At 62.8% G+C, this 57,671-nt stretch carries 48 protein-coding genes and 2 pseudogenes (1 of these 50 running past the window's edge); 28 read left to right on the forward strand and 22 right to left on the reverse strand.

Going from position 1 to position 57,671, the window contains the following annotated elements:
- The first annotated feature begins 681 nt into the window (after window positions 1–681).
- The 5 genes from BLT09_RS23930 to BLT09_RS23945 all read left to right on the forward strand — a co-directional run bounded on the left by BLT09_RS23930 (window position 682) and on the right by BLT09_RS23945 (window position 5,153).
- Window positions 682–1,641, forward strand: coding sequence for an MBL fold metallo-hydrolase (locus BLT09_RS23930; RefSeq protein ID WP_167366521.1), 960 nt, complete (start codon window positions 682–684; stop codon window positions 1,639–1,641).
- 52 nt (window positions 1,642–1,693) lie between these two features.
- Window positions 1,694–1,900 carry a (2Fe-2S)-binding protein gene (locus BLT09_RS23935; protein ID WP_091597546.1) on the forward strand — a complete coding sequence of 69 codons (207 nt, stop codon included), beginning with the start codon at window positions 1,694–1,696 and terminating at the stop codon, window positions 1,898–1,900.
- A gap of 149 nt (window positions 1,901–2,049) precedes the next feature.
- Complete coding sequence (locus BLT09_RS34420; RefSeq protein WP_167366522.1) at window positions 2,050–2,208, forward strand: hypothetical protein; 159 nt, start codon at window positions 2,050–2,052, stop codon at window positions 2,206–2,208.
- An 85-nt stretch (window positions 2,209–2,293) separates the two neighbouring features.
- Window positions 2,294–3,547: a cytochrome b gene (locus BLT09_RS23940; RefSeq protein ID WP_091597549.1), complete on the forward strand. Its 1,254-nt coding sequence runs from the start codon at window positions 2,294–2,296 to the stop codon at window positions 3,545–3,547.
- 100 nt (window positions 3,548–3,647) lie between these two features.
- A complete protein-coding gene (locus tag BLT09_RS23945) occupies window positions 3,648–5,153 on the forward strand; it encodes a mechanosensitive ion channel family protein (protein ID WP_236473689.1) in 1,506 nt (501 codons plus the stop codon).
- Window positions 5,154–5,285: 132 nt separating this feature from the next.
- Here BLT09_RS23945 and BLT09_RS23950 read toward each other — a convergent pair whose 3' ends face one another.
- Window positions 5,286–6,044: a sensor histidine kinase gene (locus BLT09_RS23950; RefSeq protein ID WP_091597555.1), complete on the reverse strand. Its 759-nt coding sequence runs from the start codon at window positions 6,042–6,044 to the stop codon at window positions 5,286–5,288.
- 356 nt (window positions 6,045–6,400) lie between these two features.
- Between BLT09_RS23950 and BLT09_RS23955 the strand changes: the two genes are divergently transcribed.
- The 9 genes and pseudogenes from BLT09_RS23955 (at window position 6,401) to BLT09_RS23990 (ending at window position 12,696) form a co-directional block, all read left to right on the forward strand.
- Complete coding sequence (locus BLT09_RS23955) at window positions 6,401–7,186, forward strand: alpha/beta fold hydrolase (protein ID WP_208602535.1); 786 nt, start codon at window positions 6,401–6,403, stop codon at window positions 7,184–7,186.
- Window positions 7,187–7,247: 61 nt separating this feature from the next.
- A pseudogene (locus BLT09_RS35075) lies at window positions 7,248–7,343 on the forward strand (NmrA family transcriptional regulator); the annotation flags it as partial.
- Between the two features lie 336 nt (window positions 7,344–7,679).
- Window positions 7,680–8,450 (forward strand): SDR family oxidoreductase, encoded by a 771-nt coding sequence (locus BLT09_RS23960; protein WP_091597558.1) that lies wholly within the window; start codon window positions 7,680–7,682, stop codon window positions 8,448–8,450.
- 199 nt (window positions 8,451–8,649) lie between these two features.
- Window positions 8,650–9,486, forward strand: coding sequence for an alpha/beta fold hydrolase (locus BLT09_RS23965; protein WP_091597561.1), 837 nt, complete (start codon window positions 8,650–8,652; stop codon window positions 9,484–9,486).
- Between the two features lie 97 nt (window positions 9,487–9,583).
- Window positions 9,584–10,006, forward strand: coding sequence for a cupin domain-containing protein (locus BLT09_RS23970; RefSeq protein WP_091597564.1), 423 nt, complete (start codon window positions 9,584–9,586; stop codon window positions 10,004–10,006).
- A gap of 95 nt (window positions 10,007–10,101) precedes the next feature.
- Window positions 10,102–10,539 (forward strand): CBS domain-containing protein, encoded by a 438-nt coding sequence (locus BLT09_RS23975; RefSeq protein ID WP_091597567.1) that lies wholly within the window; start codon window positions 10,102–10,104, stop codon window positions 10,537–10,539.
- A gap of 63 nt (window positions 10,540–10,602) precedes the next feature.
- Entirely contained in the window at window positions 10,603–11,262 is a 660-nt protein-coding gene (locus tag BLT09_RS23980; protein ID WP_091597800.1) for a glutathione binding-like protein, read from the forward strand.
- On the forward strand, window positions 11,249–11,998 hold the full coding sequence (locus BLT09_RS23985) for an SDR family NAD(P)-dependent oxidoreductase (RefSeq protein ID WP_236473690.1): 750 nt from the start codon (window positions 11,249–11,251) through the stop codon (window positions 11,996–11,998). The genes BLT09_RS23980 and BLT09_RS23985 overlap by 14 nt, the downstream gene beginning before the upstream one ends.
- Before the next feature lie 50 nt (window positions 11,999–12,048).
- Window positions 12,049–12,696: an HD domain-containing protein gene (locus tag BLT09_RS23990; RefSeq protein ID WP_091597806.1), complete on the forward strand. Its 648-nt coding sequence runs from the start codon at window positions 12,049–12,051 to the stop codon at window positions 12,694–12,696.
- A gap of 112 nt (window positions 12,697–12,808) precedes the next feature.
- On the opposite strand, the gene BLT09_RS23995 is transcribed toward BLT09_RS23990, so the two are convergent.
- From BLT09_RS23995 to BLT09_RS24020, 6 genes are all read right to left on the reverse strand, one after another.
- The gene (locus BLT09_RS23995; RefSeq protein ID WP_091597570.1) at window positions 12,809–13,516 is read right to left on the reverse strand and encodes a response regulator transcription factor; all 708 of its coding nucleotides are present in this window, start codon (window positions 13,514–13,516) and stop codon (window positions 12,809–12,811) included.
- The gene (locus tag BLT09_RS24000; protein ID WP_091597573.1) at window positions 13,506–13,895 is read right to left on the reverse strand and encodes a response regulator; all 390 of its coding nucleotides are present in this window, start codon (window positions 13,893–13,895) and stop codon (window positions 13,506–13,508) included. Before BLT09_RS24000 ends, BLT09_RS23995 begins: the two co-directional genes overlap by 11 nt.
- Complete coding sequence (locus tag BLT09_RS24005; RefSeq protein ID WP_091597576.1) at window positions 13,892–14,539, reverse strand: response regulator transcription factor; 648 nt, start codon at window positions 14,537–14,539, stop codon at window positions 13,892–13,894. The genes BLT09_RS24000 and BLT09_RS24005 overlap by 4 nt, the downstream gene beginning before the upstream one ends.
- Window positions 14,536–18,147, reverse strand: coding sequence for a PAS domain-containing protein (locus BLT09_RS24010; RefSeq protein ID WP_091597579.1), 3,612 nt, complete (start codon window positions 18,145–18,147; stop codon window positions 14,536–14,538). The genes BLT09_RS24005 and BLT09_RS24010 overlap by 4 nt, the downstream gene beginning before the upstream one ends.
- Window positions 18,148–18,503: 356 nt before the next feature.
- Window positions 18,504–20,231, reverse strand: coding sequence for a DHA2 family efflux MFS transporter permease subunit (locus BLT09_RS24015; RefSeq protein ID WP_091597582.1), 1,728 nt, complete (start codon window positions 20,229–20,231; stop codon window positions 18,504–18,506).
- Window positions 20,228–21,256: an HlyD family secretion protein gene (locus tag BLT09_RS24020; protein ID WP_091597585.1), complete on the reverse strand. Its 1,029-nt coding sequence runs from the start codon at window positions 21,254–21,256 to the stop codon at window positions 20,228–20,230. Before BLT09_RS24020 ends, BLT09_RS24015 begins: the two co-directional genes overlap by 4 nt.
- A gap of 81 nt (window positions 21,257–21,337) precedes the next feature.
- On the opposite strand from BLT09_RS24020, the gene BLT09_RS24025 reads away from it, so the two are divergent.
- Entirely contained in the window at window positions 21,338–21,961 is a 624-nt protein-coding gene (locus tag BLT09_RS24025) for a TetR/AcrR family transcriptional regulator (RefSeq protein WP_091597588.1), read from the forward strand.
- Between the two features lie 340 nt (window positions 21,962–22,301).
- Here the strand turns inward: BLT09_RS24025 and BLT09_RS24030 are convergent, their stop codons facing one another.
- The 3 genes and pseudogenes from BLT09_RS24030 to BLT09_RS34425 all read right to left on the reverse strand — a co-directional run bounded on the left by BLT09_RS24030 (window position 22,302) and on the right by BLT09_RS34425 (window position 24,392).
- Window positions 22,302–22,664: an SPW repeat protein gene (locus BLT09_RS24030; protein ID WP_091597809.1), complete on the reverse strand. Its 363-nt coding sequence runs from the start codon at window positions 22,662–22,664 to the stop codon at window positions 22,302–22,304.
- A 261-nt stretch (window positions 22,665–22,925) separates the two neighbouring features.
- Window positions 22,926–24,061, reverse strand: a pseudogene (locus BLT09_RS24035) (patatin-like phospholipase family protein).
- A 193-nt stretch (window positions 24,062–24,254) separates the two neighbouring features.
- Window positions 24,255–24,392 carry a hypothetical protein gene (locus BLT09_RS34425; protein ID WP_167366523.1) on the reverse strand — a complete coding sequence of 46 codons (138 nt, stop codon included), beginning with the start codon at window positions 24,390–24,392 and terminating at the stop codon, window positions 24,255–24,257.
- A gap of 536 nt (window positions 24,393–24,928) precedes the next feature.
- On the opposite strand from BLT09_RS34425, the gene BLT09_RS24040 reads away from it, so the two are divergent.
- Window positions 24,929–25,567, forward strand: coding sequence for a response regulator transcription factor (locus tag BLT09_RS24040; RefSeq protein ID WP_091597591.1), 639 nt, complete (start codon window positions 24,929–24,931; stop codon window positions 25,565–25,567).
- Between the two features lie 93 nt (window positions 25,568–25,660).
- The gene (locus BLT09_RS24045; RefSeq protein ID WP_091597594.1) at window positions 25,661–27,508 is read left to right on the forward strand and encodes a PAS domain-containing sensor histidine kinase; all 1,848 of its coding nucleotides are present in this window, start codon (window positions 25,661–25,663) and stop codon (window positions 27,506–27,508) included.
- A gap of 10 nt (window positions 27,509–27,518) precedes the next feature.
- Here the strand turns inward: BLT09_RS24045 and BLT09_RS24050 are convergent, their stop codons facing one another.
- From BLT09_RS24050 to BLT09_RS24065, 4 genes are read right to left on the reverse strand one after another with little or no spacing between them, the layout of a single operon-like run.
- The gene (locus BLT09_RS24050; RefSeq protein WP_091597597.1) at window positions 27,519–28,508 is read right to left on the reverse strand and encodes an ABC transporter permease; all 990 of its coding nucleotides are present in this window, start codon (window positions 28,506–28,508) and stop codon (window positions 27,519–27,521) included.
- Window positions 28,508–29,371 carry an ABC transporter permease gene (locus BLT09_RS24055; protein WP_091597600.1) on the reverse strand — a complete coding sequence of 288 codons (864 nt, stop codon included), beginning with the start codon at window positions 29,369–29,371 and terminating at the stop codon, window positions 28,508–28,510. Before BLT09_RS24055 ends, BLT09_RS24050 begins: the two co-directional genes overlap by 1 nt.
- On the reverse strand, window positions 29,368–31,170 hold the full coding sequence (locus BLT09_RS24060) for an oligopeptide/dipeptide ABC transporter ATP-binding protein (RefSeq protein ID WP_091597603.1): 1,803 nt from the start codon (window positions 31,168–31,170) through the stop codon (window positions 29,368–29,370). The genes BLT09_RS24055 and BLT09_RS24060 overlap by 4 nt, the downstream gene beginning before the upstream one ends.
- Window positions 31,171–31,199: 29 nt before the next feature.
- Window positions 31,200–32,756 (reverse strand): ABC transporter substrate-binding protein, encoded by a 1,557-nt coding sequence (locus BLT09_RS24065; protein ID WP_091597606.1) that lies wholly within the window; start codon window positions 32,754–32,756, stop codon window positions 31,200–31,202.
- 798 nt (window positions 32,757–33,554) lie between these two features.
- On the opposite strand from BLT09_RS24065, the gene BLT09_RS24070 reads away from it, so the two are divergent.
- From BLT09_RS24070 to BLT09_RS35080, 3 genes are read left to right on the forward strand one after another with little or no spacing between them, the layout of a single operon-like run.
- A complete protein-coding gene (locus BLT09_RS24070; protein WP_091597608.1) occupies window positions 33,555–34,769 on the forward strand; it encodes a macrolide family glycosyltransferase in 1,215 nt (404 codons plus the stop codon).
- Between the two features lie 3 nt (window positions 34,770–34,772).
- Window positions 34,773–35,285 (forward strand): hypothetical protein, encoded by a 513-nt coding sequence (locus tag BLT09_RS24075; protein ID WP_091597611.1) that lies wholly within the window; start codon window positions 34,773–34,775, stop codon window positions 35,283–35,285.
- On the forward strand, window positions 35,282–36,220 hold the full coding sequence (locus tag BLT09_RS35080; protein ID WP_091597614.1) for a hypothetical protein: 939 nt from the start codon (window positions 35,282–35,284) through the stop codon (window positions 36,218–36,220). The genes BLT09_RS24075 and BLT09_RS35080 overlap by 4 nt, the downstream gene beginning before the upstream one ends.
- A gap of 2 nt (window positions 36,221–36,222) precedes the next feature.
- Here BLT09_RS35080 and BLT09_RS24085 read toward each other — a convergent pair whose 3' ends face one another.
- On the reverse strand, window positions 36,223–36,426 hold the full coding sequence (locus tag BLT09_RS24085; protein WP_139172669.1) for a hypothetical protein: 204 nt from the start codon (window positions 36,424–36,426) through the stop codon (window positions 36,223–36,225).
- A gap of 169 nt (window positions 36,427–36,595) precedes the next feature.
- On the opposite strand from BLT09_RS24085, the gene BLT09_RS24090 reads away from it, so the two are divergent.
- The 3 genes from BLT09_RS24090 to BLT09_RS24100 are packed head-to-tail and all read left to right on the forward strand — an operon-like array spanning window position 36,596 to window position 40,675.
- Window positions 36,596–37,255, forward strand: a complete 660-nt coding sequence (locus tag BLT09_RS24090) for a (2Fe-2S)-binding protein (RefSeq protein ID WP_091597620.1) — start codon at window positions 36,596–36,598, stop codon at window positions 37,253–37,255.
- A complete protein-coding gene (locus BLT09_RS24095) occupies window positions 37,255–39,663 on the forward strand; it encodes a xanthine dehydrogenase family protein molybdopterin-binding subunit (RefSeq protein WP_208602536.1) in 2,409 nt (802 codons plus the stop codon). Before BLT09_RS24090 ends, BLT09_RS24095 begins: the two co-directional genes overlap by 1 nt.
- A gap of 22 nt (window positions 39,664–39,685) precedes the next feature.
- Window positions 39,686–40,675, forward strand: a complete 990-nt coding sequence (locus tag BLT09_RS24100; RefSeq protein WP_167366524.1) for an FAD binding domain-containing protein — start codon at window positions 39,686–39,688, stop codon at window positions 40,673–40,675.
- A gap of 454 nt (window positions 40,676–41,129) precedes the next feature.
- Here BLT09_RS24100 and BLT09_RS24105 read toward each other — a convergent pair whose 3' ends face one another.
- The gene (locus BLT09_RS24105; protein WP_091597627.1) at window positions 41,130–44,312 is read right to left on the reverse strand and encodes an efflux RND transporter permease subunit; all 3,183 of its coding nucleotides are present in this window, start codon (window positions 44,310–44,312) and stop codon (window positions 41,130–41,132) included.
- The gene (locus BLT09_RS24110) at window positions 44,309–45,520 is read right to left on the reverse strand and encodes an efflux RND transporter periplasmic adaptor subunit (protein ID WP_236473694.1); all 1,212 of its coding nucleotides are present in this window, start codon (window positions 45,518–45,520) and stop codon (window positions 44,309–44,311) included. Before BLT09_RS24110 ends, BLT09_RS24105 begins: the two co-directional genes overlap by 4 nt.
- A gap of 775 nt (window positions 45,521–46,295) precedes the next feature.
- On the opposite strand from BLT09_RS24110, the gene BLT09_RS24115 reads away from it, so the two are divergent.
- The 3 genes from BLT09_RS24115 (at window position 46,296) to BLT09_RS24125 (ending at window position 49,595) form a co-directional block, all read left to right on the forward strand.
- Window positions 46,296–48,557 carry a 2OG-Fe(II) oxygenase gene (locus tag BLT09_RS24115; RefSeq protein WP_167366525.1) on the forward strand — a complete coding sequence of 754 codons (2,262 nt, stop codon included), beginning with the start codon at window positions 46,296–46,298 and terminating at the stop codon, window positions 48,555–48,557.
- Between the two features lie 203 nt (window positions 48,558–48,760).
- Window positions 48,761–49,045, forward strand: a complete 285-nt coding sequence (locus tag BLT09_RS24120; RefSeq protein WP_091597632.1) for a hypothetical protein — start codon at window positions 48,761–48,763, stop codon at window positions 49,043–49,045.
- Entirely contained in the window at window positions 49,035–49,595 is a 561-nt protein-coding gene (locus tag BLT09_RS24125; protein WP_091597636.1) for a type II toxin-antitoxin system VapC family toxin, read from the forward strand. Before BLT09_RS24120 ends, BLT09_RS24125 begins: the two co-directional genes overlap by 11 nt.
- 290 nt (window positions 49,596–49,885) lie before the next feature.
- Here the strand turns inward: BLT09_RS24125 and BLT09_RS24130 are convergent, their stop codons facing one another.
- Together BLT09_RS24130 and BLT09_RS24135 are read right to left on the reverse strand one after the other, a co-directional pair.
- On the reverse strand, window positions 49,886–51,100 hold the full coding sequence (locus BLT09_RS24130) for an aldo/keto reductase (protein ID WP_236473695.1): 1,215 nt from the start codon (window positions 51,098–51,100) through the stop codon (window positions 49,886–49,888).
- Window positions 51,101–51,258: 158 nt separating this feature from the next.
- Complete coding sequence (locus tag BLT09_RS24135) at window positions 51,259–52,119, reverse strand: AraC family transcriptional regulator (RefSeq protein ID WP_091597639.1); 861 nt, start codon at window positions 52,117–52,119, stop codon at window positions 51,259–51,261.
- A 289-nt stretch (window positions 52,120–52,408) separates the two neighbouring features.
- Between BLT09_RS24135 and BLT09_RS24145 the strand changes: the two genes are divergently transcribed.
- Together BLT09_RS24145 and BLT09_RS24150 are read left to right on the forward strand one after the other, a co-directional pair.
- Complete coding sequence (locus BLT09_RS24145) at window positions 52,409–53,068, forward strand: hypothetical protein (protein ID WP_208602537.1); 660 nt, start codon at window positions 52,409–52,411, stop codon at window positions 53,066–53,068.
- Window positions 53,069–53,110: 42 nt separating this feature from the next.
- On the forward strand, window positions 53,111–53,332 hold the full coding sequence (locus BLT09_RS24150; protein WP_091597645.1) for a hypothetical protein: 222 nt from the start codon (window positions 53,111–53,113) through the stop codon (window positions 53,330–53,332).
- A 111-nt stretch (window positions 53,333–53,443) separates the two neighbouring features.
- Here BLT09_RS24150 and BLT09_RS24155 read toward each other — a convergent pair whose 3' ends face one another.
- The 3 genes in view from BLT09_RS24155 to BLT09_RS24165 are tightly spaced (at most 52 nt apart) and all read right to left on the reverse strand, a layout consistent with a single transcriptional unit that may run on beyond the window.
- The gene (locus BLT09_RS24155) at window positions 53,444–54,460 is read right to left on the reverse strand and encodes a formate dehydrogenase subunit gamma (RefSeq protein ID WP_091597647.1); all 1,017 of its coding nucleotides are present in this window, start codon (window positions 54,458–54,460) and stop codon (window positions 53,444–53,446) included.
- A gap of 52 nt (window positions 54,461–54,512) precedes the next feature.
- Window positions 54,513–55,109 (reverse strand): formate dehydrogenase FDH3 subunit beta, encoded by a 597-nt coding sequence (gene fdh3B / locus BLT09_RS24160; protein ID WP_027151217.1) that lies wholly within the window; start codon window positions 55,107–55,109, stop codon window positions 54,513–54,515.
- Between the two features lie 15 nt (window positions 55,110–55,124).
- Window positions 55,125–57,671, reverse strand: the 3' portion of a protein-coding gene (locus tag BLT09_RS24165) for a formate dehydrogenase subunit alpha (protein WP_091597650.1). It continues 366 nt past the right edge of the window; only the last 2,547 of its 2,913 coding nucleotides appear in the window; its start codon lies beyond the right edge, outside the window; its stop codon occupies window positions 55,125–55,127.

The raw sequence follows: 57,671 nt of genomic DNA on the forward strand, positions 1-57,671 counted from the left end.
AGGCGCGGAACCATACGGAGCGATACGGGAAGATTTCTGATTTTGGCCCACGAGAAAGCCAATGAAATCAACGGTCCCGGCACATCCTCCGGGCCCACCAAAATCTTTCGATACCAATCACTTATGGCCAACTTCGCTTAGAAGTGGGCCAATCTAGTTTCTATGCCCCAGGAGTCAGGTGCATCGACTCAAACCATGAGCGGGAAGGGCGAGTTATGCCTGCTCTTAAATTCTATTGTCGTCCTGTTCGTCAGTCAGGTTTGTGCAGCCATGTATAGTCCAGCTATTTCAAGGCTGGAAAGACCCTTGGACGACGCGTGCGGCAAAAGGCGGTAACGACGTGTGAATGGGATGGTTGGCTCGACCGATCGAGAATGCCGCGGCGGCAAGTAAGCTGGTGTCAACACAGCTGGGCGTACCGCCAACAGGCGAGAGGCACAGCCGTTGCTCACTGCTCAAAGCGGCGTCTTCCGACTTTCGCGGGATATCACCCATGCTCGCAACGGGTCTGCCATAGACTTTCGCATCGCCTGACCGGTGCTTCCGTCCGATGGTGGCGCAGGCCGAAGCCGTGCAACTTCCTCCTTAGACGCCAGGTGGCGGTCCATGGAGGCTCATGCCAAATCCACGGGCGCCAGCGGCGGAGGTGGCCGATACGGCCGTGGTCAGCAGGAGACAAACATGACCCTGGACAACATTTCACACCCCTCGATCCAGCATTGCGCCGATAGCCTGAACGCCAAGCACAGCAACGGTAGACCGGAGCCCGAATTGGTTCCGTCGCGCTACGCGCTGCGGGTCGGCGACATCGAAGTGCTGGTGATCAGCGATGGAGTGCTGCCGATACCAGCCCCGGTTATGGCATACAACGTCGACCCGGCCGTCCGGGCGGCCTGGCTGGACGACATGTTCCTGCCGCCGGACGTGCTCGAGTGGCCGCTGAACGTGGTCGTCGTACGCAGCGGCGGCCGGACCATACTCGTGGACGCCGGGCTGGGAATGGACCCGGACTTGCACTTGCCGAGGGCCGGGCGGTTGGTCTCGCGACTGGAGGCAGCCGGCATCGATCTCGCATCCGTCACCGACGTGGTGCTGACCCATATGCATATGGACCATATCGGCGGGCTGCTCATCGACGGGGTGAAGGACCAGTTGCGTCCGGATCTGCGGATTCACGTGGCGGCCGCCGAGCTCAAGTTCTGGGAGTCGCCCGATTTCTCCCGCGCCTCCATGCCAACGGGGTTCCCGGATGCGCTTCGGCGGGCGGCCAAGCGGTTCGTGAACGAGTACCGCAGCCAGTTGCGGCCGTTTGAGACGGAGCACGAGGTGGCGCCGGGGGTGGTTGTCACGCTCACCGGCGGCCACACCCCCGGGCACAGCGTGGTCCGCCTGGCGTCCGGCGGCGATAGGCTGACCTTCGCCGGCGACGCCGTGTTCCAGGTCGGGTTCGACCAACCCGACTGGCACAACGGCTTCGAACACGACCCTGAGGAGGCGGCCCGCGTCCGCATCAATCTTTTGCGGGAGCTGGCCGCGACCCGTGAGCCGCTGGTGGCCACTCACCTGCCATTCCCTTCCATCTGCCATGTGGCGGTGGACGGCGATGTCTTTCGTTGCGTACCGGCTGTCTGGGACTACTGACCCGCTTGTCGGGTCAGAGCCGCACCAGGTCGGCATCGAGACTTATCGCGCCATGATCGTGTGCTCGTGCAATGTGTTGAGCGATCAGGATGTCCGCTCCGCCGTCAAGGCGGAGCGGACGTGCTCGATCCGCCAGGTCTATGGCTGTCTCGGCTGCAGCGCCTCGTGCGGCCGTTGCGCGCGTACTATCCGCCGCATCATTGACGAGGCGCTCGCCAGCGCTCGTGCGGCATCCTGCAACGGCCGCACGCAGTCCTGACTCGGCCGCCTCGGCCGTCCGGCGCAGCCTTTCAGTCAGGAGCCCATAGACCAACGTATCGGATGCATGCGTCCTCGGCATGATAGTTCGAACACTGGAAAGACTGGCATGCTTGGGTCCTCCACAACCCCAACCAAGGAGCATCGGAAATGACGCTCGGATTCGTTCTTTCGAGGATCTTCCTGAGGGTCTGGGCCGTCGACACGACGGCGCAGCCGGTTAGGCGCGGCGGTAACGGGTTTGCGCGCGCGATGGTCCGGCCGATCTACTTACGCGTCCCGTCGAGGAAGGTTCGTGACCGCGAGTGAACCCGCTCATCCGTGTTAAAGGACGGCTGGCCAAGGAGCGCCGACCGATATCAATACCGGCAATTTCAAAACCAGAGGCACTCCGATGAGCGGTGGGCATTCCACCTATATTCCCAAGACCAGGATCGGACGCTGGTTCGACGCCCGCCTGCCGGTGCCGCGCCTGGTGCATGATCAGTTCATCGTCTACCCGGTTCCGCGCAACCTGAACTACGCCTATTCGTTCGGCGGCATCCTGTCGATGATGCTGGCCGCGCAGATCGTTACCGGCGTCGTGCTGGCCATGCACTACGCGGCCGACACGACACTGGCCTTCAATTCCGTAGACAAGATCATGCGCGACGTGAATTCCGGCTGGCTGTTGCGCTACCTGCACTCCAACGGCGCGTCGTTCTTCTTCATCGCGGTCTACGTCCATGTCTCCCGTGGCCTCTATTACGGCTCCTACAAGGCGCCGCGCGAACTGCTGTGGGTCCTCGGCTGCACCAACCTTCTGTTGATGATGGCTACGGCGTTCATGGGTTACGTGCTGCCCTGGGGACAAATGTCGTTCTGGGGCGCGACCGTCATCACCGGCTTCTTCAGCGCCATTCCGCTGGTCGGCGAATGGATCCAGCAGCTTTTGCTCGGCGGCTTTGCGGTGGACAATCCAACCCTAAACCGCTTCTTTGCGCTGCATTACCTGCTGCCGTTCATGCTGACGGGCGTCGTCATCCTGCACATTTGGGCGCTTCACGTCGCCGGCCAGACCAATCCGGCAGGCATCGACGTGAAGTCAAAAACCGACGTCGTGGACTTCACGCCCCATGCCACAATGAAAGATGTGCTCGGGGCCGTGGTGTTCCTGCTCGCCTTTGCGTACTTCGTGTTCTACGTGCCGAACTATCTCGGGCATCCAGACAACTACACCGCCGCCGACCCGTTGAAGACGCCGGCGCATATCGTGCCCGAGTGGTACTTCCTGCCCTTCTACGCGATCCTGCGCGCCGTCACCTTCAACATCGGGCCGGTCGACTCGAAGCTCGGCGGCGTGCTCGCCATGTTCGGCGCCATCGCCGTGTTGTTCTTCGTGCCCTGGCTCGACACGTCGAAAGTGCGCTCGGCCGTCTACCGGCCTTGGTACAGGCGGTTCTTCTGGCTGTTTGTCGCCAACGCCCTCTTCCTTGGCTGGCTGGGGTCCAAGCCGGCGGAAGGCTGGTATATCCCCGCCATGCAGGTGTCGACCCTCTACTACTTCGCGTTCTTTCTCGTCGTCATGCCGCTGCTGGGCGTGATCGAGACGCCGCGCCGGCTACAGAACTCGATAACCGAAGCGATTCTGGAGAAAGGCAAGGATTAACACCGAAGGATCGCTCGTCAGGCTCCGAGGCGAGGATTTGTGCGAGGATTTTATGGATTCTTATCCGGTCACGAGCTGGTGGAATGCTCCCCATCTCTACATGGTGCTGGTCGGTCTCGCCGGCATAGTCGTTTGGCACGTCATTCCGCGGCGGCTCTCCACCACCAGGCTGATTGTCCAGATCGCATTCTTCCTTACCATGTCGGTCCTGCTGCTTGACGGAGCCGTGCTCCCCTACGAACCGACACGGGGCACCGAGACAACCGCTAGCGCAATCCTCGTCGGTTCGGCCAAGTTGCTGTGGTGGGTTCACCTCGCCTGGGCGCTGATCGGGTTTGTCCGCATCTATCTCGTGTTCGAGCGAAAGCCGCGCGAGGCGCGCCTTCTGCAGGACCTCGTCGTCGGCGCCGTCTATGTTGGGATGCTGCTGTCGATCCTGGCTTTCGTCTTCGGTGCGCCGGTCGGAACGCTGATCGCCACCTCGGGCGTCTTTGCCATCGTACTCGGACTGGCGCTCCAGAATACGCTGAGCGACGTCTTTTCGGGCATCGCGCTCACCCTCGGCCGACCTTATGTGCTTGGGGACTGGATCGTTTTGAGCGACGGCACCGAAGGCCGCGTCGTGGAGACCAACTGGCGATCGACCCACCTGCTCACTTTGGCGCATAACGTGGTGGCGCTGCCGAACAGCTTCCTCGCGAAGCTAGGGCTGACCAATGTCAGCAGCCCTGAGGAGAGCCATGGGCTGTGCGTCACGATAAGATTGGCGCCGACCAAGATGCCGGCGATCGTCGCGGACGTCATGAACGCGGCCTTACAAAGCAGCAACACAATACTGAGGGAGCCGCCGCCAGTGGTCGCCATCAAAGCTCTGGATGCGACGGCGATCGAGGTCGATTTGTTTTTTCGGGTCGCAAATGTTGGCCAGCGTATTCCAGCGACGAACGAAATCTTCGATCTTGTCTACCGTCATTCCAAGTCCGCGGGTTTGCGGCTGGCAATGCCACCCTCCTCTTCGATTCTCATGAATGACTTGCCGAACGAAGAGACGGCAAATCTCCCAGAAGTCACGCCGATCAAGCTTATAAATGCCATACCAGTATTCTCGGCGTTGACGGACAACGAAAAAGAAGCCCTCGCGGCAACGGTTACGGTGCGCACCTATCGCAAGGGCGACATCATAGCACGACAGGGAGAGATGCTGCCCTCCCTCATGATTGTTCGGACGGGCATCATTGTCCGAGAGCGCGGCGAAGATGACGCCCATCCGCAGGAGATCGGCCACCTCGCTCCCGGCGACTTTTTCGGAGAGACCGGTCTGCTCGCGGGCATTGGCGAGACCTCGACCTTGCGCGCGATGAGCCACGTCGTGGTCTACGAGATTGACCAGCAAAGCTTCGCGCCCCTGCTGCTCGACCGGCCCGAAATGGCTGAAGATCTTGCGGCGGTCCTCTCAGCCAGAGTGTCCCTCGGCGGTAGCCGCACCGGACAAGAGCACACGGATTCGAAATTCGCGCTGCTCAAAGCCATGCAGACGATCTTTCACCCAGCACCGTTCCGGCGCGTTTCGAGCGCCGGCAGACCGGGCCTACAAGAAGGGAGGTAGCCATGAGCATCCGACAACCGGCGTCGCAGACATCGATTTGCCGGTGTCCAGTGAACCTGTGAGCGGTTTCAAGGTACGGCGCGTATTGCCCTCCAGGGGCGCGCTGTGAGCCGGCACCCTATTGGCTTGCAGTTAATCCTGCCGGGCCTCCATGGCGGGCAGGCGCAATATCACTGTCGTGCCCGAGCCGACGGCGCTTTCGATATCGACGCGCCCGCCGTGGCGCTCGGCAAAATGCTTCACCATCGGCAGGCCGACGCCGCCCAGGCCCGTGCCCTTGGTAGTGAAAAAGGGATCGAAGGCGCGGAGCACGGTCTCCCGCGTCATTCCGATTCCACTGTCTTCGATACGGAGCTCGACGACGGTGCCAGGATCCTGAACGACCACGGCGGCGTTTATCGAGATAAACCCGCCGTACGGCATCGCGTCGCGCGCGTTGAATACGAGATTCAAGACCGCGTTCTGCAAACCCAGCGGATCGCATTTTGCAGCGGGTAGATCGCGTCCAAGGCGAACTTCGAGACGAACGTTCGGCTCCCATGCGCTTCGGACAAGGTTTTCGACCTCGGCCAAGCAGGCGCCCACGCTTGCATGTTCCGGCGCTCGATGACTTGCCGCGGCCCGGCCGACCGTCTCCCTGACAAGCGCGGCGGCTTGCTGCAGGGCGGTCCTGGCGCTGGCGATTACGGGGTCGAGAGCTGGAGCCGTCGAGACGCTCGGGTCGCGGGCGACCTGATTCAGTGCAGATGAAGCGACCTGAATTAGATTGCCCAGATCATGAACAATGCCGGCCGTCGACTGCTCTGCCGGCGGGTCGGACAGGGGAACATCAGTAGTTCGGTTAAAGACATGATTGTCGGCCGTGCCTGATCTTGTTTCCGCGCCTGACATTTTAATGCCCTCGTTTGTTCGGTCGACCCTGGCAATCCGGTCGTGTGAGGACACTATATTGAGGAGCATTTCCGGGTCGATTGGATGGAGGACGAGGGCGAGCCATACGGCGGTATACGTCTCGCTGCAGTTTTCGCCGGATTGATCGTCATGGCGGCGCGGCCTTGCCCCGGCGATGCATTCGATCGATGCCGGGAACTCCCCGTGCGCCGACCACCGGCTACAGCTGCCACTCCCCCGGGTGCATCATCCTAGACTTTCGGATCGCCTGACCGAGCCGTCCGTCGAATATTTTCGCGCGCCAAGTGGGCGCATTCTTCTCGGTATCGGACGACCCGCCGCACAGGAGAAGACACGTGCACAAGATCATCAGAGCTCTGGCCCTTGTTTACGCATGTTGCGTGTCAGACAGCGCGACGACGCAGGCCGCGGACCATCAGGCAAAACCGACGATCGTGCTGGTGCACGGGGCCTTTGCTGAATCGTCGAGCTGGAACGGTGTCATCGCCGAGCTCAACCGGGAGGGTTTTCGGACCATCGCTGCGGCCAACCCACTTCGCGGCGTTGCAAGCGATGCGGCCGCCGTATCGGCCGTCATCGGATCCATCGGCGGACCGGTCGTCCTGGTCGGCCATTCTTACGGCGGGCCAGTCATCACCGAGGCAGCTAACGGGAAGAACAATGTGAAAGCGCTGGTCTATGTGGCCGGATTCGCCCCGGACAAAGGCGAGTCCAGTCTCACGCTTTCGGGGAAGTTCCCAGGCAGCACGCTTGGCGAGGCGCTCCTGCCGGTGGCGCGGCCGGATGGAGGACAGGACCTCTACATCCAGCCGGAAAAGTTTCACCTGCAGTTCGCGGCCGATGTGCCGGCAGCGCAGGCCAGCCTGATGGCGGCGACACAACGCCCGGTGGCTGACGCCGCCTTGGCAGAACCCTCCGGCGCGCCTTCTTGGAAGACAATTCCATCCTACGCGATCTACGGCTCGGCGGATCGGAATATCCCGCCGGCGGTCATGAAGTTCATGGCCGAGCGCGCGCATTCGGTGAAGACCATCGTCGTCGAGGGCGGGTCGCACGCGCTGATGGTCTCGCGTCCAGAAGCGATCGCCTTGCTCATAGAGGAAGCCGCATCGGCGCAGTGACGAAACCGGCCGCCTCGCGCCGGCTGCATTCAACAAGTGCAAGCCCCCAGGAGACATCGACATGAAAATCGTGGTCATTGGCGGCACTCGGTACATCCGGTTAGCGACCGTCGAAAGGTTGCGTCAACAGGGGCACGACGTCGTGGCGGCGTCGCCGCAACGTCGTGCCCTCACAACAGCGGCACCTCATGATCCCGGCCACGCTGGCAGACCTCTTCGGGAATTCCTCGAGAACACCGCCTCCGTCCTGCGCCACCTATGGCACGGCCGACAGCTTTGGCTTCGGCTACTACGGCAGCGCCTCGGAGGTCCTGGGTTGGGGCCAAGCGAGGGACGGCTGCGAAGACAATGTCGCTTGAGCCAAGCCCTTGCGCTGGCGGTCGAGCGAGTCGCGGACGCGCGTCGCTCTCATCGAGGAATTCAGGGCCGGCACGGTTAGAGCCGCCGGCGTTGTTCCAAGTAGATCTTTTCGAAGTCAGAACAGGAGAATGAAATGAAAATCGTAATCATCGGTGGCACCGGACTTATCGGCTCCAAGACCGTCGCAAGGCTGAGCGTGAAGGGCCACGACGTGTTGGCGGCGTCGCCAAGTGGCGGCGTCAACACCTTCACCGGTGAAGGATTGGATAAGGCTCTTGCCGGGGCGGATGTTGTCATCGACCTCGCCAATTCGCCGTCGTTCGAGGACAAGGCCGTTCTCGAGTTCTTCGAAACAGCCGGAAAGAACCTGCTGGCGGCGGAGAAGGCCGCCGGCGTGAAGCATCACATTGCGCTCTCGGTAGTCGGGGCGGAGCGCCTGCCCCGGAGCGGCTACCTGCGCGCCAAGATGGCTCAGGAGAAGCTGATCAGGGAGTCGGGAATTCCCTACACGATCGTTCACTCGACCCAGTTCTTCGAGTTCCTTGGCGGCATTGTGCAGTCGGCAACCGTCGGCGACACGGTCTCGGTATCGTCGGCCTACTTCCAACCCATCGCCGCCGACGATGTTGCAGAGGTGATGGCTGACGTGGCGCTCTCCCAGCCGATTAACGGCGTGATGGAGATCGGCGGCCCCGAGCCCTTCCGCATGAACGAACTGGTCGCGCGTTTTCTGCAGCTCGCCAACGATCCCAGGAAGGTGATCGGTGATCCTCATGCGCTCTATTTCGGGACCGAGCTAGACGACCGATCGCTTGTCCCGGGCGCGGGCGCCCGCATCGGTTCGACGCCGTTCGAAGACTGGTTCGACCACGCCCCGTCTCGGCGAAGCGGTGTTGCGGCGTAACGGCGGCATCTGAAGACAACCCGCTAGGGAAACGACGATGGACCACAAGCTGCCCATTGCGCCTCAGGCAAGTCGCCGAGCCCTCCTCCTCGGCGCAGCGGCCGCCGGCATTACAACCGGCCCGCCCAAATATGCGCTCGGGCAGGGGACAGCCGGCCAGGAATCGAACTCATCCATCTCTCAAGAAGGATCGAAAGATATGAGCACTATCACCACCAAGGATGGCACCGAGATCTACTACAAGGACTGGGGTCCGAAGGATGCTCAACCGATCGTCTTCCACCACGGCTGGCCGCTCAGCGCCGACGACTGGGACACGCAGATGCTTTTCTTCGTCGGGCATGGATATCGCGCCATAGCCCATGACCGGCGCGGGCACGGCCGTTCCGCGCAGGTGAGCGACGGCCACGACATGGATCACTATGCCGCCGACGCGGCGGCGGTGGTCGAGCATCTCGGCCTGAGGGACGCAATCCATATCGGTCACTCCACCGGTGGCGGCGAAGCGACTCACTACGTCGCGCGGCATGGTCAGCCTCAGGGCCGCGTAGCGAAGCTCGTGATCATTGGCGCCGTGCCGCCAATCATGGTGAAGACGCCAGCCAACCCGGGCGGCCTTCCGATCGAAGTGTTCGACGGGCTGCGCAAGTCGCTCGCCGACAACCGCGCGCAGTTCTACATCGATTTCCCATCGGGCCCCTTCTACAGCTTCAATCGGCCGGGCGCGAAAGCGATCCCGGGCATCATCCAGAACTGGTGGCGGCAGGGCATGATGGGGAGCGCCAAGGCGCACTACGACGGCATCAAGGCGTTTTCGGAAACCGATTTCACCGACGACCTCAAGATCATCGACGTGCCGACACTCGTCATGCACGGCACGGACGATCAGATCGTGCCCATTGCCGATTCCGCGCCGTTATCCGCAAAGCTTCTGAAGAACGGCACGCTCAAGATCTATGAGGGCTTTCCGCACGGGATGTGTACCACGCATGCCGATGTGGTGAACGCCGACTTGCTCACCTTCATCAGGTCCTAGGCTCGCGCCGTGTCCTGAGGCGAGAGCCCGATCGCCGGCCGTCCTCCCCTCCGGCCGGCGATCACCCCAATCTCAACCGCAAACTGGAGCCAGACAAATGATCCGGAGTATTCTCTACAGCACCGCCGCTCTCGCGGCGTTCATCGCCACCGCCGCGCTGGCCGACAATACGGCTGGCGCTTTCAAAAACGTGAAGCTCGTTTATGATCAGCCGCTTCCGAACGTGCCCGGCAAGAGCATGAGAGGTGTGCTTGTCGACTATGAGCCAGGCGGCAACTCGCCCGCGCATCTCCATCCCAAGTCTGCCTTCATCTACGCCACGGTTCTCGAAGGGGCGATCAAGAGTCAGGTCAATGATGGCCCGGTGGTCACCTATCGCGCCGGCGAGAGCTGGTCCGAATATCCCGGCGATCGTCACCGCGTCAGCCAGAATGCCAGCGCGACTGACCCCGCCCGGCTGCTGGCCGTCTTCATCGTCGACACCGGCGAGACCGAACTTGTGCTCCCCTACGAAGAATAAGGTCGGAATCTATCGCCCTGTTTGAACAGGAAAGCGCCGCGCCGCCGGAGCCTTTGAAGCGCTTGGCGGCACGGCACGCAACCAAGGACGGCACAATGCTCATCGGCAAACTGCATGCCTTCACGTCGTCGCGCTTGGCCGTGATCGACCTGGATGCAACGGTGCAAGCGGCGGCCCTTTCCCTGGCCAGGCCTGGCATCGGCCTCGTTGTGGTATGCAATGCAGGCGGAGGCGCGGAGGGTGTGCTCAGCAAATCCGATCTCGTGCGCCATCTCGCCGGCCCGGGGTCCAAGACACCGCCAGTGTCCGACCTGATGAACAGATCCATTGTCTCCTGCAGTCCGCAGGACGATGTCCACGACGTATGGCAGACCATGGCGGCGCGAAGCTTGCAGAACATTCCGGTCATCGACGTCGGCGCCAGGCCTCTCGGCATACTGGACATACGCGACGCGATGAAAGTGTTGTTTGAGCAGGAAGAAATTCAGGAGCGGATGCTCTTCAATTATGTCACCGGCGTCGGCTACCGCTAGCCGCTTTGCCTGCAGCGATACCGCTGCTCCTCCAGGAATATCCTCCCCAGAAGGACAATGAACATGAAACTATACTACAGCCCGCTTGCTTGCAGTCTTGCCGATCACATCGCCCTACTCGAGGCTGGCGTGCCATTCGAGCGGGAGAGCGTCAACCTGAAGACCAAGCGGACGGCATCGGGGGCCGATTTCAACGCTGTAACGCGAAAGGGCTACGTTCCGGCGCTGGTGCTGGACAGCGGAGAAATCCTCACAGAGAACATCGCCGTCCTCGATTGGCTCGCCACGGAGTATCCAAAGCTCGGTATTCCAGGAAACCTTGGCCGCACGCGCGTGCTAGAAGCGCTGGTTTTCATCTCGACCGAGGTGCACCGCAGCTTCAAGCCGATGTGGCAAGCAAGCAGCGAAACCCAAAAGGCACAGGCAAGAGCGACGATCTCCAAGCTGCTGGACATACTCTCGGAGAGTCTTGCGGGCAACTACCTGTTTGGCGCAACGCCCAGCGTGGCCGACTTTTACCTTTTCGTGATGCTGCTATGGGCCGAGCGCTTCGACGTCTCCGCTCCCGCGCAGTTGGTCGCTCTGCGTCAGCGCATGGCGAGCCGTCCGGCAGTGCAAGCCGCCATGCGGCAAGAGGGCCTGATCTCATTGATAGACAGTGAAGCGAAAGACAGTGAAGCGAATGCTCACACGCGTGAAGAGTGCGATCATGTCACTGGATAACAAGGTTGTCATCATCACCGGAGGAAGCTCCGGCATCGGCCGCGCCGCTGCCCTGAGTTTTGCCAGGCAAGGTGCAAAGGTCCTCATCACGGGACGCCGCCCAGCAATGGTGGAGGAAGCGGCCGCTGAGCACCCGAATATAACGAGCCTCGTCGCCGACGCTGCGAAGCCCGAGGATGCCCCTCGCACCATTGCGAAGGCAATCGACACATGGGGACGTCTGGACATCCTCGTAAACAATGCCGGCGCTGGGGCTCTCTTGCCTCTGGGCGATGCTGCCGCTGAGCGGATCACGGACATCTTCGCGGTGAACGTCGTTGGCCCAAGCCTGCTCGCGTCGGCAGCCCTTCCGCATCTGACGGCGGCGAAGGGAGCGATCATAAACATATCGAGCACGTTCGGTCACAAGCCCGCGGCGGGTCTGTCCCATTACGCCGCCAGCAAGGCAGCGCTCGAACACCTGACGCGCTGCTGGGCGCTCGAACTCGCGCCACAGGGAGTGCGGGTCAACGCCATCGCTGCCGGTCCAACCGAATCGGGAGCACTGACGGGTATGATGGGGCTTTCTCCGGAACATGCAGCGGTTATCGAGGAAGCGGAGCGAGAGCAGATACCGCTCAAACGACGTGGCAGTCCGGACGACGTAGCCAGGTGGATCGTGCATCTCACCGATTCGGCGTCCGAGTGGGTGACCGGGCAGGTAATCGCCGTGGATGGGGGCCTTGGCCTCACATGACGCACGTGCCGACGAACAGCCGGTCGAAAATCGCCGAGGAGACTATAGACATGAACCGAGTCAGCGGTCGAATCCTTGGAGGGGTTTTGGTTCCCGATACGCCGCTTGTGCAACGGGCTCTCGACTATGCTCGGCGCGAATGCGAATCCTATCTGTTCAATCATGTCATCCGTTCTTGGCTATTCGCGGCGCGGATTGGACAGCTTCGGAACATCGATCACGACGCGGAAGTCGTCGCCCTGGCGACGCTGCTGCATGACATCACGCTCAACGAGCGCTTTAACGGCCCGCGTCGCTTCGAAGTCGAAGGCGCCGATCTAGCCCGGATCTTCGCACAGCAAGGTGGTGTCGACGAGCGCCGAGCCCAGCTGATCTGGGACAGCGTCGCCCTAAACTCGACACCGTCGATAGGCCTCTACAAGGAGGCGGAGGTGGCGCTCTGTACTGCCGGCATCTGCCTGGATGTGATCGGCCTGCAATACGAGCTTGTCCCTGCAGCGGAGATCGCAAGGATCATCGAGGAATTCCCGCGGCTCAAGATGAAGCGTCGCATGACCCGGTGCTTCTGTCACATCGCCGAGGCCAGGCCGGAAACGACCTACGACAATTTCGTCCGGGATTTCGGTGAACGCTATGTATCTGGGTACCGAGCTCCTTCTTCCGTCGATCTCATGTCGAACGCGCCCTTTGAAGGTTGAATACGGCTGGAGTCGGATTGTCCGGATTCGTCGTACCCGGCGAATTCGGCTGTCTACCTTCGCCCATGGCCGGCGACTCGTGCCCTTCCGGTGAGCCGTTGCCGGAACTGTTTCATGCCGCAGTCCTGGTCCCGCCGACCTCGCGCATCGGCGCCGGCAGCGTCTCCCATGCCCGGATCAACTCACCGATGGAAGCGGCCTCCATCTTGCGCATGACGTTGCCGCGGTGCAGTTTTACCGTCACCTCGCTGATGCCAAGGTCGAAGGCGATCTGCTTGTTGAGGCGCCCGCGCGCCACCTGATGCAAAACCTCGCGCTCGCGTGGCGTCAGCGTCTCAAAGCGTTCGACATTGCGCTTGACGACCGCAGCTTCCGCCCGCCGCGCGGCATCCATCGCGATGCCCGCAATAACAGCGTCAAGCAGCGTTTGGTCCCGCACCGGCTTGGTGAGAAAATCCACAGCCCCGGCCTTCATCGCCTGGACGGTCATCGGAATGTCGCCATGCCCGGTCAGGAAAATGACTGGCTTGGGGTTGCCGCTTTGGGCCAGATGCCGCTGCAGATCGAGACCGCTCGCTCCCGGCATTCGCACATCGAGGATCAGACAACCGGCGCTATCCAGTACGTCGGCATCGAGCAATTCGCGCGTCGAGCTGAAACAGACATGCTGGAACCCGGCGGAAAGTATCAATTCGGACAGCGCCTCCTGAACAGACGCATCGTCATCCACAATGATAACGAGGGGCTGTTCCGCTTCGCGATTACGCTGCGATGACAACGGCGCCGATCTCCGTAAGTGCGGCAGCTGCTCAACCCTCATGTTCATCTCCATGTTTCGATTTGCCCAATACATTGCCGATGGCTGCCAGCATGACCTTCGCATCGAAGGGCTTACGGAAGCACCCGCTGACGCCCTGGGCTCTATCCGCGTCGGCAATCTCGTGGCGGCCGGTGATCAGGAACACCGGCAGGTCCGGACGCACCTTCTTCACCAGATCACAAAGTTCGAAGCCGTCCATGCCGGGCATCCCGATGTCGGTTATGAGCACGTCAAGGCCGGACAGCCCGCTGATGAGCAATGATTGCGCTGACGAGAAGCTGCGGGCCGCATAGCCGGCGGACTCCAGCAGATCCTCCAGCGACTCGAGTAGCCTTGGATCGTCATCGACAACGGCCACGATAGGTCTTCCCTTGGTCACGCCCGGTTCCCTCCCGCTCGGCGCGAGTGGGTGATCGGTATCTCCAGTCGCTGCGCGATACGCACGAGATCGGCGAGCGATGACGCCGCCATTTTCTGCATCACGTTCCTTCTATGGATCTGCAGCGTGACCTCGCTGATTCCGAGTTCAGCGGCTGCCTGTTTGTTGAGAAGGCCGCTCACCACGAGCGGCAGCACCTCGCGTTCGCGCGGCGTCAGGTCGAGATAGCGTTGCTCCAGGGCCACCAGTTCAGCACGCGCGAACCTCCTTTCCCGATCCTCGGCGAGCGCCGCCTGGATTGCAGCCATGAGATCCGCATCACTGAAAGGCTTGGTGAGAAAGTCCACGGCGCCATGCTTGATCGCCTGGACGGAGGACGGGATGTCGCCGTGCCCTGTTATGAAAACGATCGGCGGATGATCTCCCTTTGATATCTGCCTTTGCAGATCGAGGCCGTTGATGTCGGGCAGCTCGACGTCGAGGATGAGGCATGCCGGGATGTCCGGCTTGTTTGCACCGATGTATTCGCTGGCCGATCCGAACGCAGCGGCGCGGATACCGTGCGAATCCAGCAGCTCGCTCAACGCCTCCCGCAGGCGCGCATCATCGTCCACGATGAAGACGATATGGTCATCTGTGGTCATGGCGCCGCTTTCACTTCAATCGGCAAGGTGAAGACGAACGTCGCCCCCTGTGGTTCGTTCTTCTCCGCCCACAGGCGTCCGCCGTGCGATTCGACGATCGAACGGCAGATCGCGAGCCCCATGCCCATTCCGTTCCCCTTCGTCGTGAAGAACGGTTCGAATATCTTGTCGGGAAACTCGATTCCCCGGCCACGATCGCTGATCTCCGTCTGAACCAGATCGCCTATGCGGCGCACACGGACCTCAAGAACCCGGTCGCCCGCAACGGCGTCCATGGCATCCATGCCGTTGCGAATGAGGTTCACCAGAACCTGCTGGATGTGTACGCGGTCCAGCGCGACGAGCGGCAGGTCGCTTTCGACGTCGATATCCATGCGGACGCGCCGCCGCGCCGCTTCCTCGGCCATGAGGTTGCGCGCCTCGGCGATAACGCCACTGAGCGCTGTAGAACTCCTTGCCTCGCCGGATTGTTTGAACAGAGCGCGGATGCGACTCACGACGTCGGCGGCCGCATTTGCGTCACGAATAATGCGCTCCACCGTCTTCTGCGCACGCTCGAGATTTGGCGGCTCAGCCATAAGCCATCGCTGGCAGGCATGCGAGTTCGCCACCACGGCCGCCAGCGGCTGGTTCACTTCGTGCGCGATGGAAGCAGAGAGCTCAGCAAGGCTCGCGGCCTGACTCGCTCGTGCAAGGCGCTCTTGCGCCAGCCGCAGCTCTTCCTCCGCCCGAACCTCATTTTCAACATCGAGGCAGATGACATTCCACTGCACGATAGTCCCTTCGGTATCGCGCATCGGCGCGGCGCGTGTCTCGACCCAGCGATACTCGCCGTCGAACCGCCGCAGGCGGTGCCTGCGCGCATAGGGCTCGCCGGTGGACAATGAATGAGCATATCCTCCCTTGACGCCCGCCAAGTCGTCGGGATGCACACCGGCGTCAAGCGTGCCGGCCAGCCGGGACTTTCCGGTGCCGTCCAATAGCTCAAGCTCATACCCCAGGAACTCGCGGAGCTGTTGGCTACGATAGACCGGCTCGCCATCCGGCGCCGCGCAATCGATCATTGCCGGCAGCGTTTCAACGAGTTGCCAGAGGAAGCGCTCCCGCTCTTGCAGCGCTTCCTGAGAAGTCACGAAATCATGGATATCGACGTTGGCGCCGAACCACCGGATGATGCGGCCGCTCTCGTCACGGAGTGGTTCAGCACGCCCCTCCGTCCAGCGGTATGAACCATCCCACCGGCGGTTGCGAAACTTCAGCTCGAACGGTTCGCCCGTGCTGAAGGAATGGGTCAAGGCCTGCAGCAAAGAGGCCCTGTCTTCCGGATGGACGATGGTCCGGATCGCACTGGGCAGACCTCCGTCGGCATCAAAATCATCCAGCTTCAGGCCGATATAGTCCATCATCGTTTTGTTGATATATGCAGGGTCCCCGCCAGGCGTGACGCACCAGATCTGCACGGGCACGGTGTCGATGAGCTGTTGAAGCTGACGTTCCCGGTCGCGCAGCGCTTCCTGCGCGCGCATCTCATCGTCGATGTCAATGGAAATGGCATACCATTGCATGATCGCGCCGCTTTGGTCCCGCACCGGTTCCCCGCGGCCGTCCACCCAGCGATACGCGCCATCCGCATGACGCATGCGGTACTTCATGGAGTAAGGCTCCCCGGTGGCGAAGGAGTGGCGGACGGTCTCCAGCAGACGTGCGGCATCTTCCGGATGGACGAGGGTCGTTATGGCTGCCGCCTGTCGGCTCATGTCCGGCTTGTCCAGTTGGGCCAGGTCGTTCAAGCCGAAGAAGTCGAGCAAGCGCTTGTTGAAGAAGGTCGGCTCGCCTTTCGGCGTCAGACGCCTGATATGGACGGGAACCATATTCACGAGCTGCGAGAGCTCACGCTCCCTGTCGCGCAAGGCTTCCTGCGCACGCACCTCTTCGTCGACGTCGAGCGAAACGCCGTACCATTCCGCGACCTCACCGTCTTCGTTACGCCGAGGCTCTACCCTGCACTCCGCCCAGCGGTACGCGCCGTGCTGTTCGCGCCAACGAAATCGCATCGTGGACATGCCACCGGTTTCGAAGCAATTCCGTAGGGTGTTCTGTACCTCGGGAGCATCTTCGGGATGGATCAGCTCCTGCAGCAGTTGCTCGATGCGCGGCTCCCCGAGAGCTTCGAAATCCGCGATCACGGAGCGGAAATGGTCCTGGTAGCGCTTGTTGAAGTAGACCGGCCCGCCCGTGGGCTTTGCGCTCCAGATCCGGACAGGTACGGCATCGATCGTCTCCTGAAGCTGCCGCTCGCTCCGCCGCAGCGCCTCTTCGGCATGCATCTGGTCGTCTATGTCGTGACAGAGCCCGTACCACTGGACGATGCGCCCGTCCTGGTCCCTCATCGGCTCGGCGCGGCTCGACATCCAGCGGTAGACCCCGTCTTGACGGCGCAAGCGATACCGCATCGCAAGGACCTCGCCGGTGGCGAGACAATGGCGAAGCGTGTCCGAGAGCGCTGCTCTGTCATCCGGATGGACGCCGGCCTCTATCATCGCCGTCATGCGGCTCATGCCCGGCTTGATCGTATCCGCCACGTCCAGGCCGAGAAAATCGACCATGCGCTTGTTGAAGAAAATCGGCTCGCCGTCGGGCGCGAGACGCCAGACGTGGCTTGGAACCATATCGACAAGCTGCGAAAGCTCCCGCTCCCGGTCGCGCGACGTGACCAGCGCCAGCTGACGCTGCCGAGATATGGCCGCCACGATGAGCGCCGAAAATGCCGAGATTGCCAGGAAAAGCTGCAGCATGACCTGCCTTTCCCTCTGGAACTCGGGAGCGCCGACAAACTGGCTGTCTCCAGATATCGTCAGTGCCATCGTGATCAGGGCGAGGAGCGTCAAAGCGACGGCGGCGCCTCTGAACTCGAAGCGCGCCGCCGCCCAAAGAAGGGGCGGCATGATGATGTAGGGGGTGGGCAGGTAGACGTCGCTCAAGGAAAGCGCGGCAACTCCCAGGAAGATCAGACCCAGGACGCCGGCTTCCACCCGCTGTGCGGGAGGGAGTTGGGTCTTGCTGCGCCAATACTGGATCACGACCAGCGCCGGTGGCGCTACGAGCAGGATTCCGGTGGCGTCGCCAATCCAAAACAGCGGCCATACCGCCGTGAAAGTTTGCGATGCTATGCCAAACCACGCAAGCGTCGCGCTTCCAACCGTCGCGCTGACGAGCGGCGCCACTCCAGCGCCTAGCAAGACGAATGCGAGAACTTCCTGCAAAGTTTCAAGCCGAACCGGACGCCCGCATGCCCGATTCACAAGCGTTGCGCCGACAGCCGCGCCAAGGGCGTTGCCGACATAGATCAGAAAGCCCGCAGGCAGCGGACTGTGGAACCACACGAACTGCGCGAACATCTCCGCCAGGCAACCCGCCAGTATCCACCACGGCCAACTGTAAGGCGAGGTGAGGATGAGCGTCGCGATGAAAACGCCGCCCGGAGGCCAAATGGAAACCGTTATTCCGGGGACGATTGCCAGCGCCTGGGCGAACCCGCAGCCCAAGACATATGCCGCAAAAAATAGCCCCAGATGAAGGAATTGCGGGCGCGACCAGACGGACATCATCGGTTTCTCCTGCCGGGCAAAGAAGGGCTGGGGATTGTCAACGCTGCGTGTAGCACGTCTCCGCGATATCTGGGCTGGCGAACTCATGATCTCGGCTGGCGAACTCATGGCACACCCTAATTCGGCGCCCCCCCGACTGCACCTCATGGAAATCCATGAGGCGTGGCCGAAGCGTACCTGACCTAGGCCTCAGGATGATACTGGCTAGACCAGCCGAGTGGCGACATGGCTCTCGCATGATGGCTCGGCGCGGCGTGTCCCGGCATGAGCCCCTGCCATGTTATGGCTGCCAATCGGTCACACCGCACTGCGGGCATCCACGACATGGCTGGCGAGAATCTTTCCAGGGGCGTTTGTCACGCTGGCAACTTCGCATCTTCCATCTGCCTCTGACTCCCTTCGACAAGGGCGTTCGAGGCCAAGGTAGAAGACGGCAAGCTCGGGGTCATGTCGGGCGTCGGCGCGATCGGCATCGGAATCGCCCTCAGCGCCAGGGACGACTGTTCCGTGCGCTTTCTCATGTATCGAGCGAGGCCGATCTTGATCGTGACCAGCACGGGCGCGGCAACCACGAACAGCAGCGCGACTGCGTTGAACGCGGTGTCGAAGGCGATCACTGTGGACTGACCGGCGACCGCTCTGCCCAGCAGGCTCGTCGCTGCCCGGCCAGTTGCCACGGGATCCATTCCTTTTGCCGCGAGCATGGCTGTCGTCGTTGCCAGACGCTCGCTGACCGCGGGAATGCCCGCGGTGACGTTGGCGCCGAGCACCGCGACATTGGCGGCGACGTTATTCTCGATCAATGTCTGCAGCCAGGCGACACCCATGAGGCCACCGAGCTGGCGACCCGTATTGAAGAGGCCTACGCCGGATGCGAGGTTTTGGTGGTTGAGCTTGCCGAAAGCGATGAGAGTGATCGACAGGAACAGGAAGCCGAGGCCGAGGCCACGCAACAGAATGGCTGGCATCATGTCGTCCGCGCCGCTTTCGATGGTCGAACCGGACAGCATCCACATCGCAACCATGATCATAAGGATTCCAAAGGGCACCGTGGCGATTGGAGGAATGCGGCGGACCTGCATGAGGAAAGCAGCGATGAGGAGCGCGCCGATGAAAAGTGCGCCGCTCGGCAACAGGAGCAGGCCGGCGTCGGTTGGCGTGAACGCAAGGACGGACACGGCGAACGAAGGGATCAGGAACGCGCTCCCGAACAAGGCGGCGCCGGCGACGAAACTGACGATGAAGGCGAAGGAAAAATCGTCCGACCGGAACGGGGTGAAGTCCAGCAGGCCCTGACCTTTGACGATCATTTGTTGGCCGAGAAATGCCAGCAGAGTGGCCGTGCCGACCACCGTTAGGCAGGCGATGTGTCGTTCTTCGAACCAGTCCCATCGGCTGCCTTGGCCGAGCACGTATGTGAAGCAGAACAGTGCGGTCGAGAGGAGCGAGAAGCCAAGCCAGTCGAACGGGCGGGGTCCGGCTTTGACGGGCACCGGGCAGTCCGCGATCAGCAAGAATCCGGCGGCCGCGAGCGCCACCGGGACGACGCTGAAGAAGATCCACATCCATGACTGGCTGTCGAGCAACCAGCCCTCAAAGGCTGGGGCGATCGTCGCCGGGGCAACGACCGAACCGATTGCGAACAGGGCCTGAAGGATCGGCTGGTGGCGTCGCGGATAAGCGAGAAAAATGATCGTCTGCCCCGCGACGAGCAGGACGCCTCCGGAGAAGCCTTGCATTACGCGGAGCACAACCAGCAGATCCAGTTGCGTTGTGATGGCGGCAAGGGCGCAGGCTGCGCCCATGGCTATGGTCGAGCTGACGATCAGACAGCGTGGACTGACGCGGTTCATCAGCCAGGCGGCGACCATGAACCCGATCAGCTTCGGAGCGGTATATCCCACATCGAGCCAGGCGAACTCATCGGGCGTTGCATAGGTGTCGCCGATGATATCGCCACGCCCGAGCGACAGGACTGTGCTGGCGATCGCCTCTGTCAGAGTGGCGAGTATTATGCCCGCGACGAGAAGGGCTCCTGTTGCTGGTCGGTTGCGGTCCGGGATGGCGATGACCACTGCGGTCATGAGTCTCTACCGCGATCAATCTCGACACGCGCGGACAGGCCGGGCACGAGGCGACCGGGCAGCGGATTGCCGATAAATCGGATCTTGACCGGAACGCGCTGAACGACGCGAACGAAGTTTCCTGTCGCATTGTCTGCGGGGAGCAAACTGAAGGCAGACCCACTGCCGGGCGCAAAGCTGTCCACCATCCCTTCAAACGCCTCGTTTGGGTAGCCATCGATGGTGACGCGGACGTGTTGACCGGGCTGGATATGTTTAATCTGGGTTTCCTTGAAGTTCGCCACGACCCACAGATCATTGACCGGAACAATATCGAGCAGAGAGGCACCCGGCGCCACAAGCCGGCCGATGCGAACCTGGCGGTTGCCGACGACGCCGTCTACCGGCGCGCGAACCACGGCGTTGTCGAGGTCGATTTGAGCGAGTTCCTCCGCGGCCCGGGCCTGCGCTACCGCGGCAACGGCGGCTTCGCGCTGGGCGTCGAGCACGGCGATGCGCTGCCGCTGTGCCTCCAGTGCCGCCGATGCCGCCGCCACGGCCGCTTCGGCCCTCGACCGCGCGGCATCGCTTTCGTCGACCTCGGCCTGGCTTACGGCGTGGGTACGAATAAGTTCGCGGCGGCGGCCTGACGCCTTGGTCGCGAGGTTCAGCTCGGCCTCGGCCGAACGCGTCTGGGCTTCGGCCTGCCTGATGAGGGCATGCTGAAACTGGACTTCGGCGTCGACATTGCCAAGGCGCGCCTGAGCGGCTTCGACATTGGCCACAGCCTGCGCGAGCCGCGCGCGGTAGTCGCGGTCGTCGATGCGGAACAGGACGTCACCCGCCCGGACGGCCTGGTTGTCCCGAACCTCTACTGCGGTGACGTAGCCCGCGATCTTCGGCGCAAGCCCGGTCACATCCCCGCGGACGTACGCGTTGTCGGTCGACGTGTCATCCGAACGGGCCCAAGCCCATCCTGCGCCAAGGGCGACCACGGCTGAGAGGCACAGCAGCAGGCCGATCGTCTTTTTCCTGCTATGCGGCATGAGGGCCTCCGGTAATAGGCGTTACCATTGACGTTTATGGTAATGGTTGTTACCAGTCAAGGGATGGACTGGAGTGGATGAATGGCTGCTGCAAGGACCACACGGCGCAACGGCCGCCGGGACGCTCTTCTTCAAGCGGCTGCCGAGGTCTTTTTCGAACAAGGCTACGCCGCGACGAGCATCGACGCGATCATCGAACGCGCCGGCGGATCGAAACGCAACATTTACAATGAGTTCGGCAACAAGGAGGGTCTGTTCTCCGCTATCGTGAGGGAAAGCGCAGACAAGCTGCTGTCGCCCTTGGTGATCGAGGAAATAGAAGGCCACGATCTGCGGGCGACACTGACGGCGTTCGGCCGGCATTCCATGGACGCCTATATGTCTCCCACCTTGATCGGAATCTACCGAATTGCCGTTACCGAGGCCAACCGCTTCCCCGATCTCGTGAAGTCGTTCTACGAACAGGGGCCAGGACGGACCGCGGTCCGGCTCGCCGAGGTCCTCGAAGCCGCCAGGGAACGGGGGGAAATCCAGGCGGACGATTGCTTGCGTCTGGCCGGGCACTTTGTAGGCATGACCCGCGACAACCTGCATCTGCAGGTCGTTCTCGGGCTCCGGCCCCCGCCGTCGGACGAAGAAGCGCGGGAGGCGGTTGCTTCTGCTGTGGAAATCTTCCTGAACGGCGTTCGACGCAGCCGGAAGTAGAAGGGCAATCGTTGCCGTCAGCATCGGGCCGTTTGGCGAAAAGTCGCGCGGCGTGCCCCGTTCGAGCAGGCCTCGACGCCGATATGCCTCACGGGCCTCATGAATGATCCGCCTCACATCGTCGGCGCAGACGTTGTCGCGCCGCATCAGATGCTGGACGATAGGATCGTCCAGCATCTCTTCGAGTGTTGGTTCGGAATTCACGGGGTCCATGATCTGTTCTCTTGCCGGTTCGGGCTTGCGGCGCGAGTTTTCACGCGCAACTCGCCGAAGCATCCCAGGGGACGGTCGCGGAAACAGTTCGGCGCGCCCGTCCCCTGGTGCCTGGCCTTCCATGAAATTATCTGGCGTCGGACCTGGAAAGGATCTGCGCCTTGCGGCCGCTCGAAAGCTGGATGATGGCGATCGTCGCGACGCAAAGCCCAACCAAGGCGTGCGTCCACGTCGCCGCCTGCGCCGATCCGAAGCCGAGCAGGAACGGAGCGGCTACGCCCCAGCACCCCAAGCCGAGATTGGACCACTCCGTCCACGCTCCGTAGCGGTAGAGTGCCACGGCGGAGCAGCAGGCAATCAGCGCGCCGACGATCCCCGCGTTCCAAGCCGCGGCGGGCATCTCGGTGAACGCGAAGCCAGCGCAGGCCAGACCTGCGCCCAGAACGAGGTTGGTCCACTCCAACCCCTTGCTCGGTACTTCATTTGTCATCTTCGTCTCCTTCTCCAGTCCGGCTCCGCACCACGCCATCGATGTCGGGGCGGCCGATACGAGGAGAATGACGCGGTCCCGCGCAGCAGCCTATTCTACGCAGGCATCTGTCGGGCGATGCTAAGGTCTAGTGCAGCTGAGCGCGGTGCTGGCGGAGAATATCGAAGCGCTTGGGGTCACAGCGTTGCTGGGCGTAGGAAATCCGCCTTCTTACCGTCGGACATGCTCCTGCCGAGCAGAGCCTGACGTTGACGATGCCGATCACAGGCGCCTGTCGGCGAATACAGGGCTGTCTTTCCAAAGGGTGCCAGCCGCCAACCCGGCGTGTCCGAGGTCATAGACAGCTTGCATATAGCTGGCGTTGTAAGGATCGAGCATCGAATAGGGGACTTGGGCGTCAATGGTCGCAAGGTGGAAACGTGCCCCGGTCAGTTTGGCATAGTTGTAGAGGATAGCCAGTTCGCTCTGTGTCTGTGACTTGAGCAGGATGGAATACGCTCTTGCGATCACGGACAACGTTCTATTCCGCGTGGTGGCGAATTCCGGTATGAGCGCGTTGTTTACGATCACATGGAAATCGACACTCTGACGTTTCGCCGGCACGAGAGGGTTCGTGCTTGCCAGAATTGCCTGCGGAAGTATCAGGACTTGCGACGTCGACCCTCCATCGGAATGCATTTCCTGGAAGCGGCGCCCTCCTGACTCGGCCTCGATCATGACTGCCGGATAAACGCCCGGAATGCTTGCCGAAGCGATCATAACGTCCTGAACAGCTTCAGCGCGTCCGATCGGCCGCTGTTGGCGATGGTGCCCATGTTCCACACGACGGCCCGCTGGGTGTCGAGATTCGTCGTGAGGACCAGGAGGCGGCGGCCTTTGCGATGCTCGGCTGCAACCTGCTGCAGGACCGCTTGTGTGATGAACTCCTCGACCATCCGCCTCATTGGCGTGGATCTCAGCAAGCTCGATCCGATCAAGCCAACGGGAAATTTGGTCGCGACAAGATCGTCGGCGACGCCGCTTGTAAAGAGATGCACCAGCGTGCCGTCATGAGCCGATCCGAGGAACGCGAATGGCGCGATTAGGGCGCCAGTGCTTACGCCGGTGACTACATCAAATTGCGGGCGGGTCCCGGTCTCGCTCCACGCCGAAAGCACGCCGACGCCGAAGGCGCCTCCCGCACCGCCGCCGGAGATCATCAGGACATCGAGGCCATCCGGCTCGGTTGCCGGCGTCCAGTCGCGCACATCTCCCGCAGCGATCCGAGCGTCGCGATATATCCTGATCTCACCATAGCCGGCGATCGAAGCCTTCTCTGCTTCCGCCGCGTCAAGGGGTATGTCCGTGGCGGCGATCCGAGTGTCGCATCCCGGGAACCAAACGAATGTCGCGACCAGTGCTGCCAGCCCAACGAGCACCGATACTTTCAAAGGACGCAAACCGGATCTCCCGTGCTTGGCTTCGTGAACGCGGAGTAGTTCGCATATCCGACAGCCGCGGGTCTCCGACGCTTCGGTCGAACGATTCGCTGTCGGCAAAGAGCCTGATTTCCATCAGCCGTGCGCAACGCTGGCGGCACGATATTCCCCGTCAGCCCAACGCATCATGCGGGACAGCATGCTCCTCATTTTTGCCCGACACGATGTCGGTGATGAACCACATCGAGAAGGCTATGTGAAAGCCGCGGCTGTAGTCGATTGATCCAAGGATGAGGGCGAGCAATACCACGGTAGAGATCGCCCGCCGCGGTGACGTCGGCGGACCGCAGTTCTATCCGCTGTGATCGTGGCTCGGCGCGCGCCTGACGCCCGGAATCCACGAAAACTCCAAGGCACGGGACTGCACGACTAGGCAGGCGCCGAGTGCACGGAATGGAGTGCCGATGCGGCTTTCATGGCGAGTCGCAGGACCATGGGAGCCGCTTGAGGGCGCAGCAGCCGATCACCGCGACGGCGATGTCCTGCTCCGAAGGTGAATGACATAGGGCAGGAACCGACCGTCCACGCACCTATACCGACGTCTAGGTCAGCCATTCAAATCGCTAGGTCCGATCACCCTTTGTAGTGTTGCGTTGCCCGCCGCGATACGGGTACGCAAGACCTGACGTAGAGACTACGAATTGGCGGGCATAGCTGGCGCAGAGCAAGCTCCGGCCGCTTCGCGTGAGACGCAGGTCCTGATTGACGTGTGACAGAAGCGCGGTTGATACTGACTGCGTGAACCCGGCCAATTCGTGTTCAGCATATCTCCCCGAGGCCAGAGTCATGGGCGTGGCAACTTCAGGAATCGCAGACGGTCCCATAACAATTTTGGTCGACGACGACGCAACGGTCCGCGACGCGTTGGAGGAGTTGCTGAATTCGGTCGGCATCGACACGATGTCGTTTTCTTCGGGCCAGGAACTACTGGACGCAAAACTGCCGGACCGCCCAGGCTGCCTCGTTCTCGATGTGCGAATGCCGGGCTTGAGCGGCCTCGATCTTCAGCATGTCCTGGCAACCAAAGGCATTCTAACGCCGATCGTATTCTTGACCGGTCATGGCGACATCGCGATGGGCGTCCAGGCGATGAAGGCGGGGGCAGTGGATTTCCTGACCAAGCCGGTGCGCGACCAGACGTTCCTTGACGCAGTGTCCACCGCTATCGCCAACGACGTCGCGCGAAGAGCGGCATCGACCGTATCGCGAAAGAACGTGGCACTTTATGAGACCCTTACGCCCCGCGAGCGGGAAGTGCTGAGGCTCGTGGTCTCCGGTGCCACAAACAAGCAGATTGCATCGGATCTCGGCATCAGCGAGATCACCGTAAAGCTCCATCGGAGCAACATGATGAAGAAGATGAACGCAAGGTCCATCTCCCATCTCTTCAATGTGTGGCAGTCGCTTCCAGTCGACAGCCGCTGAGTGGCTTACAATCAGGCATTGGCGCTCCGTAACTGACTCGGAACATCGACCGCGACAGGGAGTGGGACGCAGAGGCGGTCTCGAGAGGTCGAAATGGAGCTGACGTCAACGAAACAACGCCGCGCCGTCGCATTGGCGATTGGCGCTGCGAGCGTCTTGCTGGCATTATTCGTCAATGAGCCATACATTCTGCTGGTCGCCGTTGCAGTCATATGCATCTGCATCGGCTGGGAGGCCGGTTTGGCGGCCGTTGCCGCGGCCGGTCTGCTTTCATGCGTGATGCTGTTTTCGCTGGAGTTGGGGGCCACAGGCGGCGCGGTCCGGTTGGCGTTATTTGTCGTCGCGGCGTTAGCCCTATGGTTCGTGATAAAGATCTTCAGGACCATGAGCTTCTATGATCGGGTCTACCATGATACCGGACCCGGCGTTGCCGATATTCCGGGCCTCGGATGGTCGGCCTCTGCGGATGGCCGCCTTCGCTTGGTCAGTCCCGCGGCGCTCGAGTATGTAGGTGTGACAGCCGATGAGATGCGCCGGATCATGGATGGCGATGATTATCATTGGACACAGTTTGTCCATCCGGACGATGTCGAGGCGAGCATGGCGCGATGGCGTCACAGCTTGCAGACCGGCGAGCCTGTGATCGACGAGCACCGTATGCGTCGATTCGACGGAACGTATCGATGGTTTCGCGACACCGGCATTGCTTCGCGCAATGAGGACGGAAAGATAACCGGCTGGTACGGCCACACGGCGGATATCGACGATCAGAAGAAGGCCGAATCTGCGTTGCGCGAGCGTGAGCGTGAGTTGCGCCTGCTGGTCGATACAGTTCCCACCATGATCTGGCTGATGACGCCGGCGGGATTGCCGTACTACTTCAACAAACGGTTCGTCGACTGGGCGGGCATCGACTCGGCTAAGGCGCAACCGCGAGGCACGCGCCAATTCGCCTCGCATGTGGAGTTGTTCCATCCCGATGACCGGGTGGCCGTCAAGGCTGTGTTCGAGAAGTCCTTTGCCCGTGGAGAACCACTCCAGCACAAAGGTCGGCTGTGCCGGAAGGATGGCGAATATCGCTGGATTGATTCGCGGTTCGAACCGCTGCGCGACGAAGACGGCACTATCCTTCGCTGGTACGGCGTCAACTTCGACATCGACGACGAGGTCCGCGCCCAAGAATCCCTGCGTCTGGCGGACGAACGGCTCGCGCGCGCCTTGCGCGCCGCCAGCCTATCCGAACTGTCGGTGTCGATTGCGCATGAACTCAACCAGCCGCTGCAGGCGGTCGTGGCCAACACCGGCGCCTTCCAGAGATGGCTGAACGCCGATCCGCCAAATTTCAGTCACGCCAGCCGTGTCGCCCAAAAAATCATCAGAAACGCTGACGCGGCGGCACAGGTGATCACCCGCATCCGTGCGCTGTTCAGCAAGACCGAAGCCGAACCGCACCCGATAGATCTGAACGCGGTGATCCGCGAAGTGTGTGATCTCCTGGGTGACAGGCTCGCATCGAGCAGCGTCAAGCTGGACCTTCAACTCGATCCCGGCCTTCCTGCGACGGTTGCCGATCTCGTTCAGATGGAGCAAGTCGTCCTCAACATCGTCCGCAACGGCATCGAAGCGATGGATGACGTCAACACCACAGTGCGAAGCCTGCGGATCGTGTCGCGGCGTCAGAATGACGGAACAGTCGAGGTCGAAGTGCGAGATAGCGGCCGCGGGCTTAGCGATCCGGAACGGATTTTCGAAGCGTTCTACACAACTAAGCCGGATGGAATGGGAATGGGCCTGGCAATCTGCCACTCGATTGTCGAGGCGCACCGCGGACGGCTTTGGGGGGAAAATGTCGAGACAGGGGGGGCATCCATAACCTTCAGCCTCCCCATCCGCGCTGGCGACTCGACCAAGACACCCACCGGCGCGACAGTAAGGGCCTGAGTGGGCGCCTTCAGAGGTCGATCCGAGAATCGGCTATCGACTGTGCGATCTCGATGAGCGTGTTGACCAGGATGTACAATATCCCGAAAACGATGGCGACGCCCAGCACTGCCGGGAGATCGGCGCTGGCAAAAGCCTGGACCGTGTAGAGACCCAGACCAGGCCATCCGAAAACGCGCTCGACAACAAGCAAATTGCCGAAGAGAAGGCGGACTTGCAGGCTGACCATGGACAGTGGGGCCGTGGCGGCATTGCGCAAACCGTGGCGCAACAGCACCTTTGTCTCGCTGAGACCCTTGCCGCGCGCGGTCCGGATGTATGTCTGCCTCATCACCTCGTGAAGCGCACTGTTCAGGCTTCGCCCGACCGCGATGCCGATAGGCAACGCCAGTGCAAGCGCCGGCAAGATCATGTGCAGCAGCGCGTCGACGCTGACTTCGGGCCGGCCGACCAGTATTCCGTCGATGACGTTGAGTCCCGTAGGGCCTGCGAAGTCGCGGTAGGCAAGCCGACCCGCCCCCGGAAGCCAATCGAGTCGGAACCAGAAAAAGTAGGCGAGAAGCAAGGCGGATAGAAAGATCGGCGTGGATCCTACCCCCACCATAACGAGCCTTATGCCGCCCGATCCCGGTATCAGGAACTGAAGTGCCGCCATGACGCCGGCGAGCGCCACTCCCAAAGCGATCGCCGCCAGTCCGAGTTCAAGCGTAGCAGGAAGATATTGCCGTATGTCGTCATACACCGGCTGCCGGGTCCTTACCGACGTCCCGAGATCCGCATGCGCGAGGCGCAATAGAAAGCGCCCGTACTGAACGACAGCCGGGTCGTTCAGTCCGAGCTGCTCGCGCATCGCTTCGACCGTTTCCAGCGGAGCGTTCGGCCCGGCAATGGCCCGCGCTGGATCGGCGGGGATAATGCTTTGGAGACCGAAAACGATGAAGCTCATCACCAGGAGAACGACGATGGCGCCGATGATGCTTTTGGTGAGATATGCCAGCACTACGCCCCCCTCAGCGCGGCGCGAATGCCGTCGCCCGCAAGGTTGGCGAGAAGGCAGAGGAGAAAGATGATCGCGGCCGGCAGGATCGGCAACCACCAATGGACGGTGAGACTGTCGAGGGTGCGCGACGTCATCGCTCCGAGTTCAGGCGCCGGTGCAGGCAGTCCAAGGCCAAGGAACGACATCAGCGACATCGTCATGATGACGTTGGCGACATCCAGTGATGCCCCGATGAGCAACGCTGGGACCACTCCCGGCAACAAGTAACGCAACAGCAGGCGCGGACCGCGGACCCCGGCGATACGCGCCGCCTCGACATGCGGACGAGCCTTGAGGCGACGAATTTCATCACGGGATATGCGCGCGTACCACATCCACCAGACAATGGCGAGCGCGATCATCGTGTTGACGAGCCCCGGGCCAAGCGAAGCGACGACAGCGAGCGCGATAAGCGTTCCTGGAAGAACCAAGAACAAGTCGACGATCCGCTCGATTACCAGATCCACCTTGCCGCCGATTAGGCCTGAAATCAGTCCGACCAGGGAGCCAAAAGTGAGACTGAAACCGATAACGGCAAGCCCTGGGAGCCACGTATATTGAATGCCGAGGATAACGCGCGAGAACAGGTCACGGCCGATCTCGTCAGTGCCGAACCAATGCTCGGCCGAAGGCGGGAAGTAGGCTCCGGCGACGCGCAGTTGTGGGTCGAACGGCGTGATCCAGGGCGCCAGCACGGCCACAACGGTGACGACAGGGACGCCGACGATGCCGACGCTTCCAAGCCAACCGGCACGCCGGAAGAAATCGCGCCAGTTGAACCGAGGCCGCGCCGGCAGCGTGTCCGGGCTCGGCCTGCCGGTCATCGTCCGCCCGCCGCCTGCAGGCTCGGCATCGCCGCGATGAGAGACTGCGTGTAGGCGGATTGTGGTGCGGCGATGATGGCGTCTGGATCGGCAACCTCGACCAACTCGCCGTCCTTCAGCACAGCGACACGGTCGGCGATGATCCTGGCGGCCGCCAGATCGTGGGTCACAAACAGCATCGCCATGTCGAGCCGCCGCCGAAGGTCGCCAAGAAGGTTCAAGGTGGTGGCCGCCAGCGACACGTCCATGGCGCTGATAGGCTCATCGCAGAGCAGGAGCCTTGGGGGGACGATTATCGCGCGAGCCAAAACGGCGCGCTGGCACTGCCCGACCGACATCTCGGCCGGCAGCGTGTCCATCAGGACCGGATCGAGGCCGACCAGCTTCATTGCCTCTCCCACGCGACGGCGGCCGTAGTCGCTGTCCAGAGAAACGGCCCGCAGGCGCTCGCCTATCTGCTCGCCGATCGTGAGCCACGGCGTCAGCGCCGCGACGGGGTCTTGAAACACGACTTGCGGAGGAAGCTTGTCGAAGCGTGTAACAGTGCCGCTCTCGGGTACCACGAGCCCGGCAGCAATCCTCAGAAGGGTAGATTTGCCGGCGCCGCTCTCGCCCACCAGTGCCACGCACTCGCCAAGCTTGATCGAGAGGTTGACCGACCTGAGAACGGACTGTGGTTTACGCCGTCCCCAAAACGATCGGGCGCCTGTCGGGTATGTTTTTCCGATACTGGACAGCCTCAATGCGGCGGTTTCCTGGATCGCCTGGGCCGGCCATGGTTTCGCATCAGCGCGCTGTGCTGAGAGATATGGAGTTTGTTCGTGGTGAAGGCAGGCGACTGCGCCACCGTGGACGGAAGCAAGCTCCAGCGGTGGGCGGATTGCCGTGCAATCTGGCTGGGCGATCGGGCAACGTGTCGCGTAGGCGCAGGCGTCCTCAACATTTATGGAGTGCGTGTGCTCGGGCGGGAGCGTGGGAAGCGGGCGCCGTCGATCAGAGTCCAGATCGAATCGGGCGGCGAGAAGGCCGGCAGAATAAGGGTGCGTGGCATTGCGGGCCACGTCCTGCATCCGGCCGATTTCAACAATGCGTCCGGCGTAGAGAACCAGGACGCGGTCGGCCAGTGAGGCCGCCACAGTCAAATCGTGGGTGACGAACAGAATTGCCGTCTGCTGATCGCGGGCGAGGTCGCGCAACAGGTCGAGGATCTGCGCCTGCATGGTGACGTCGAGCGCGGTGGTCGGCTCGTCGGCGATGAGCAGCTTCGGTCTTGCCACCATCGCCATGGCAATAAGCACTCGCTGACGCTGCCCCCCCGACAGGCGATGCGGAAGCGCATCAGCAATGCGGTCCGGGTCAGGCAGGCCGGTTCGGCTGAGCCAATCCTCGATCGATCCCTCGCACCCCCCATTGGATTCTCGCATCTGGCGGCGAATCGTCATTGTGGGGTTGAGCGCGCCCATCGGATCTTGCGAGATGGCGCGGACGAGGTGGCGGCGGGCCGACTGCCAGGTGCGCCTTCCCGAGCCGACAAGTTCGATCCCAGCAAGCCGGATCGAGCCTGCAACCTGCGGCTGGTACTCGCGCGGCAAGAGCCCCTGAAGCGTCAGCCCGATGCTTGTCTTGCCGGAACCGCTTTCCCCAACCAGCGCGATGATCTCGCCCGGAAACATGTCGAAACTGATGCCATCGAGGACGCGGGAAGGACGGCCTTCGCGGCTAAGAATGACCGACAGGTCTTTGACCGCGAGGACGGGCTCGGTCACGGATTCGGACATTCGGTGCGAAAGCTTGACCATAAGGGACGAGTCTGACCTGCTTCCGGAATTCAGGGTCCCCAGCGAACGGTGGCGAAGTCGATGTTGCCGGGTGGGTTCACGGGACGGAGTCCAAGGTCCTTCAGACCCTTGGCATGGACAACCACGTCATTGACGTCGACAAGCGGGATGACGATGCCGGCATCGAAATACATCTGCCCCGCTCTCTCGTAGAGAGCGTCGCGTTCTTTGACGTCGGTCACCTGCCCGGCCTGGTCCACGATGGCATCGGCTTGCGGCAGCGTCCGCCCAAAAAAGTTGAGGGGAGCGTCTTTGGTGAAGAACGCCTTGGCCTGGCTATCCGGGTGAGCGGCGTCCGGGCCCGCGATCGTGAGCAGCAAATCGGGAGGGTTTGGGTCGTCCTTCAAGGTGTAAGCCGCGCCGGAGGGCAGCACATAAGCCGTCGCCTTTACGCCGATCAAGGCCAGTTGCGCGATGATCAGGTCGGCGATGCGGCTGTAGCTCGGGGCCGCGCTATGGAGGCCAATGACCAAATTGACCGCGCCGTGTTTGGCGATCGCGGCTTTCGCTGCTTCGAAGTCGGTCGGGAACCGGATCGGATTGACTGGGTCGAGCATCACGTTCGGATAAACCGACTTCGACAGGCTTGCGAACTCTCCAAAGGCGTCCTTGACCCACAGCGCCGGGTTGATCGCTGTCAAAACGGCCTTGCGGACCCCCGCGTCGTCGAGTGGCGAGTTCGGCTTAACAAAGAGATCGTACGGTATCATGCTCGGAGCGGCGGTGATCTCCACCCCCTCCGGCAGGCTGGTGAGTTGCGCGAACGGATAGTTGATCGGCACGGCATCGATCGCACCCGCCTGCAATTGAAGTATCTGTTGGCTGATATCGGGCACGACCGAAATCTGGATCTGCCGGAAGAACGGTTTGTCGCCCCAATAGTTGTCGTTGCGTTCGAGCAGATAGCGCTGACCGCGTTTGAATTCAGCCAGTTTGAACGGACCCGTGCCGACCGCGTGCTCATTGAGCCAGGTCGTCGCGAAGTCGCCGTTGTCATGCTCGGCAAGCGCTACCGGACTGATGATCTTGGGCCCCCATGGACTGGAAAGGGCATCGAGGAGCGAAGGCTGAGGATGGCCCAGCGTGAGTACAACCGTCGAATCGTCGGGCGCCCTCATGTCCTTCACGTTGGCCAGGACGTAGCTCTGGATCAGTCCACGATCGCGGCGGCGTTCGAACGAGTTTATGACCGCCGCCGCATTGAACGGCGTGCCGTCGTGGAACTGGACACCGTCGACCAGGTGGAAGGTGTAAGTCAGCCCGTCGTCCGAGATCTCCCAGCTCTGGGCGAGCAGACCAACGATCTTGGTCGAACCCGGCTCGTATTCGACGAGGCCCTCGTATACGTTGTTGATCGCGCTCATCGCGCCGGTCTCAAACCCGTTGTCCGGATCGAACGTGCCGATGTCGGCCACGTAGGGTATGCGCAGCACCTCTTGCGCGTAGACCGGCGCAATCCAGACCAGCAAACCGAGAGCAGGTCCCAGCATGCGCAGCCCGAAGCTGCGCTTGTAAGATCGCTTGGCCCGGCACGCGTAAATTTCCATCAAGGCTTCCCGTCGGCCTGCTACTTCACTAGGGACTGCGGGAAGGCCACCCGCAGTCAATTCCTGGCCAACGAGGCATTCCACGCTCTTGTCCAACCCAGCGCCGCACCGCTGCCATCAAGATCTTCTTGCGGCGCTTGGCATCGATGCGGACACCCGGACATTTTCGCCAAGGTACCTCAGCCCGCTGATCGCGGTCTATGAGCATCAAGCAGAGGTCACCCTATCCCCAGGGTATAGATCGTAGCGCCCCGGACAGGTATGTGAACGCTTGCAGACGCGCATCCGATAAGAACGCGCTTGCAACCGACTAAGCCCAGACGGGAACGCTGGCTGCTGCAGGAATTGACCGAGTCCTGGCAGGCCGCGTGGAGTGCTGACAGGACTGCCTATGTGTCGGTAGTCGAGTCGTAGCCGCGCTCCGGCGTGCCTCAAAAAGTCGCGGCGAACACAAAAATGCGGATGGGCGCCCAGTGCGACGAGAACTTGCCGGACCGGTATGCTCGCAATAGTGCCCGAGCAGGCCGGCAAGCTGCTGGCATTATGAGGCGGGCTGGTGGCGGTCCTCGATATAGCTTTTGACTTGCGCCATCCCATCCCAGCGGCGCCGGGCTTAGCCGTCGCACCCGACCGAGCAGAGCGTCCTACACTTCGGCATCGTCCAACCGATCCTACCGTTTGATAGGCTGGCGCCGCGGGTTCCACGAACATTGGCTGCATCGGAAGGCGGCCCTTGCCGGATTGGCAGGGGTGCGTCCACCCACCCCCTTGAATCTTCCGACCACCCCGGAGGCGTCGATGAGCACCGTCTCTTTCCTCAACATCGGCATGCACGGCTACATTAACCCGACGCTCGCGGTCGTGGCAGAGCTCGCCCGGCGCGGTCACACGGTGACCTATCACACCTCCCCTGCGTTTGCGGCCCAGATTGAGACCGTTGGTGCGAAGGTCTACCTCTACTCTGGGGGCGACCTGCCCTTGCCGGATCCGCCGATCCCCCTCGCGATGCTGGAAGAACTCGCTCGGACCGCCCTCGGCCTGTTGCCCGGCGTGCTCTCGGACCTCCGCGCCATACGGCCCGACCTGATCGTGCATGGGGCGGCCTGTCCATGGGGCGCGGTGGCCGCGCGTGAGCTCGGTGTGCCGGCGGCCGCCACGTTCACCACGTTCGCCTTCAACGGGCAGGTGCCCAGCCCCACCCGCCTCTCCCGTGACTTGGTGGCCGCCGCAGCCGCCCGTCCTCGCATCGGCTGGAGCTACGTTTGCGCGCGCTGGGCCCTGCACCGCGGCTACGACACCGGCGGGCTGCCCCTGATCGACCTGATGAACGCCCGCGAGCCGCTGAACCTGGTCTTCACATCCAGCGCGTTCCAGCCTGGAGCCGACGCGTTCGACCCCTCGTACCGGTTCGTCGGGGCGAGCGTCGGATCCCGCCTGACCGATCCGGGATTCAACGCCGCCCGGCTGGAGGACCCCGTGCTGTACGCTTCGCTGGGCACGGTGTTCGATGGGGGGCCCGCCCTGCTGCGGACCTTCGCGACCGCCCTGGCACCGCTGGGCGGCACCGTTGTCGTCTCGACCGGGTCCACGGAACCGGCAGACCTGGGTCCGCTGCCAGCCAACGTGCTGGCCCGCCGATCCGTGCCGCAGCTCCAGGTGCTGGCCCGGGCGGCGCTCTTCGTGACTCACGGCGGCATGAACAGTGTCAACGAGGCGATGCGGACCGGGGTGCCGACACTCGTCGTGCCACAGGGGGCGGACCAGCCAATGGTGGCGCGGCGGGTTGTAGAGCTCGGTGCCGGCCTCGAGCTCCGCACGGACGACGCCACTGCAGAGACGGTGCAGGCGCTCGCCCGGAGTCTGCTGGACGAGCCGCGCTTCCGCGAGGCAGCAGCCGCACAGGGCGCCGCACAAAAGCAGGCCGGCGGCGCCCGGCGTGCCGCCGACGAGCTCGAGCGGTATCTCGACGACGTGCTCGGAGGCATCGCGACCGATCGAGCACAGGGGCGCTGAACCATGTCGACGACGGTCGCCGTACTGCTGGTCCTCGCCGGCCTTTCCGAGAGTGCCGGGCGGGTGCTGCCCCTGGTGGCGCGCAGGCCCAAGCTGTCCCCGCGCCTCGTGGCCGGTCTGATGGTGACCGGCACCGTCGTCGAGGGCACGGTGATCGCACTGTGGCCCCTTGCCGCATGGACCGTCGCCGACCTGGTGCAGCCGGTCGTGGCGCCTGACGCGGCCCCGCTGCCCAGCACGACCGGGCTGGTCTGGACACCCGCCCAGGTCGCCCCGCTGCTCCTGGCCGCTGTCCTCGCGTTCCCGCTCCTCGGGCCGTTCCTGCACATGCTGCTTATGGCCGGTGTCGGAGCAGGGCTGGCCGGCCCACTCGCCGCGGCGTCGGGACTGGGCTGGTGGACCGCGGTCGGGTGCATCGCCGTCGCGGGGGTCGGGCTCGCGGTCACGGTCGAGGTTGTCCGGCGGCTGATCGCCAGGATCATCGCCGGCGCGCGGGAGCGGGAGTCGATCGTGTGAGCGAGCACCTCCTGCTCGTCGCCCTCTTGGCGCTCGGCCCTTTCCTGCTCGCCGAGGGCCTGCTCGCCCGATACGAACTCATGGTCTATACCATCGGCCGGCGCGCGCCGGCCGCCACGCTCCCACCGGAGGTGCCCTACGCCAGGGGGGCCGATCCAGGGCGGCCGCCGGACGCCTACGTGGTCTACCTGGACGGGATCGGCAAGCGCCGCCTCACCGATACGCGCGATGGCGGCCAGCTCGTCAAGGCCATCATCGCCGGAGCACCGGAGTTGCGCGTGCTGGGCCAGGTCCAGCCCTACTCGCCCCTGGCGGACCCGCTCGTAGGGCGCCCGGTGTGGGATTGGCTACGGCGGCACGTCGGCATCACGCTGTTCCTGCACAACGTCATGCAGACCTTTGTGGCCGCCGATCGCCGATACCGCCCGCTGTACAACCGGGCAGTGGGTGCCCAGATCGCCGACCAGCTCCGGCTCGCAGGGTACGAGCCCGCTAGCGGCATACCGGTCGTCCTGCTCTGCTACAGCGGTGGTGCCCAGGTGGCCACCGGCGCGGTCGAAGAGCTGTTCGCCCAGCTCCGCGCTCCGCTGTTGCTGATCACGCTCGGCGGTTTCCACAACGGCGCCAACGATCTCACGCATGCGCGCCACCTGTACCGGCTCACCAGCGCGAACGACTGGATCGAGCGGGTGGGCATCGGACTCTTCCCCCAGCGTTGGCGCCTGTGGCGGCGCAGCGCCTGGAACCGGGCCCTGGACGCGGGGAAGATCACGGTGTGTTCGCTCGACCCGGCAACCCACGTCGGCCCGCAGAGCTACATCAGCCCTACGGCGCGGCTCGTCGACGGGCTCAGCTATCTCGATCGCGCTACCGAGATCGTGATTGAGATCATCCGGCGCGACTGCACAACGAAAAAAATGCTCGGAGGGAGATAAAGCTACGAATCGAGGCTGAAACCTTCCTCGACGAGAGCTTGGTTGGGCCCACCATTTTTCTTTGTTATCAATAGGTTATAATGGGTGCTGCCAAGCCGATTTGGCAGCATTTGGCAGCGCGCCGGCAGCAACGAAAAAGGGCGGCCCGCGCCGCCCCGGTTTCTTTGCTGACGATCCGCAGCGGCGGCGCTGCCGCCGGCGATCATGGTAAGCCTCAAGCCGCTTTGTGCCCTCGACGGCATGCCCAGCGTCGCGATCGGCTCGACGGTCACTTCGTTGTGATGGCGTCTGGCACGAACCGATCGGTCCCCTAGCTTGGTGCTGATCCGATCACCCTAGTTTTGGTAACCGCTGTAACAAATCCGGAGGTACAGCATGGCGGAATTGAGCCGCAGTCAAGGTTCGGGCGGATCCACGAGATCGGGCATCTCTCGTCGGACATTCCTGAAGCACGGTGGCACCTCGGCCGTAGGGGCGGCGTTGCTGGAAGCAGGGGCGGCGCAGGCAGCCGTTGATGGTTCTATGCAGGACGATGCCAACGAAGTGCTTGGCCCTGGTCTGATCCCGATCGATCTCACGATAAATGGACGACGGGTCCCGGTGCAGGCGGAACCCGCCACCACGCTGGTCGACGTCCTCCGCAATCACCTCGGCCTGACCGGCACCAAAATCGGCTGCGATCGCGGAGCCTGTTCTGCCTGCACGGTCTGGCTCGACGGTCAGCCTGCCAGCAGTTGCATGACGCTGGCGCTCGACGCCCGGGGCAGGAACATCACCACGATCGAGGGGCTGGCCGAGGGCGGCAAGCTTCATCCGGTGCAGCAGGCGTTCATCGAGCATGACGCCCTTCAATGCGGATTCTGCACGCCCGGAATGGTAATGAGTTGCGCAGCGCTCATAGATCGTAAACCCGACGCCGGCATCGACGAAGTGAAGGCCGCGATAAGCGGTCACCTGTGCCGATGCGGCACCTATCCGAACATCTTTGCGGCAGTGCTCGCCGTCGCCGGCGAGAATCGGAGGAGGGGCACCTGATGGCTACCGAAAATCAGGCACGGGCCGACCGGCCTTCGTTACGGTCCCAGTCCTTGCTCTACGGTATCGTCGGGCAGGAGATGAGGCAGGTGACTCGGCAGGTGCCGGACGATGAGCCGCCGCAGTTGCCAGTGAACGCCGAACTGCGCTCCATCGGCAAGTCGATCCCGCGGCTCGATGCCGTGCAGAAGGTGACGGGCGCGGCGAAATACACATTCGACGTGCAACTGCCGGGAATGCTCTACGCACGGCAGATCGTCTGCCCATGGCCGCATGCCAGGGTGATCTCGATCGACACCTCGGCGGCGGAGCGTCACCCCGGCGTCCGTGCTGTACATGTGCTCGAGACACTGCTGCAATCCGCCAGGCTTCGCGATCCGGAGGCCGAGGCCCGCAACAAATACCCGACGGTCCGCTTCGCCGGCCAGACCGTTGCCGCGGTCGCCGCCGAGACGCAGCGGATCGCCGACCAGGCGGCGAAGCTCGTCAAGGTCGAATACGAGCGCTTGCCGCATGTCACTGACCTCGATGCGGCAATGGACGATGAGGCACCGATCGTCTTTCCAGGACCGGTCGAGCAGCCATCAACGGCCGGCGGCGGCGGCGCACCGGAAGGCTTGCCGCAGAAGGGCAATGTGCGCGGTCCCAACTTCGGCATGCCGGGTATGACGCCCACGGGCGATATCGACCAGGGCCTGGCGGAGGCGGACGTGATCGTCGAGACCGAATATCGCACGCAGGTTCAGACTCATGTGCCGATGGAAACACATGGCATCGTCGCGGATTGGCAGGATGACGGGCTGACCATTTATGCCTCCACGCAGCACACGCACAGCGTGCGCGATGAGGCCGCCGAATATTTCGATCTGCCCAAGAGCAAGATCCGGGTAATCAGCGACTTCACCGGCGGCGGGTTCGGCGCCAAATATGGGATCAACAATTTCGGCCTCCTCGCCATTCATTTGTCGCAAAAGGCCGGCGCGCCCGTGCGCATGATGCTGGACCGCCGTGAAGAGCATGTTTCGGCGGGCAATCGCCCCAACAGCTTGCAGCGCGTACGGATCGGCGCCAAACAAGATGGCACCCTTACCGCCATCGACGTCATAAGCTGGGGCTCCGGCGGCATCGCTGGGGGCGCCGGCATAGGCTTCTGCTTCAATGCGCTATATCCGTGCCCGAACATGCGCACCGAGCAGTATGACGTGTTCACGAATGCCGGCCCGTGCGCGGCTTTCCGCGCACCCGGACAGGTGCAGGGCATCTTCTCGCTCGAGCAGGCGATGGACGAACTCGCGGATCGGCTGCAACTCGACCCGCTGATCCTGCGCGATCGCATCGACACAAAGCCCACCGACGACATGCTTGCACGGGCACATGAACGCAAGGTCGCGGCCGAGCGGTTCGGCTGGAGCCGCCGGCGTCCGCCGAACGCCGACGCCGGTCCGATCAAGCGGGGGATTGGCATGGCGCAGGCGCAGTGGGTGTATGTCGTCAGCCCTCCGACGACGGTGGAGGTGCGGGTCGCCGATGACGGGTCGGTCTCCGTCTACAACAGCACGCAGGATGTCGGCACCGGCACGCGGACTGTGCTTGCCCAGGTGGTTGCAGAGGAGTTCGGCCTCAATGCCGAGGACATCGGCGTCTTTATCGGCGACACGCGGTTCCCGTGGGGACCGCCGTCCGGCGGCAGCCGGGTGACTGCGTCGGTGACTGCGCCTGCCCGCAATGCGGCCTATGCGGCGGCACGCGACCTGGCCGCGCGCCTCGCACCGCTTTTCGACGACGCCGATCCCGATGACATTTTCTTCGCCGACGGCAAAGTGGGCGTCCGCGGCAAGGAAGGGGCCGCAAGGCCGCTCAAGGATGCAGCCAAGGAAGCCAAATTCGGCGAAATCTCGAAACTCGCCAAGCGGCACGACGACTATGAGGGATTTGCGGTGCCGGGAGAGCTCTCCATCAGCCGGCATGGGCTGGGCGGTGTCCAATTCGCCGAGGTGGCGGTCGATGTCGAGACCGGCGTGGTCAAGGTCGAGCGCATCGTCGCTGCCAGCGATTGCGGCAGGCCGATCAACCCCAAACTGGTCGAGAGCCAGGTGATCGGCGGCATCATCCAGGGTGTCAGCTACGCGATCTACGAGGACCGCATCATGGACGCGGCGAGCGGCCATCAACTCAACGCCAATGTCGATCAATACAAGATGGTCGGATCACGCGAGACTCCGGCGATCGAGGTGCTGCTCATGGAGCAGATCGGGGCGCAGTCGTCGACCGACGCGCGAGGCATCGCCGAGGCAAGCAATGTGGCGACCAGCGCCGCGATCGCCAATGCATTCTACAACGCCACCGGAAAGCGGATCCGCACTTTGCCGATGAACCCGGCAAATGTGCTGGCGACGCTCAGCGCCTGAGATCGGCCAGAAGGAGTCCATCATGGCCATGAACAGCTTCGAATGGGTGGATGCCACGACGGTCGAGCAGGCAGCAGGTATGCTTGCCGAAAGCACCGAGCAACGCCCCGTCATCGCCAAGGCGGGCGGGATCGACCTTCTGGACTTGATGAAGGAAGGGATTCTAGCGCCGATGCGACTGGTAAATCTGAAGACCATCCGCGGTCTCGACGAAATCGACACGGAAAACGGGCTGTCGCTCGGCGCGCTTGTGACGCTGGACCGCATCGACAGCGATCCACAGGTCCGCGCGCGCTACTTGGCGCTGTCGGATGCTGCCGGGCATGCGGCGACGCCGCAGGTCCGCAACGCCGCAACGATCGGGGGCAATCTGCTGCAGCGGCCGCGCTGCTGGTATTTTCGGCACGATCATTTCCATGGCGAAGGTGCAGATGAGATGGGGAGCAGGGGCGCTGACGAGAACCAGCATCACGCGATCTTCGACAACGACAAAAACGCGATGGTCCAAGCCTCGACGCCGGCGACGGCACTGGTCGCCTATGATGCAAGCGCCGAACTTGCCGGCGGCGCCAACGGCTCACGCGTCGTAAAGCTCTCGGATTTCTTCTTGCCACCCGAAATGCAGCGCGCTCACGATGCGAGGATCGAGACTGGCGAGGTTATGACGCGCGTGATCGTTCCGCCGCTGAACGCCGGGGCGAAGGCCGCCTACCGCAAGCAGACCGAGCGCGACAGCTACGACTGGCCGATCTGCGATGTGGCGGTGGTGCTGACGATGGAGGGCCAGACAGTGCAAAATGCTTCGATCGTCATGGGATGGGTCGCACCAACGCCTCGCCGCGCCGCCGAAAGCGAACGTCTCCTCATCGGCAACAGGCTTACCGACGACTTGGCGCGACAGGCGGCCCGTGCCGCGGTGGCCGGCGCTACCCCGCTGGCGAAGAACAGCTACAAGGTGCCTGTGCTGGAGACGGTCGTTCGCCGCACAATCCTGGCCGCTGCCGCGGGCTAGCGTCCTGGGGGCGTCCAAAATGGGTTCGGCAACTTCGCAGCCACCCGCGGCGCCGGCAGTCTGCCGACGGTTGCGCTCCAAGGGCGCACCCGGGACAGGTTACGGGAGCGGCGTCGACTTCAACGCAGGCTACAGTTCGACCGCAACATTCTGGTGTACCGCCACGGCCGGCGTCGTCGGGCCTGATGACTCCTACGTCCATCCGCACGTATGCATAAGCGCTCGGATATGCTTCCTGAGTCCTTCAGAGCAGGATCAAGTTTCATGATATTTGTGGAGAAGGCGACAGCCAACTGTTGTGGGTTTGATTGACTCAACTCTGGGTAGCAAGTCGTTTCTCTCTCTGTGAGCGCCGTGACGACGGTTGGCACGCGGCTCACGGCAACCGCCACCGAGATCCAGGAACCCGCCGGTCCGGCTTCAGCCTGAACCCGGCGCCTCATCGGCTCGGCGTCTACTCGGCTGCTCCGCTCTCGGAAGCCAGGGTTGGGCCGGCTTCAGGCCGCCTGCGCCGGAAAGTCCTGCGAAGAGCAACGTAGAAGACCGGCGTCAGGAAGAGGCCAAACAACGTCACGCCCAGCATGCCGGAGAACACGGCCGTGCCGAGCGATTGGCGCATTTCCGCGCCAGGCCCGCTGGCGATCACTAGTGGCACCACGCCCAGGATGAAGGCGAACGCCGTCATCAGGATCGGCCGCAGCCGCAGCCGGCAGGCCTCGACGGCCGCCTCGACGGCGTCAAGGCCGCGCTCCTCACCTTGGCGCGCGAATTCGACGATCAGGATCGCGTTCTTCGCCGCCAGGCCGATGAGCACGATCAGCCCGATCTGCACGAGGATGTTGTTGTCGAGACCGCGGAAGGCGACGCCCAAGAGGGCGGCCAGTACGCTGAGCGGGACGATAAGCACGATGGCGAAGGGCGTAATCCAGCTTTCGTATAGCGCGGCGAGCACCAGAAAGACGAACAGAACCGACAGGCCGAAGATGAAGACCGCCGTGTTGCCGGTCTGCCGCTCCTGGAAGGCGAGTTCAGTCCATTCGAAGGAAGTGCCCTGCGGCAGCGATTCGGCTGCGATCCCCTCCATCAGGTCGAGCGCCGTGCCCGTGGCGACACCCGGCGCTGCATTGCCCTGAAGCGGCACGGAGACATACATGTTGTAGCGCTGCACGAGCGAGGGACCGGTGACGTCGCGGATCTCGATCAGTGTGCCGAGCGGCACCAGGTCGCCGGCCGCCGAGCGCACCTTCAGCTTCAATATGTCGTCGCGATCGATGCGGAAAGCCTGGTCGGCTTGCGCCCGCACCTGGTAGACACGACCGAAGGCATTGAAATCGTTGACGTAGGCGGTGCCTAGATTGATCGACAGCGTCTCGAAGATGTTGGGGATCGGCACGTTCAGCATGCGCGCCTTGTCGCGGTCGATCGCCAGGAAGAATTGCGGGCTGGAGGCCGAGAAGGTGGTGAAGACGCCCATCAACCCGGGCGTCTGGTTGGCCTTGCCGGCGATTTCGTTGGCCAGCGCCAGAATCGGCCGCATGTCGGCGCTGTTGCGCTCCTGGAGCATCATCTTGAAGCCGCCGGAGTTGCCGATGCCCCGGACTGGCGGCGGCGGCAGCGCGATGATGAAGGCCTCCTGGATGCTTTGCAGGCTGCCAAACAGCGTGCCGATGATCTTGTCGGAAGTATCGCCGCTCTCGAGCCGTTCCTCGAAGCTCTTGAATGGCGCGAAGATCACGCCGGAATTGCTGGCGTTGGTGAATGTCGCGCCGTTGAATCCTGCGAAGGCGACGGCATTGGCGACACCCGGCGTCTCGCGGATGATATTCGACGCCTTCTGGATGACTGCGTCCGTTCGGGCGAGCGAAGAGCCCTCCGGCAATTGCACGACGACGATCGCATAACCCTGGTCCATGTTCGGGATGAAGCCGCGCGGCACCGTCTGCAGCATGTGATAGGTCGCGTAGAGCAGGCCTGCGAAGACGAGCAGCATGGCGGCAAGTGCCAGAGTCGTTCCGACCAGTCTGTGCACCAGCCACGCATAGCCGTCCGCCATCCTGTCGAACCCGTTGTTGAACCCGTTCGCCAGAGCGCGGCCGAACCTTGCCAGGAAGAAGTTCGAATGTTCCTCGCTGTGCGGCTTGAAAAGCACGCCAGCGAGAGCCGGCGAAAGCGTCAGCGAGTTGAATGCGGAGATCGCGGTGGAGACCGCGATGGTGATGGCGAACTGCAGGTAGAACTGGCCGGAAATCCCGGGAATGAAAGCCGCCGGAACGAAGACGGAGATCAGCACCAGCGAGATCGCGAGGACCGCGTTTCCCACTTCATCCATGGTCTTGTGCGCAGCGGCGCGCGGAGCGAGCCCCAGCCGGATGTTCCGCTCGATATTTTCCACAACTACGATGGCGTCGTCGACAACGATGCCGACCGCCAGCACCAGCCCGAACAGAGTGAGCATGTTGAGCGAGAAGCCGAAGGCGAGCAGCACGGCAAGCGTGCCGATCAGCGAGACCGGTATCGCCACGATCGGCACGATCGCCATGCGCCATGACTGCAGGAACACGATGATGACGATCACCACCAGCAGGATCGCCTCGGCGATGGTGACATAGACCTCGTTGATGGATTCGGCGATGAACTCGGTCGGATTGTAGATGATCTCGTAGGCCAGCCCCTTCGGGAAATCCTTCGAAAGCTCCGCGATGGTCGCCTGGATTTCTTCCGCCGAGGCCAAGGCATTGGTGCCCGGCCGCTGGAAGATGCCGAGCGCCACCGCGGCCTTGTTGTTGAGATAGGAATTGGTGACGTAGTCCCTGGCGCCGAGCTCTATGCGCGCCACGTCCTGCAGGGAGATCAAGCGGCCGTCCTCGGCCGACTTGACTATGACGTAGCGGAAGTCGCGCGCGTCTTCAAAGCGCCCTTGCGTGGTGACCGTATACTGGAAGGCCGAGCCGTCGCCAATCGGCGGTGCGCCGATCGAACCGCCCGACACCTGGACGTTCTGGTCGCGCAGCGCCTCGACTACGTCGCCTGCGGTCATGCCGTAGGCGGACAGCTTTTCCGGGTCGAGCCAGACGCGCAGCGAATATTCGCGCTCGCCGAAGATCTGCACGTCGCCGACGCCGTCCAGTCTCAGCAGGACGTCGCGCACGCGCGAACGCGCATAATTCGAGACGTAAAGCTGATCATATGTGTCGTCGGGCGACAGCATATGGACGACCATCATCAGGTCGGGCGAACTTTTCGCCGTGGTGATGCCGAGCCGGCGGACCTCTTCCGGCAGGCGCGCTTCGGCGATCGAGACGCGGTTCTGGACCAGCACCTGCGCCGCGTCGAGATCGGTGCCGGGGCGGAAGGTGATGGTGAGCGACATCGAGCCGTCGCCGGAGGAATAGGACGACATGTAGAGCATGTGCTCGACGCCGTTGATTTCCTGTTCGATCGGCGTCGCCACGGTCGCGGCGACCGTCTCGGCGTCGGCGCCCGGATAGGAGGCGCGCACCACGATGGTCGGTGGCGCGATTTCGGGATATTGCGCGACTGGAAGCTGCGTATAGGCGATGCCGCCGACGAGCACGAGCACGATCGACAGCACCGCCGCGAAGATCGGGCGGTTGACGAAGAAATGGGCGAAGTTCATTGCGTCTGCCCTTCGGCTTCAACCTTGGGCGGCAATTTGGTCATCTCGGACTTGACGGTGACGCCCGGCCGCACTCGCACCAGCCCGTTGACTACCACGGTCTCTTCGCCGGTGAGGCCCTCGCGGATAACGCGATAGCCGTCGATGCGCGGGCCGGTGCGGACCGGCTTGGCCGAGATCAGGCCTGCCTGGTCGACAACGAAGACGATGCGGCGGTTCTGGTCGGCGCCGATCGCCTCGTCAGGCAGAAGCACGCCCGGATGCGGCAACGAGCCGGGCACGTTGATGCGGCCGAACATGCCCGGCTGCAGAACGCCGTCCTTGTTGTCGAAGCGCGCCCTGGCCCGCATCGTGCCGGTAGCTTGGTCCAGACGGTTCTCGGCGAAGTCGAGCTTGCCCTTGAACGTCGCTTCATCACGGTCGGCGACACGGACGACAACATCGACGCCGCCGGCGCCTTCCTGCATGACGCCGCCGCGCTCGCGGGCGTCGCGCGCATAAGAAAAGTAGGTCCGCTCATCGATGTCGAAATAGAAGTTGATCGGGTCGATCGAGACGATGGTGGTCAGCACGGTCTGGTCGGCCTGCACCAGATTGCCCGGCGAGATGAGCCGGCGGTCGACCCGGCCGGAAAACGGCGCCTTGATCGCGGTGAATTCGAGATCGAGACTTGCGTTTTCAAGTGCCGCCTCCGCGCCGTCCAGTTGCGCTTGGGCGGCGAGATATTCGCGGCGGCGGTCGTCCAGTGTCGAAACCGGTATGTTGCCTTCGCGCGACAGGGTCTCGGCGCGTTCGAACTGCATCTTGCTGAATTCGACCAGGGTCTTGGCCGAGTCGACCTGCGCCTGCGCCTGGTTCAGCGCCGCCTTGAACGGCCGCTGGTCGATGGTGAACAGGAGGTCGCCCTGCTTGACCAGCGTACCGTCCTGGAAATGGACCTGGTCGAGATAGCCGCCGACGCGGGAGCGCAGCGAAACCTGGTCGACAGCTTCGAAACGGCCGACGAACTCATCGTCCTCGACGATATCGCGCACCAGCGGCTTGGCTACCGTGACGACGGGCGCGGGAGGTGCTTCCTGCGCCTGTGCGGCCGGGGCCGCGAGCAAGCCGAGCGCCGCGAAGGCCGCGGCGGCGAGCCATTTTGCAGGGACGTTTCTGCTGGAGGGGGCGGCCAGAGAATCGTGGCGGAGGCGTGCAGTGTGAACCATGGTTACCCCTCGTAATCGGTCCTTCATGCGAAGTCCGTAACATCTAGGCAGCTTGTGTGCCGCACAAATCAATTTTTTGTACTGACCACCACAACCGACAGCTTGCTATTGAACAAACATCGAACATCGTCAATCTTGACAAGGAAGCGGCTAACCGGGGAGCGCGAACGCACATCTCGCGTTTATCCGTTGCGTAGGCATCGCCATGCGCTCGAGCCAAAGCGGATCTGACAAGCCATTGCGCATCCCGACGTGCGGCGGTTCTGTCGGGAGGAACAGGGCCGCTCCCGCGCGTTGAGGTTCGACCTGCTTCTCATTCTGCGGTTATAGGCGGCGATATAGGCTTCGATGAAATCGGCAGATTGGACATTTGCTACACTCCGAAAACGCTATTGCACCATTGCGCCACTTGCATAGCACTGGGACGTGACAACCGCACGTCCGCACGTCTCTCCTGCAGTTTGGAAAAAAGATCGTCGATAAGCGGCGCATGTATGGCGCGAACGAGGGTGAGGTCGAACAGTTCAAGCACCTTATCGGAAGCGTGCCCGGAGCGGCGGCTGCGCCGCGGAAATTCTCTATCGTGGCCCTCCATAGGGCGCTCCACAGCGCTGCTGGGCCGATTTTCGGGTTTTGATGAACGAGAAGGGCCATCTCTCAGAAAAGGCAACGACAAGTATCGGGTGTCTTGCTGTGCAAAATTTCTTGAGAGGCCGACGGGCCGGGTCTAGGTAAGGTTTTCCATAGTGTTCATTTCCAGACTGTCGGGATGCCCGTGTCGTCGATCGCCGCCGCCCTGCCTGATTGCCTGCGCTCGGTCGAGCGCCCCGGCGACTTCTGCGTCGGTGGCCTGCGGGAAATCTTCATGCCGACGATCGACGTGGAGAGCGTGGGCAGGATCGCCTTCCCGCTTCCGGAGGCGCAGGCCGAACGGCTGGTCGCCGTAGCCGATGCGGCACCCCATGGACGCGGCGAGGAGACGGTGCTCGATCGCGACGTGCGCAGAACCTGGCAGATCGACCCGCGCAGGATCCAGATCGGCGGGCGTAGTTGGGAGACGACGCTGGCCGAGCTCGTAACCGACGCTGCCCGCGGCCTTGGCGTCGAAGAGCCGGTCGAGGCGGAGTTCTACAAGCTTCTCGTCTATGACGCCGGCAGCTTCTTCCTTAATCACCGGGACACCGAAAAGACGCCCGGCATGTTCGCGACCCTGGTGATCGTACTTCCCTCTGCTCATCGTGGCGGCGAGCTGGTCGTGCGGCACCTGGGTCGAGAGGTGATGTTCGATCTGCACCCCGAAGATCCGTCGGAAATCGGATACGCCGCCTTCTATGCAGACTGCTTGCATGAAGTGCGCCCGGTCATCATCGGACTTCGCCTGATCCTCGTCTATAATTTGCGCTTCCTCGGCAAGAGACGCACACTGCGGGCCCCCGACTATCGCGCGGTCGAGGCGCACGTCGCGGACCTGCTGCGCGGCTGGGCCGGCTCGGAGGACGAGCCCGACAAGTTGATCGTGCCGCTCGAGCATGCCTACACGCCGGCGGAGCTGTCGTTCGACACCCTCAAGGGGGCCGATGCGGGCGTGGCGTCGGTGTTGATCGAGGCGGCAGCGGCGGCGGAGTGCGATCTCCATCTTGTCCTGGTATCGATCGAGGAGAGCGGCAGCGCCGTGCACACCGGCAATTATCGCCGCAGGCGCTGGGATCGAGACGACGAGGGCGATGAAGAATTCGAAGTCGCGGAGGTTTTCGACAGCTCGCTGACCCTGTCGGCGTGGCGGCGTCCGGACGGCGGCGAGGTCGGGTTTCACGACTTTCCATTCAATGAGGAGGAGCTCTGTCCGCCCGATGCGTTCGAAGATCTGAGGCCCGACGAGCAGCATTTCCACGAGGCGACGGGCAACGAGGGCGCCTCTTTCGACCGTACCTATCGCCGTGCCGGTCTGGTGCTGTGGCCGCGCGCGCGGCGGCTCGCGGTGCTTAACCAGGCCGGCCTCGGGGCGACGCTGCCGTATCTCGAAGACCTGGCGAAGCGCTGGGAGACGAGCGACACCGCCGCCAAGCGACAGTTGTGGGGGGAGGGCGATGAGCTTTCGGGACACATGCTGCGCTCCTGGTCCCGTGAGACATGGCGCAGGGAGGACGATACCGATGCCGGTCGGATGCTCGACTTGCAGGTTCGGCTGAGCAATGCCGCGCGCATCGACGAATTTGTCGTGGAGTTGTCGGCCAACGGCCACTACGCCGCGTCCGATAACGACGCCCTCGTGCGCGCCGCCGCGCTCCTTCCACGACCGCGGGCCACGGACTTGCTGGTCGAGATCGTCAGACGCAATGCCGCGGCCCACCTCGGCGCCTGCGCCGATTTGCTGATGCGTTGCGTAGCGGCGCCGACCGAGTCCGCTGGCGACGCCGCGAAGATCGGCGCAGCTTTGATCGACGTCTTGCCGGGTGACCCGGCCAAGCGTGCCAAGCTCGACCCCTGGACGCGACCTGCGTCCGTACTGCCTGGCTTCGTCGTCGATCTCCTGACGGCGACGAGCAAGATCGACGCCGGGCTTGCAGCGCGCGCGATCGAGCACCTGCTGGCCTGGCCCCGGACCTACACGCCGGACGCGGTGCTCGTCCCGGCGGCACTGGCCTTCGCCAAGCGGGCGGAGAGCAGGGCATGGCCGGCCATCGGCCGGCTGCGTGAGGCGGCTCTCGACCATCTGCGCGGTCGCATCGCGCTGCCGCTGGAGGCCCCGCGGGACTGGTCGCGAACCAATCCGCTCAAATGCACATGCGAGGACTGTCGCGCACTCGGCGCATTTCTGATTGATCCTCATCAACAGCAATGGCGCCTGAGGGCGGCCCAGAACCGGCGGACCCACGTCGAGGAGAGCGTCCGAAACGCCGTGTGCGACCTTGACCTCGCCACCGAAAGGCGCGGCAGCCCGCACACGTTGATCGCGACCAAGAACCAGGCCAGTTACGAGCGACGCGCCAAACAGCGCCGGCAGGATCTGGAACATGTATCGGCGCTTGGTGGATGAAGGACGATCTCGAGCACCTGGCGGCGGGAGAGTCCGAAGGACAGCCGCAAGGGTGAAGGGCCGCTCCGGATCAGTGTTCAGGGGAAGGTTTCAGACCGGTCCGAACTGCTGCGGGCGCGGCGGTGAGCGCGGATCAACAGTCCGCATCCGCATCTTGAATCTGTTGGCCAGAATCGCTATTTTGTCTAACAAGGAGATCCTTGATGCCGTCCCATGAAACTCAGCCGCCACCGATTCAGGCAAGTCTGCGGCGGCGGACGGTCATTGATACGGCGCGGCAGCTCGGGCTGCTTGAAGGCGAGAATGGCCGGATCGGCGGTCGGATTCGACGCGACCTCATAGCGGCTGCCAAGGAAAAGTCCGGCATTACCACCGATACAGAACTACTGGAATACGCCTTGGCGAAGGTCGCGCTTGAGGACGACTTTGGGGTGAAGGTGGTCCGCCGGAAGGGCCGGGTCGCGAAAGAAATCGACCTTGAGTTTTGATCTGTCCCGTGCGCTGCGGCGGATCAAGCCGCAACGCAGCACAGATACTATCCAACGCCGCTCGGCCGCCGATCTGCCTATTCTTCGGAAGCCGATTTCAGCTGGCCTTGAGCTGTTGCTCGATAGCTGTGTCTATATCGACGTACTCCAAGGGCGTTCTCCCGTAAGCGTGGACGAACTGCTTGAGACCCGGAACGTCAATCACTCCACCGTTTGCCTGGCTGAGCTGACGCACCTGTTCGGCCGCCTCGATCCGTCGCACCCGGCCACGAAGACCGTGTTACGCGAAATCCGGCGTACCCTCGAAGACATACCAGGCCACCGGCTCTTTTCCCCATCGGAGACCGCCATGGGCGAGGCCGGAATGCTGGCCGGCTTGGTGACGCGTCTGTCAGGCGCTGCCCGCGGCGAGAGCCTGCTGAACGATGCGAGCTTATATCTCCAGGCGCTGGAACGCGGCTGGATTGTTCTCACACGCAATGTGCGCGACTTCGACTATTTCGATCAGCTTCTGCCAGCGGGTCGTGTTCTTTTCTATGAGCAGGGGTAGCCGGCTTGGGCCCATTGGGTGGCGATATGTGTCGCCGACCGACAAGTACCCGAGAATTTGCGGTTTCATGGCAAGCCGCGGAACCGGGCAGTACAATACGGGAAGATTTCCAATTCTGGCCCAGGAAAAAGACAATGAAATCAGTGCCGTGAACACGTCCTCCGTCCTCCGGGCCACCAAAGTCCATGAATCAACCACTTATGGTCAGTTTCGCTTTGAAGTGGGGCCAATTCAGATTCGCTATGTCCCACGACTCAGGTGCATTCACCTTGAGCAGGCGGTCACCCGGACTAAGCCTTGGGTGGGGCCTCCACGCCGGACATTGCGAGAACCGCAGGAGGAAGCCGAGCGCCTTCGATCTTGACCGCAGCCACGTCAGCATTGAGCTGATGCAGCTCGTCCTCCGTAAAGGTGATGGCAGCGGCCGCAATGTTCTCGTCGAGGTGGGCGGCCTTCGTTGTACCGGGGATCGGCACGATGAACGGCTTCTGTGCCAGCAGCCAGGCCAGCGCCAGCTGGGCGGGTTTGACCTCCTTGCGTTGCGCCCACGTCCGCACGACATCGACGAGCGCCATGTTGGCCGCCAAGGCATCCTCAGCCATGCGGGGAACCCAGGCGCGAAAGTCTCGCTCGGGGTCGTCGCCAAAGCGGGTTTCTGCCGTAATCGTGCCGGTCAGGAAACCATAGCCCAGCGGAGCCCAGCTCACGAAGCCGATACCCAGTTCCTCGCACAGAGGCAGCACGTCGGCCTCGGGACCACGCCAGACCATCGAATATTCGTTCTGGATGGCGGCGAGCGGCAGAATCGCGTGTGCGCGTCGGATGGTCTCAAGTCCCGGCTCCGAGAGCCCGAAATGCAAAACCTTGCCCTCGGCGACGAGATCCTTGACCGCGCCGGCGACGTCTTCGATCGGCACAAGCGGGTCGACGCGGTGCTGGTAAAGCACGTCGATGCGGTCGGTGCGCAGGCGGCGCAAGCTGCCTTCGACGGCGCGCTTGATGTGCTCGGGCCGGCTGTTCAGGCCCTCTCCGATCTTGCCGGTCTCAAGATCAACGTTGAACCCGAACTTACTCTCCAGAACGACGGTCTCGCGCAGCCCCTGCAGCGCATCGCCAACGATCTCCTCCGAAATGAAGGGTCCATACACTTCCGCCGTATCGATGAGGGTGACGCCTTGGTCTACCGCGCGCCTGATAAGCGCAACGGCGGCGGAGCGATCTATGCGGCTGCCGAAATAATCCTGGGCGGTGCGCTCGTCAGGGCCAGGTTTCCACTGGCATCCGAGCCCCACGGGAAACACTTCGAGGGCGCCCAGCTTGCGGCGCTGGCTCGCGGGTTGCGGGCTGGCCGTTTGCGCCGCCGCTTCGCCAAGCGAAGACAGCAGCCAGGGCGCAACGCCGAGACAAGCTGCCGACGTCAGAAATTGCCGGCGCTGCGGGTTGTCAATCTTCGAGGAAGACTGGTTGTTTGAGGGAGACTGGTTGACTCGGTGAGATTTCGTCATGTCACGATCCTTGGCTCGCCATGAGGCCGGCGCGGATGTTCGGTCGCCGGCCTCAAAGGGTGGTTTGCTGAAAATAGGCACGGCCGGCGCCGCGGACAGGGTCGATTCTTGCTCACTTCGTGGATCGCCGGGTTCAGGCGAAGCTGCCGCCCGAAGCCCTATCGGTGCCGGATGGACTGAGCCCGCGCCTGCCTGCCTATGTCCGATGGCGGCACGCCGTACTGCCGCCGGAACAGTTGACGAAAATGATGCAGGTTCGAGAACCCCGCAGCCGCAGCCGCCTGCGGCACGGTTGCCTGGGTCGACCGCAGAGCGTGAAACGCTCGATCCAGCCGACTTGCAGTTACAAAGCGATGCGGCGGCATGCCGAAGGTGTTGGCAAAACTGCGCGCGAAGTGAAACGGGCTGAGTGCGGCCGCCTCGGCAAGATCTCCCAAGGTCAGCGGTTTGTCGGCGGTGTCCAGCACCAGTTCCACCACACGCTGACGCCGCCGCGCGTCAAGCGTTCGCCGGATAAGATCGCGTCCACCGAAGTGCCGCCGCAGCACCTGGGCATAGGCGGCGCGAACCAGTGTCTCGGCCTCCATGTCCGACATCGGTATCCACCCGCGCAGGGCGGCGCGCAGTCTGGTCGCCACCGCCTGGATGATCGGGTCCTGCCAGCCATGCACGTCATCGAGATCGGCGTGGCCTTCGACACGCATGTCCCGCGCCATCTCGCGGCGCAGCCCGGTCGCCCCGGTGATTTCCAGAACGTCGGAGGGAGAGTCCGTCTCCAACCAGGCGATCGGCGTGTCGCCGCCAAGCCCGATTGTCATAGGCGGCACGGGCCGTGGCCTTGCAGTGCCATCGGCTACGCGCACAACGGCAGCCGCCTGGCCGGTGAAAGCCATGCCGATCGACCCGGGCGCCGACGTCGACTCGATCTCGCCGTCGCGCCATGCCGGCAAAAGGCAATGCGCCAAACGGAAGGTCTTGCTTTCCCGGCGGATGATCTCGGGTTGCGCGCGGCTGGTCATCCTTCGGCTTTTCCGGCTGATGTGGTGGGCGAAAACGGCCGCCTGAGCGGCTTCGCGGCTAAAGTACGCCGCTGATTTGCGGCATTTTTCCGTCCGCGGTCGATCGCCCTCGCGATGTCGACTGCCATCGGTTTTCCGTTGGCCTCGCGCATGTAGTCGTCAGTCATCCCATCGAGGACAGTGATGGCCGAATTGCGAGGCAGGCGTCGCAATTCCATGGATCGTTCGGGCACCTCTGACGTTATGTTGTCGCCGAGGCGGGTGATTTCATTACGGAAGGAGCAAGGCGATGAAAAAAATGCTTCTCGCAGGGATCGTTGCCCTGTCGGCGTCAACATCGCTGGCGCAGACGAGCACTGCCCCCGAGCCTACGGCTCCACCGGCTGCAACGCCCGCTGCCCAGCAGCCAGGCGGCCCTGCCAATCTCTGCCAGGAGCTCCTCGCCTTCATGAAGGCGCCTGCCGAAACTGCTAGCCCGACCGCAGCTGCCTCGGCTCAGCAGTCTGGCACATCTTCTACCAGCGCAGCCGCGCCCGCCAAGTCCGAGACCGGGACCGGCTCGGCGCAGAAAATTACCGGGCAGGCTGGGGTTGCCAGCGATGCTCCACAACCGAACAAAGAGAAGGTGGCCAGCGGATCGGCGACGAACGCGCCCCAGAAGGAAAGCAGGGCCGCGCCGGTGCCCCCCTCCGATACGTCGAGCACTCCCAAGGATTCCGTGATCAATGCCGCGAAAGCGGAGGAACTGGCCGCCGCCAATGACATTGCACAATGCCAGAAGACCGCGCGGGAAATGCGAGTGGCCGGCGTCGCCATGCCGCCGCCGTTGCTTGCACTGGCGGCGCTCGACCTGCAGTATCAGCAAAAGTCCGGTGCGGCCCCTCAGGGATCTGGCAATCCACCTGTGACGGGGCAGGATCCGGCGCAGCAGACGCCACCGCCGCAATGAGAGCATGACTGGGACTTTGAGCAGGTAAAAGGAGAAGGCGGGATGGGTATGATCTTGACCGGAATTGTCGTTTCGATCGCAATTGCGTTCGGGGCCGGCTATTTTCTTCTGAGCGCGCAGCAGCAACAGCCAGCATGGCAGGTCTACAGCAGCGAGAGCACTCGCGTCGGCGATCCGGGGCACAATCTGGTCGGTCAAAACTGGACGGGCGAACCGGGCGACAACTCTACCGCAGCCGCGGAGGGCGAGGAGACACCTTCCTAAGACCTGCGGTCGCTGACGTGGATTTCGAGGCCCGCGCAATGAAAGCCTGCGAGCACGCCAAGAAAATGCCCGGACCAATGGCCCGGGCATTTCGATTGTGCGCAGAAGCTATTATTCGGCCGCTTCGGCCGCCGAGCGCGGCGGTATCGCACCTTTCGCCTCCTGGCTTTCGACCCAAAGCCTATGGTGCTCCTTCGCCCAGTTGATATCGACGGTGCCCGAACCCATTGCTTCATAAGCGCCTTCCATGCCGAGCGTGCCGATATAGATGTGAGCGATAATCACGGCGATCAGGATGACGCCGACAGTCGCGTGAACATATTGGGCCGTCTGCATGCCGTTTATGTCGGTGAATGCGAACGGGAACAGCATGAATATGCCCGACACCGACAGCGCAATTCCGCCGAGCACGACGGCCCAGAAGATGAGCTTCTGGCCGGTGTTGAAACGTCCGGCCGGCGGATGCGTCCTGTTGGTCTTGTCGAAAAAGCCGCCACCGACCTTGAGCCAATGCGCGTCATGGCGATCGGGAAGGTTATCCCAGACCCATGTCACCAGCATGATCAATATGCCGAGCATGAATGCCCAGGAGACGAAGTCGTGGGCGTATTTCGCCCAGATCGACCAGGTTGAAAATGCATCGGCCCCGATCAGCGGCATCAGCAGACGCTTGCCGAAGATAAAGTTCAATCCGGTGATGGCCAGGATGATGAACGCCGTGGCAGTCATCCAGTGGGTCAGCCGCTCCAGAGCACCGAAGCGCACGATTTTTACGCCCGATTCGGGCGCCTGTGTGCGGATGCGGCCCCTGTAGACATAGAACAGCGCCAGCAGCAGCAAAATTCCTGTTATCGCGATGCCGCCGATCCACGGCAGCCAGCCCTCGTGGAAGCCGCGGTAGTCGCGGCCTTGTGGTTGCTCGAGCAAGCCTGCGGCCGTATTGGGCAGGGTGACGCGCCCCTCGATCTTCCGCAGCTCATCAAGAAGCTGCTGTTCGTTCACCGCCTGAGCGGTCGGGTTGCTCCCGGATGGGGCTTGCGCGTACACGGGCGCCGCGACCAGCAGCGTGAGCGTCATGAACGCCGCGATAGCCTGCGGAATCAGTCGACCAAGCCTGTTGTCCGGCATTTCTCCGTCCTCCCTGCTAGCTCCGTGCGCGCGAGACGAGCCCAACTGCCTCCTATACGTCGATTGTTTCCCGATAGGCCGTCTGCCAGCCCCAGGCTCCCGAACCATAGCCACGCTGCGTCACACGCTCCTTGTAGATCGCCGCGATGATCTCCCCGTCGCCGGCCAGGAGCGACTTGGTTGAACACATTTCGGCGCAAAGCGGCAGCTTGCCTTCAGCCAGCCGGTTGGCTCCGTACTTGGCATATTCAATTTCGGTGGAATCACCTTCCGGGCCCGCGGCGCAGAAGGTGCATTTGTCCATCTTGCCGCGCGAACCGAAGTTGCCGACACGCGGATATTGCGGGGCGCCGAACGGGCAGGCGTAGAAGCAATAGCCGCACCCGATGCACAGGTCCTTGGAGTGGAGCACCACCGCGTCGGCCGTGGTGTAGAAGCAGTCGACCGGACAGACCGCCGCGCAAGGCGCGTCGGTGCAATGCATGCACGCCATCGAGACGGAGCGTTCGCCGGGCTTGCCGTCATTGATGGTGACGACGCGGCGCCGGTTGATGCCCCATGGCACGTCGTGCTCGTTCTTGCAGGCGGTGACGCAGGCATTGCACTCGATGCAACGATCAGCGTCGCAAAGGAATTTCATCCTGGCCATTTCTGTTCCTCCCGTTCACGCCGCAACGATTTGGCAGAGCGTGCACTTCGGCTCCTGCATGCCCGTCACCGGGTCGTAGCCGTAGGTGGTGATGCTGTTGACGCTCTCTCCCAGAACATATGGATCGGTGCCCTGCGGATAGTGGGCCCTGAGATCCTTGCCCTGGAACCAGCCGCCGAAGTGGAAGGGCATGAACGCGACGCCGCGGCCGACGCGCTCCGTGACCAGAGCCTTCACCCGCGCCCTCGCGTTGTTCTCGGCACCATTGACCCAAACCCAGGTCCCATCGCCGATGCCGCGTTCGGATGCATCGGCCGGGTTGATCTCGACGAACATCTCCTGCTGCAGCTCGGCCAGCCATCTGTTCGACCGCGTTTCCTCGCCGCCGCCCTCATATTCGACGAGCCGGCCGCTGGTCAGGATCAGCGGGAACGTCTTGGCGATGCCCTTTTCCACCGCCGCCTGCTGCACGCTGAAGCCTATGTTCGGCAACCGGAACTGTGTGGCGTCGGGATAGGTCGGATATTTTGCGACCAGATCCACCCTCGGCGAATAGATCGGCTCGCGATGGGTGGGTACCGGGTCGGGCAGGTTCCACGCTACTGCGCGCGCTTTGCCGTTGCCGTAGGGATGGCAGCCATGGCTGAGCACGACGCGCTGGATACCGCCTGACAGATCCGTCGACCACGAGACCTTGTTGATGTCGTCGCCGATCTTTTCGATCACGGCGCGTTCTTGCGCCGTCAGATCCTTGTCCCAGCCGAGTTTCTTGAGCACGGCCATGGTGAACTCCGGATAGCCGTCGGTGAGTTCCGAGCCTTGCGTGTAGGAGCCTTCCGCCAATAGGGTCTGGCCGTTTCGTTCGACGCCGAAGCGGGCGCGGAACGGGCTGCCGCCGTCCATGACATGCAGGCCGGTGCTGTAAAGATTGGCCGTACCTGGGTGGCGGATCTCAGGCTTGCCCCAACATGGCCAAGGCAGGCCGTAATAGTCGCCGCCGACCTCGGGATCGTCCTTGGGAGCCCGCATCGTCACCAGGTCGAACTTGTGCTGGTTCTTCATATGCGCCTTGAGCCGCTCCGGCGACTGACCGCAATAGCCCGTCGACCAGCTGCCGCGGTTCATCTCGCGCAGCACGTCCTCCGGCACCGGACGGTCGCCCTCGACGGCTATCTTCTTGAACATCTTGTCGGCAAGCCCGAGCTTCTTCGACAACAGATAGATGACCTGGTAGTCGTCCTTCTGCTCGAAGCTCGGCTTCACGATCTGCTCACCCCATTGGATGGCCCGATTTGAGGCGACGCGCGAGCCTGACGTCTCGAATTGCGTGCAGACCGGCAACAGATAAGTGTTGTCCTTTCGCCCCGCCTCCACCGCCAGCGATGCCCAGGTGGTGGGATGGGGATCGGCGACGACAAGCAGCTCCAGGCCTGTCAGGCCTTTCATCGAATCCGGGATACGGGTGATACTGTTGCTGGCGTGGCCCTGAATGAACATGGCGCGCATGCTGTCGCGCTGCGCTATCTTGTCCTTGGGCAGCGAGACGGAATCGAACCACCTTGTCAGCGGTATGCCCGGGGTTTCCATGGCATCCTTCGAGTCGAACTGGCTCAGCAGGTCCTCGTAGGGGATCTCCCAAACGCGCGACCAGTGCTTCCAGGCGCTTTCCGTCAGCCCGTAATAGAAGGGCAGGGTGACCACATCGAGCCCGATATCCGTCGCGCCCTGGACGTTGTCATGGCCGCGGAAGATGTTCGCGCCCGTCCCCGGCTTGCCGACATTGCCGGTGGCGAGACACAGTATGCAACTTGCGCGTGTATTGGCCGTGCCAACCGTGTGGTGTGTCTGACCCATGCACCAGATCATCGTCGACGGCTTCTGCGTGGCGAACATCTCGGCGACACGCTTCACCTGATCGCCAGGCACGCCGGTGATCTGCTCAACCTCCTCCGGCGTGTATTTCGCGACTTCCTTGCGGACCTCATCCATCCCGTAGACGCGCTGCGCGATGAACTCCTTGTCCTCCCAGCCGTTCTCGAAGATGTGCCATAGCATGCCCCACAACAGCGCTATGTCAGTGCCGGACCGGAATCGGACGTACTCCGTCGCATGGGCGGCGGTGCGCGTGAAACGGGGATCGATGACGATCAGATTGGCCTGGTTGAGTTCCTTGCCTTCCAGCAGATGCTGCATTGCTATCGGATGCGCCTCAGCTGGGTTGCCGCCCATGATGATCATGGTCTTCGAATTGCGGATATCGTTGAAGGAGTTCGTCATCGCGCCGTAGCCCCAGGTGTTGGCTACGCCGGCGACGGTCGTCGAATGACAGATGCGGGCCTGGTGGTCCTGATTGTTTGTTCCCCACAGCGCCGCGAGCTTGCGGAAGAGATAGGTTCCTTCGTTGGAAAACTTGGCCGACCCCATCCAGTAGACGGATTCCGGGCCGGACTTTTCACGGATCTCAAGCAGTTTGTCGCCAATCCCATTGATTGCGTCGTCCCAGGAGACACGCTCCCACTGCCCTGCGGTGAGCTTCATCGGGTATTTCAGCCGGCGGTCGCT

This window comes from Mesorhizobium muleiense (genome assembly GCF_900099905.1).
GTDB lineage: Bacteria > Pseudomonadota > Alphaproteobacteria > Rhizobiales > Rhizobiaceae > Mesorhizobium > Mesorhizobium muleiense.

Excerpts from the sequence above, each read along its gene's own strand:
- BLT09_RS23950 (WP_091597555.1), bottom strand. The coding sequence starts at position 6,044 with ATGTCAGGCGCGGAAACAAGATCAGGCACGGCCGACAATCATGTCTTT.
- BLT09_RS24085 (WP_139172669.1), bottom strand. The coding sequence starts at position 36,426 with ATGATCGCCGGCGGCAGCGCCGCCGCTGCGGATCGTCAGCAAAGAAAC.
- BLT09_RS24090 (WP_091597620.1), top strand. The coding sequence starts at position 36,596 with ATGGCGGAATTGAGCCGCAGTCAAGGTTCGGGCGGATCCACGAGATCG.
- BLT09_RS24040 (WP_091597591.1), top strand. The coding sequence starts at position 24,929 with ATGGGCGTGGCAACTTCAGGAATCGCAGACGGTCCCATAACAATTTTG.
- BLT09_RS23940 (WP_091597549.1), top strand. The coding sequence starts at position 2,294 with ATGAGCGGTGGGCATTCCACCTATATTCCCAAGACCAGGATCGGACGC.
- BLT09_RS23935 (WP_091597546.1), top strand. The coding sequence starts at position 1,694 with ATGATCGTGTGCTCGTGCAATGTGTTGAGCGATCAGGATGTCCGCTCC.
- BLT09_RS24065 (WP_091597606.1), bottom strand. The coding sequence starts at position 32,756 with ATGGAAATTTACGCGTGCCGGGCCAAGCGATCTTACAAGCGCAGCTTC.
- BLT09_RS23985 (WP_236473690.1), top strand. The coding sequence starts at position 11,249 with ATGTCACTGGATAACAAGGTTGTCATCATCACCGGAGGAAGCTCCGGC.
- BLT09_RS23990 (WP_091597806.1), top strand. The coding sequence starts at position 12,049 with ATGAACCGAGTCAGCGGTCGAATCCTTGGAGGGGTTTTGGTTCCCGAT.
- BLT09_RS24060 (WP_091597603.1), bottom strand. The coding sequence starts at position 31,170 with ATGGTCAAGCTTTCGCACCGAATGTCCGAATCCGTGACCGAGCCCGTC.
- BLT09_RS24120 (WP_091597632.1), top strand. The coding sequence starts at position 48,761 with ATGCCGTCCCATGAAACTCAGCCGCCACCGATTCAGGCAAGTCTGCGG.
- BLT09_RS24045 (WP_091597594.1), top strand. The coding sequence starts at position 25,661 with ATGGAGCTGACGTCAACGAAACAACGCCGCGCCGTCGCATTGGCGATT.
- BLT09_RS24155 (WP_091597647.1), bottom strand. The coding sequence starts at position 54,460 with ATGCCGGACAACAGGCTTGGTCGACTGATTCCGCAGGCTATCGCGGCG.
- BLT09_RS23970 (WP_091597564.1), top strand. The coding sequence starts at position 9,584 with ATGATCCGGAGTATTCTCTACAGCACCGCCGCTCTCGCGGCGTTCATC.
- BLT09_RS24110 (WP_236473694.1), bottom strand. The coding sequence starts at position 45,520 with ATGGTTCACACTGCACGCCTCCGCCACGATTCTCTGGCCGCCCCCTCC.
- BLT09_RS24010 (WP_091597579.1), bottom strand. The coding sequence starts at position 18,147 with ATGATGTCCGTCTGGTCGCGCCCGCAATTCCTTCATCTGGGGCTATTT.
- BLT09_RS24015 (WP_091597582.1), bottom strand. The coding sequence starts at position 20,231 with ATGACCGCAGTGGTCATCGCCATCCCGGACCGCAACCGACCAGCAACA.
- BLT09_RS23980 (WP_091597800.1), top strand. The coding sequence starts at position 10,603 with ATGAAACTATACTACAGCCCGCTTGCTTGCAGTCTTGCCGATCACATC.
- BLT09_RS24070 (WP_091597608.1), top strand. The coding sequence starts at position 33,555 with ATGAGCACCGTCTCTTTCCTCAACATCGGCATGCACGGCTACATTAAC.
- BLT09_RS24030 (WP_091597809.1), bottom strand. The coding sequence starts at position 22,664 with ATGACAAATGAAGTACCGAGCAAGGGGTTGGAGTGGACCAACCTCGTT.
- BLT09_RS24075 (WP_091597611.1), top strand. The coding sequence starts at position 34,773 with ATGTCGACGACGGTCGCCGTACTGCTGGTCCTCGCCGGCCTTTCCGAG.
- BLT09_RS24130 (WP_236473695.1), bottom strand. The coding sequence starts at position 51,100 with ATGACGAAATCTCACCGAGTCAACCAGTCTCCCTCAAACAACCAGTCT.
- BLT09_RS24100 (WP_167366524.1), top strand. The coding sequence starts at position 39,686 with ATGGCCATGAACAGCTTCGAATGGGTGGATGCCACGACGGTCGAGCAG.
- BLT09_RS24020 (WP_091597585.1), bottom strand. The coding sequence starts at position 21,256 with ATGCCGCATAGCAGGAAAAAGACGATCGGCCTGCTGCTGTGCCTCTCA.
- BLT09_RS24135 (WP_091597639.1), bottom strand. The coding sequence starts at position 52,119 with ATGACCAGCCGCGCGCAACCCGAGATCATCCGCCGGGAAAGCAAGACC.
- BLT09_RS23965 (WP_091597561.1), top strand. The coding sequence starts at position 8,650 with ATGAGCACTATCACCACCAAGGATGGCACCGAGATCTACTACAAGGAC.
- BLT09_RS24025 (WP_091597588.1), top strand. The coding sequence starts at position 21,338 with ATGGCTGCTGCAAGGACCACACGGCGCAACGGCCGCCGGGACGCTCTT.
- BLT09_RS23975 (WP_091597567.1), top strand. The coding sequence starts at position 10,102 with ATGCTCATCGGCAAACTGCATGCCTTCACGTCGTCGCGCTTGGCCGTG.
- BLT09_RS23945 (WP_236473689.1), top strand. The coding sequence starts at position 3,648 with ATGGTGCTGGTCGGTCTCGCCGGCATAGTCGTTTGGCACGTCATTCCG.
- BLT09_RS24105 (WP_091597627.1), bottom strand. The coding sequence starts at position 44,312 with ATGAACTTCGCCCATTTCTTCGTCAACCGCCCGATCTTCGCGGCGGTG.
- BLT09_RS24150 (WP_091597645.1), top strand. The coding sequence starts at position 53,111 with ATGGGTATGATCTTGACCGGAATTGTCGTTTCGATCGCAATTGCGTTC.
- fdh3B (WP_027151217.1), bottom strand. The coding sequence starts at position 55,109 with ATGGCCAGGATGAAATTCCTTTGCGACGCTGATCGTTGCATCGAGTGC.
- BLT09_RS23930 (WP_167366521.1), top strand. The coding sequence starts at position 682 with ATGACCCTGGACAACATTTCACACCCCTCGATCCAGCATTGCGCCGAT.
- BLT09_RS34420 (WP_167366522.1), top strand. The coding sequence starts at position 2,050 with ATGACGCTCGGATTCGTTCTTTCGAGGATCTTCCTGAGGGTCTGGGCC.
- BLT09_RS24055 (WP_091597600.1), bottom strand. The coding sequence starts at position 29,371 with ATGACCGGCAGGCCGAGCCCGGACACGCTGCCGGCGCGGCCTCGGTTC.
- BLT09_RS23960 (WP_091597558.1), top strand. The coding sequence starts at position 7,680 with ATGAAAATCGTAATCATCGGTGGCACCGGACTTATCGGCTCCAAGACC.
- BLT09_RS23995 (WP_091597570.1), bottom strand. The coding sequence starts at position 13,516 with ATGAGGGTTGAGCAGCTGCCGCACTTACGGAGATCGGCGCCGTTGTCA.
- BLT09_RS24005 (WP_091597576.1), bottom strand. The coding sequence starts at position 14,539 with ATGACCACAGATGACCATATCGTCTTCATCGTGGACGATGATGCGCGC.
- BLT09_RS24145 (WP_208602537.1), top strand. The coding sequence starts at position 52,409 with ATGAAAAAAATGCTTCTCGCAGGGATCGTTGCCCTGTCGGCGTCAACA.
- BLT09_RS24095 (WP_208602536.1), top strand. The coding sequence starts at position 37,255 with ATGGCTACCGAAAATCAGGCACGGGCCGACCGGCCTTCGTTACGGTCC.